Source organism: Nocardioides marmoribigeumensis, from assembly GCF_031458325.1.
Taxonomy (GTDB): Bacteria; Actinomycetota; Actinomycetes; order Propionibacteriales; family Nocardioidaceae; genus Marmoricola_A; species Marmoricola_A marmoribigeumensis.
Window position 1 is genome coordinate 391514 of the sequence record NZ_JAVDYG010000001.1, and the last position, 56145, is coordinate 447658.

Here is a 56145-nt window from a genome sequence, read left to right on the forward strand (position 1 = left end):
ACTGCGATCCGCCAGGTGGCGATGGCGTAGCCGACCCACGTGGCGACGGCCACGACCCCGAGCCACCCGACCTGCGGCGCGGGACGCGGCGGCGCCGGCGTCGAGATCAGGTTCTGGAAGAACTCGATGATCACGTTGATGGCGTCGGCGACCGCCCGGGTGAAGCCGTTGCCGCCCAGGCCGTTGGCGAAGTCGCCGAGGCGCCGGTGCAGGTCGGTCTGGTCGGTGCCGGAGACCTGGACCGTGTCGTGACCGCGCGTGAACGACCAGACCACCAGCCACGTGACGCAGACGAGGGCGACCCACACCCAGCGTGGGACGCGGCGGGTCCGTCGACCCTCGGGCGGAGCGGCCCCCGGCTCGACCGGACGTGCGAGGGTCGCGGCGGTCGTCATCGCTCCTCCGCGACGACCACCCGGAGGATGTCCTCGTCGTCGACCACCCCGACGATGCGATCGCCCTCGGCGACCCGCACCGCTCCCTTGTGGGCGAGGACCGCCCGCGCCGCCTCGCGGACGACGGTGTCGGACTGCAGCACCGGGGCGTCCGGGGACACCTCGGCGGTGGGCTCGCGCATCACCCACTTCAAGGTGAGCACGTGGGACTTCGGCACGTCACTGACGAACTCCTTGACGTAGTCGTCGGCCGGTGAGCCCACGACCTCGTCGGGCCGCCCGACCTGCACGATCTCGCCGTCGCGCAGGATCATGATCCGGTCGCCGAGCTTGAGCGCCTCCGCGAGGTCGTGGGTGATGAAGACCATCGTCTTGCGCAGCTCGTGGTGCAGCCGCACGACCTCGTTCTGCATGTCGCGGCGGATCAGGGGGTCGAGCGCCGAGAACGGCTCGTCGAACAGGAGCAGCTCGGGGTCGCCGGCCAGCGCCCGGGCGAGCCCGACCCGCTGCTGCATGCCCCCCGACAGCTGGTCGGGATAGGACTGGTCGTAGCCGTTCAGTCCGACCAGCTCGACCATCTCCATGGCCCGCCGGCGTCGCTGGGCCTTGTTCTCGCCGCGGATCTCGAGGCCGTAGGCGACGTTGTCGACGACCTTGCGGTGCGGCAGCAGGCCGAAGTGCTGGAAGACCATCGAGACGTGCTTGCGGCGCAGGTCGCGCAGGTCGGACTCCGAGGCCGCGGTGATGTCGCGACCGGCCATCTCGACCGTGCCCGCCGTCGGCTCGATCAGCCGGGTGAGCATCCGCACCAGCGTCGACTTGCCGGACCCCGAGAGGCCCATCACCACGAAGACCTCGCCGGGCGAGACCTCGAAGGACACGTCGCGTACGCCGATCACGCACCCCGTCCGCTCCTTGAGCTCGGCACGGGAGAGCTCGGCGTCGGGAGAGCCGAGGACCTTGCCGGCGCCGGGGCCGAAGATCTTCCAGAGGCCGTCGACCCGCAGGGCGACGTCGCCGGTGGGTCGTGCCTGGGTGGCGGTCATGGCCGCACCTCCTGGGGTCGGTCGGTCAGCTGGTTGCGGGCGTCGCCGGGCGGCCAGAGCGAGGAGCCGTCGCGGTGGCGGTAGTAGGGCACCTGCTCCGCGGCCAGCGGCGTGTTGCCCAGGATGAGGTCGGCGGCCTTCTCGGCGACCATCATCACCGGGGCGTAGATGTTGCCGTTGGTGACGTAGGGGAAGACGCTGGCGTCGACCACCCGCAGCCCGTCGAGGCCGTGCACGCGCATCGACGTGGGGTCGGTGACCGAGAGGTCGTCGACGCCCATCCGTGCGGTGCACGAGGGGTGCAGCGCGGTCTCGGCGTCGGCGCGCACCCAGTCGAGGATCTCGTCCTCGGTCGACACCGACGGCCCCGGCGAGAGCTCGCCGGCGTTGAACGGCGCGAAGGCCGGCTGGTTGAGGATGTCGCGCGCAGCCTGCACCGCCTCGACCCACTCGCGACGATCGTTGGGCGTGGTGAGGTAGTTGAACCGGATCCGCGGGTGCACGCGCGGGTCGGTGCCGGCGATGCGCACCCAGCCGCGGGTGTCGGCGTACATCGGGCCGACGTGGACCTGGTAGCCGTGGCCCTCGGTGGGCGCCGACCCGTCGTAGCGGATCGCGACGGGCAGGAAGTGGAACATCAGGTTGGGCCAGTCCACCTCGTCGTTGCTGCGGCAGAAGCCGCCACCCTCGAAGTGGTTGCTCGCCCCCAGGCCGCGGCGGTGGAACAGCCACTGGTAGCCGATGCCCGGACGGGCCCGCCACCGCAGGCCCGGTGCGATGGAGACCGGCTGCTTGCTGGCGTACTGGATGTAGACCTCGAGGTGGTCCTGGAGGTTCTCCCCCACCCCCGGCAGCTCGTGGACCATGCGCACGCCGAGGGGCTCGAGGTGCTCCGCGGCGCCGACCCCGGACAGCTGCAGCAGCTGCGGGGTGTTGATCGCGCCGCCGCACAGGACCACCTCGCCGGCGCTCACCTGGTGGGAGGTGCGGCCACGGGTGTAGTCGACGCCCACGGCGCGCGTGCCGTCGAAGCGGATGCGGGTGACCAGCGCGAGGGTGCGCACGTCGAGGTTGTCGCGCTCCTTGAGCACGGGGTGGAGGTAGGCCCGGGCGGCCGAGAGGCGCCGGCCGCGGTGGATGTTGCGGTCGAAGGGCGCGAAGCCCTCCTGGCGGTAGCCGTTGACGTCGTCGGTCAGCGGGTAGCCCGCCTGCTGCACGGCCTCGAAGAACGCGCCGAACAGCGGGTTGGTCGCGGGCCCCCGCTCCAGGACCAGCGGACCGCTGCCCCCGCGCCACCGGTCCGCCCCGGCCAGGCAGGTCTCCATGCGCTTGAAGTAGGGCAGGCAGTGGAGGTAGTCCCAGGTCTCCATCCCGGTGTCGCCGGCCCACCGCTCGTAGTCCATCGGGTTGCCGCGCTGGAAGATCATGCCGTTGATCGAGCTCGACCCGCCGAGCACCTTGCCGCGCGCGTGGTAGACCCGGCGGCCGTTCATCCCGGGCTCGGGCTCCGACTCGTACTTCCAGTCGTAGAAGCGGTTGCCGATCGGGATCGGCAGGGCCGCCGGCATGTGCACGAACGGGTCGATGCGGAAGTCGGAGTGCCCGGCCTCGAGCACGAGGACCCGCGTGCCGGGGTCGGCGCTGAGCCGGTTGGCCAGGGCGCAGCCCGCCGAGCCACCGCCCACGATCACGTAGTCCCAGTGCCTGCTGCTGCCCACGTCTCGAGCCCCTCCGCCGTCCGGTCGCCGGCTCAGCCGCCGAACCAGCCCTGCGGGCCGGGTGCGACGTTGTGCCAGACGTGCTTGGTCTCCTGGTACTCCTCCAGCCCGAGACGCCCGAGCTCGCGCCCGATGCCCGACTGCTTGTAGCCGCCCCACTCCGCCTGCGCGACGTAGGGGTGGAAGTCGTTGATCCACACGGTGCCCATGCGCAGCCGGCGCGCGACCCGCTCGGCCTTGTCGCCGTCGCGGGTCCACACCGCGCCGGCCAGGCCGTAGATCGAGTCGTTGGCGATGCGCACCGCGTCGTCCTCGTCGGTGAAGGTCTCCACGGTCAGCACCGGGCCGAACGACTCCTCCTGCACGCAGCGCATCGACGTCTCGCAGCGGTCGAGCACGGTCGGCGGGAAGAAGAACCCGTCGGCCAGCGCCCCCTCGGTCACCCGCTCGCCCCCGCAGCGCAGCTGCGCCCCCTCGGCGACGGCCGCCTCGACGTACGACGACACCTTGGCCAGGTGGGCCTCGGAGATCAGGCAGCCGGTCTCCGCCTTGTCGTCGAAGGGGCCGCCGAGCCGGATCTGCTGCGCGCGCTCGACCAGTGCGTCGACGAACCGGTCGTGCCAGCCCTCCTGCACGACGAGGCGCGCGCCTGCCGAGCACACCTGGCCGGAGTGCAGGAACACCGCGGTCAGGGCCATGTCGAGGGCCGCGTCGAAGTCGGCGTCGTCGAAGACGATGTTGGGGTTCTTGCCACCGAGCTCGAGCGCGACCTTGGTGACGTGGGCCGAGGCGTTGGCCATCAGGGTCCTGCCCGTCGCCAGGCCGCCGGTGAAGCTCACCAGGTCGACGCGGGGGTCGGTCGACAGCGGTCCGCCCGCCGCGGCGCCCGCGCCGAGCACGAGGTTGCCGACGCCGGCGGGCAGCCCGGCCTCCTCGAGCAGGCGCACCAGGTGGACGGCGGTGTGGGGGCTGAGCTCGCTCGGCTTGAGCACGAAGGTGCAGCCGGCGGCGATCGCCGGAGCCACCTTCCACGAGGTCTGCAGGAGCGGGTAGTTCCACGGCGTGATCAGCGCGCAGACGCCGACCGGCTCGCGCACCACGCGGCTCACCACGCCCGCCTGGCCGGTGTCGACCAGGCGCCCCGGGTCGTCGTCCGCGATGCGTCCGTAGTGGCGGAAGACGGAGGTGACGTCGTCGACGTCGTACTCGCTCTCGACCAGGCGCTTGCCGGTGTCCCGCGACTCCATCCGCGCGACCTCGGCGCGGTCGCGCTGCAGCAGGTCGGCGACGCGGAGCAGCAGGTCGCCGCGGTCTCGGGCGCTGGTCGAGGTCCAGGCGCCGGGCCCGGTCGCGTCGAAGGCGGCGCGCGCCGCGGCGATCGCGCGCTCGGTGTCCTCGGGCCCGGCCTCGTCGACCTCGGCCACAAGCGTGCCGTCCGCGGGGCAGCGGATCTCGCGCCGCCCGCCCGCGAGCGCGCCGGACCACGCCCCGTCGACGTACAGCTCAGGCACGAGAGGCTCCTTCCCCCTGGTCCGGCGCGACGGCGTTGCGCTGTGCGCAACGTGTCCGCGTGATGCGAGACACACTTGTCGCTCCGACCGGTGTCGTCAAGGATCGCGGCCCAACCGTGACCCTCACCGGGACGGAAGCGGGACGTCCGGCCCGTCAGCGGCGGCCCCACCCCATCCGGTGGGAGACCTCGTCGGCCGCCTGGAGCAGCGCGGGCAGGACCTCGGCGATGCGCGCCTCGGTGAGCCGGAAGGTCGGGCCGGACAGGCTCATCGACGCGACGACGTCACCGTGGGCGCTGCGGATCGGCGCCGCGACGGCGGCCAGCCCCATCTCGAGCTCGTCGACCGCGACCGCCCACCCCTGCGTCGCCACCGCGGTGAGCTCCTCGCGGAGCCGCGCGCGCTGGGTGATCGTCGCCGAGGTGTACGACGGGAGGCGGCCGACCAGCTCCTCGCGCCGCGCCGGGGGCAGACCGGCCAGCAGGACCTTGCCGTTGCTCGTGGCGTGCAGCGGGATGTGCTGCCCGACCCAGTTGTGGGTCTGCAGGGCCGAGGTCCCGGCGACCTGGTCGAGGTAGAGCGCGCTGGACCCGGAGAGGACCGCGAGGTTGACCGTCTCCCCCGTGTCCTGGGCGAGCTGGCGGCAGACCGGCCGGGCCTCCTGCACGAGGTCGAGCCGGGCGGTGGTCGCGCCGGCGAGGCGCAGCAGGCCGACGCCGAGGCGGTACTTCCCGCGGCCCTGGTGCTGCTCGACCATCCCGTGCGACTCCAGCGTCGCGACGAGGCGGAAGGCGGTCGACTTGTGGACGCCGAGCTCGGCGGCGATCTCGGTGACCCCGAGCTCGCCGGCGCGCGCGAGGACCTGCAGGATCGTCAACGCGCGGTCGACCGACTGCACGCCTCCCCCGGCCGGGGCGGTCGCCTCGACACTGTTGCTCATGGCGCAACCGTAGACCGCATGACGCTCCGACCGCACCCCCGAGGGGAGGTGCTCCTCAGTCGCCCAGCTCGGCGCGCCGGCGTACGACGAACTCCTGCAGCTCCTCGAGGATCGCCTCGTCCAGCGGCGGGGCCTCGTAGTCCTGCAGCCGCTGCCGGTAGACCTCGGTCGCCCGCGCGGCCGTGTCCTTGCCTCCGTTGCGCGTCCAGCGCTCGAAGTTCTCCGAGGAGCTGAGGAACGGCCGGTAGAAGCAGGTCCGGAAGCGCTCCATCGTGTGCATCGCGCCGAGGAAGTGACCGCCGTGGCCGACCTCCTCGTGCGCGCCGAAGGCCAGCGAGGCCTCGTCGATCTCGAGCGGGGTGAACTCGTGCTGGAGCATCTGGACCAGCTCGACGTCCATCACGAACTTCTCGTAGCAGGAGACCAGCCCGCCCTCGAGCCACCCGGCCGAGTGCATCACCCAGTTGGCGCCGGCGAGGAACGTCGGGAGCATCGTCATCAGCGCCTCGTAGCCGGCCTGGGCGTCGGGCACCTGCGAGGAGGTGAGCGTGCCGCCGGAGCGGAACGGCAGCCCGAAGTGGCGGGCGACCTGGCCGGTGCAGAGCAGGCCGACGCCCGACTCCGGGGTGCCGAACATCGGGGAGCCGGACTGCATGTCGATGTTGGACAGGAACGAGCCGAAGATCGCCGGCGACCCGGGCCGGATCAGCTGCGAGAGGGCGATGCCGGACAGCGCCTCGGCGATCTGCTGGACCAGCGCGGCGGGCACCGTCACGGGCGACATGGCGCCCATGAGGAGGAACGGCGTGAGGACCACGGCCTGGTTGGCCGCGGAGTACTCGAAGAGCGCGTCGAGCATGCGGTCGTCCCACCGCAGCGGGGAGTTGCAGTTGACCAGGGAGATCGTCGCCGGCGTCTCCTCGATCGAGGCACGGCCGTGCTCGCGGCCCTTGCCCTCGCCGAAGAGGATCGAGGTCATCTCGATGACGTCGCGGGCGTTGGGCCCGGAGACGACGTTGCCCATGAAGAGCTTGTCGGTCAGCGTCGCCAGCGCGAGCGTCATGTCGAGGTGGCGGCTGTCCAGCGGGGCGTCGTTGGGCTCGCAGATCACCCCGCCCGCGGAGTCGAGCACGTCGTAGGACTGGGCCAGCCGCGTGAAGTTGCGGAAGTCGTCCATCGTGGCGTCGCGGCGTACGGCGCCCTCGCGCACGAACGGCGGGCCGTAGACGCCGCTGAACGCCATGGCGTCGCCGCCGATGTGGACCGACCGCTCGGGGTTGCGCGCCTGCACGTCGAACTCGCGCGGGGCCTTGGCCACCTGCTCGAGCAGGAAGTCCGGGTCGAGGAACACGGTGTTGTCCTCGACCCGCTGGCCGGCGGCGCGGAAGAGGTCGAGCGCCCGGTCGCTCATGAACTCGACGCCGATCTCGGTGACCAGCCGGCGCCACCCGCCGTCGAGGGTCGCCATGGCGTCCTCGCTGAGGATCTCGTAGCGCGGCATCCGGTTGCGGAACATGGGCTGGCTCCCTCCCCGACGCGCCGGTGCTCGTCGGCTGCTTGACGACGCGGGCGATTCGGCCTCACGATGTGGAACAGTTGTTCCACAACATGGGAGTCGGGTCAAGCATCGTGAACAGGTCCGGGAGCACCGCCCCCGTCGCGGCGGGAGCCGGCGGGACGCAGGCGGTCGACCGCGCCGCGGCCCTGCTCACGCTGATCGTCGAGTCCGACGGGCCCGTGACCTTCACCGAGCTGGCCGAGCGCACCGGCCTCGCCCGGTCCACCACCTCCCGGCTGCTCTCCGCGCTCGAGCGCACCGACCTGCTGGCCCGTCACGACGACGGCTATGCCCCCGGACGGCTGTTCGCCGAGCACGCCGCCCGGGTCGGTGCGGCGGACCCGCACGGCGACCTGCTGAGCGCCGCGTCGCCCTACCTCGACGAGCTCGCGGCCGAGAGCCGCGAGTCGGCCCACCTCGCGGTCGTGCGTCACGGCCGCCTGGTGCACATCGCCAACGTCGAGACCAGCCACCACCTCCTCGGTGCCCGCGACTGGGACGCCGTCGACGTCCCCGACCACTGCTCCGCCCTCGGCAAGGTGCTGCTCGCCTGGGACGTGCTGCCGCTCCCGTCCGCGCCGCTGGCCACCCCGACACCGCACTCCCTCGACGCCGTCGCCCTGGCCGAGGAGCTGCGCGTGGTCCGCCGGCGCGGCTGGGCCGAGACCCACGACGAGCTCGAGGTCGGGCTGTGCGGTGCCGCCGCGCCCGTCCGCGACGCGCGCGGCCACGTGGTCGCCGCGCTCGGGGTCTCCGGGCCGACCGCCCGCATCGGGAACCGCGCCGACCAGCTCGGTCGGCTGATCAAGAACCGGGCGGAGGCCCTGAGCCTCCGGCTGGCCGACACACACGCTGAGGAGGGTGTGGCATGACTCCAGAGGAGATCCTGCGCGGCCTGTACGACGAGACCCTGGTGGGCAACGCCCCACGGGTGCTCGAGCTGACGCACGAGGCGCTCGGTCAGGGCATGGAGCCGCAGTCGCTGCTCTTCGACGCCCTCATCCCGTCGCTGGAGGAGGTCGGCGCGCGGTTCGAGCGGGGCGACTTCTTCGTGCCGGAGATGCTCGTCGCGGGCCGCGCGATGGCGGGCTCGATGGAGGTGCTCAGGCCGCTGCTGGCCGACACCGGCGTCGAGACGGTCGGCAAGTTCCTGATGGGCACGGTCAAGGGCGACGTGCACGACATCGGCAAGAACCTGGTCAACATCATGCTCGAGGGCGCCGGGTTCGAGGTGATCGACCTCGGCGTGCAGGTGGCGCCGGAGAAGTTCGTCGCCGCGATCGAGGAGCACCAGCCCGACATCGTCGGCTTCTCGGCGTTCCTCACCACGACGATGCCGATGTTCAAGGCCAACCTCAACGCGCTGGAGAAGGCCGGCCTGCGCGACTCGGTGATCGTGATGGTGGGCGGGGCGCCGGTCACCCAGGAGTACGCCGACGCGGTGGGCGCCGACGGCTACGCCGCCGACGCCTCCGCCACCGTCAAGCGCGCCAAGGCGCTCCTGGGCGAGCGTCGGGCCAAGGTGCCTGCATGAGCGGCGGGGTCCACTACGAGACCCGGCTGCGGTCGGCGACCCAGGAGGTCGTCATCGGCCGCGGGCACCGGTTCTGCCTGATCGGCGAGCGGATCAACCCGACCGGTCGCCGGATCTTCCAGGACCAGCTGCGCGCGGGCGACCTGTCGGCGATCGAGCGCGACGTGCACGCCCAGGTGGTCGGGGGCGCCGACGTGCTCGACGTCAACATGGGGGTGCCGCTGACCGACGAGGCCGAGCTGCTCAGCCAGGCGGTGCAGCTGATCCAGAAGCTCACCGACAAGCCGCTGTGCATCGACTCCTCGGTGGTCGAGGCGCTCGAGGCGGGGCTCTCGGTCTACCAGGGCCGCGCGCTGGTCAACTCGGTCACCGCCGAGGACGAGCGCCTCGAGCAGATCCTCCCGATCGTCAAGAAGTACGACGCCGCGGTGATCGCGCTGCCCAACGACGTCGACGAGATCCCGATGGAGCCCGAGAAGCGGCTCGAGCTGGTGCAGAAGATCCTCGACGTGGCCACGGGCGAGTACGGCATCGCCGCCCACGACATCCTCATCGACCCGCTCGCGATGCCGATCGGCGCCGACACCGCCACCGGCGAGGCCACGCTGGAGACGATGCGCCGCGTCCGCGACGAGCACGGCCTCAACATGACCTGCGGGGCGTCCAACGTCTCGTTCGGGATGCCCGGCCGCCACGAGCTCAACGCCGCCTTCCTCACCGCGGCGATGACCTCCGGGCTGACCAGCGCGATCATGGACGTCCGCACCCCCTCGATCGTCAGCGCGGTCAAGGCCACCGACCTGCTGCTCGGCCACGACGAGTGGGGCATGGAGTGGATCGCCCGGAGCCGCGCGGCGACGGCAGCAGCGGCAGCCGGTCAGGCGTGAGCGAGGCTCCCGCACCTGCAGCCCGGGTCCGGCTGGACTTCCGGGTGCACGAGGCCGCCTCCGGCCCGGCTGCGGGCGAGGTGCGGGAGCGCGACGTGCGGGTCCCCCCGGGAGTCGCGGTCTTCGACGCCGCGTCGTGGAACGGCATCGCGATCGACTCCACCTGCGGGGGCCACGGCACCTGCCACAAGTGCAAGGTGCGGATCACCGACGCGGAGGACGTCGAGGTCACCCGCCACGACGCCAAGACGTTCTCGGCCGAGGAGCTCGCCGACGGGTGGCGGCTGGCCTGCCTGGTGAGGGCGCAGCGTGACCTGCGGGTCGACGTACCCCCGCTCGTGACGCGGCCCAAGGCCGCGACCGTCGGCGTGGGCCGGCAGGTGATCCTGCGGCCGGCGGTGCAGAAGCGCTACGTCGAGCTCGACGAGCCGACGCTGTCGGACCAGCGCACCGACCTCGAGCGCCTGCTCGGCGCGCTCGACGACCTCGACGTCACCGTCGACCTGCCCGTGCTGCGCCGGCTGCCCGGGGAGCTGAGACGCCACGACTTCAAGGTGACCGCGGTCGTCGACGACACCTCGCTGGTCGACGTCGAGGGCGGCGACACCACGGCGGTGTGCCACGGCATCGCCTTCGACCTCGGCACGACGACCGTGGTCGCCACGCTGCTCGACCTCACCACCGGCACCCCCAAGGCGGTCGCGTCGCGGCTCAACGCGCAGCAGCCGTTCGGCGCCGACGTGATCACGCGCATCAGCGCGACGATGATGGACCCCGACGCGCTGGACCGGTTGCGCGCCCTCGCCGCCGAGACGCTCGACGCGCTCGCGCAGGAGGTCTGCAAGGACGCCGGGGTCGACCCCGAGCACGTCTACGAGGTCGCGCTCGCGGGCAACGCCACGATGACCGCGCTGGCCCTGGGCATCGACCCGGAGCCGCTCGGGGTCGCGCCGTTCGTGATGTCGACCGCCCACCCGCCGGTGGTGCTCGCCTCCGACCTCGGCGTGGCCGTCCACCCCCGCGCCCGGGCGGTGCTGTTCCCGGCGCTCGGGGCCTACGTCGGCGGCGACATCGTCGCGGGCATGCTGGCGACGGGCATGGACCGCGACAAGCGCACGCGCCTGTTCATCGACGTCGGCACCAACTGCGAGATCGTGCTCAGCGACGGAGACCGCATCGTGGCGACGGCCGCGCCCGCCGGGCCGGCGTTCGAGGGCGGGGCGATCCGCTCCGGCATGCGCGCCTCCGACGGCGCGATCGAGGTCGTCCGGCTCGCCGTCGACCCCAAGGCCGTCGAGGCGGTCACCCTCGGGGTCATCGGCGACGTCGCCCCCCGCGGCCTCTGCGGGTCGGGGCTGGTCGACGCGGTCGCCGAGCTGGTGCGGGTCGGGCTGCTCGACGCCAGCGGCCGCTTCGTCACCGACGAGGTGGCGGCGCAGCGCGTCCCCCACCTGGCACCCCGACTGACCACGGTCGACCAGGAGCGGATCTTCCGCCTCGCCGACGACGTGGTCCTCTCCCAGCGCGACGTGCGCGAGCTGCAGTTCGCCAAGGCCGCGATCTCGACCGGGTGGACCCTGCTGCTCGAGGAGCTCGGGCTCGAGCCCGGCGACGTCCAGCAGGTGCTGCTCGCCGGATCGTTCGGCTCCTACATCTCCGCCGCCTCCGCCGTGCGCATCGGCCTGGTGCCGCCGCTACCCGCGCTGCGCATCGTCTCCGCCGGCAACGTCGCCGGGGAGGGCGCCAAGATGGCGCTGCTCTCCGTGCGCGAGCGTGCCGGCGCCGTCGCGCTGCTCGAGGAGGTGACCTATGTCGAGCTCTCCGACCGCAGCGACTTCAACGACCGCTTCGTCGACCTCCTCGCCTTCCCCGTCTGACCTGCCCGAGGTCGCGGTCATCGCGTGCGGGGCGATCGCGCAGCACTGCGCCGAGGCCGCGCAGCGCCACGGCTGGCCCGTGCGCGTCCACCCGCTCCCCCCGCTGCTGCACAACCGCCCCGAGCGCATCGCCGGCGAGGTGGCCGCCCTCGCGACGAGGCTGCTCGCCGAGGGACGTCGGGTCGCCGTGGGCTTCGCCGACTGCGGCACCTACGGCGCGCTCGACGAGGTCTGCGACGGTCTCGGGCTCGACCGGCTGCCCGGGCTGCACTGCTACGACCTCTACGCCGGGGCCGAGCGCGTGCGCGCGACGTTCGAGGAGCAGCCCGGCACCTACGTCCTCACCGACTTCCTGGTCCGGTCCTTCGACCGCACGGTCGTCACCGAGCTCGGGCTCGACCGGCACCCCGAGCTCCGCGAGGCCTACTTCGCCCACTACACGCGCGTCGTGTGGCTGGCCCAGCACCCGACCCCGGAGCTCGAGCAGCTCGCCGCGCGGGCGGCCGCGACCCTCGGCCTGCCGCTCACCACCGTCCCGACCGGCCTGGTGCTGCTCGAGGAGGCCCTCGCCGGCCTGCTCGACGCACCCGTCCCGGCCACCCACGTCGTCTAGCCACACCGCACACCTGGAGGAACCGTGCAGTCAGACCTCGCCATCGCCCGCTCCGCCGCCCTCAAGCCCCTCGACGAGGTGGCGGCCTCGATGGGGATCGGGCCGGACCTCCTCGAGCCCTACGGCGAGAACGTCGCCAAGATCAAGCTCAAGGCCGTCGATGAGCTCGCCGACCGGCCGCCGGCGAAGTACGTCGTCGTCACCGCCATCACCCCCACGCCGCTCGGCGAGGGCAAGACGACGACCACCGTCGGGCTCGGCCAGGCGTTCAAGCACATCGGCAAGCGGGCGACGATCGCCATCCGGCAGCCGTCGATGGGCCCGACGTTCGGCATCAAGGGCGGCGCGGCCGGCGGGGGCTGGTCGCAGGTGGTGCCGATGGAGCTGCTCAACCTGCACCTCACCGGCGACATGCACGCCGTGACCGCGGCCCACAACCTGCTCTCGGCGATGCTCGACAACTCGCTGCACCAGGGCAACCCGCACGACCTCGACCTCGACGCGATCACCTGGCGCCGGGTGCTCGACGTCAACGACCGGGCGCTGCGCAACATCGTGGTGGGTCTCGGCGGCAAGGAGGACGGGGTCACCCGGCAGACCGGCTTCGACATCACCGCGGCCTCTGAGGTGATGGCCGTCCTCGCTTTGTCCACCTCGTTGCAGGACCTGCGCCGCCGGCTCGGCCGCGTCGTCGTGGGCTACACCCGCGCCGGTGACCCGGTCACCGCCGAGGACCTGCAGGCGGCGGGCTCGATGGCGGTGATCATGCGCGAGGCGATCAAGCCCAACCTCCTGCAGACGCTGGAGAACACGCCGGTCCTCGTGCACGCCGGGCCGTTCGGCAACATCGCGCACGGCAACTCCAGCGTCGTGGCGGACCTGATCGGCATCCGCGGCGGGGACTACCTGGTGACCGAGGCGGGCTTCGGCGCCGACATCGGCGGGGAGAAGTTCTTCAACATCAAGTGCCGCACCTCCGGGCTGCGGCCCGACGCCGCCGTGGTCGTCGCGACCGTCCGCGCGCTCAAGGCCCACTCGGGCCGCCACCGCGTGGTCGCCGGGCGGCCCCTGCCCGAGGCGATGCTGCAGGAGAACCCCGACGAGGTGCTCGAGGGAGCGGCCAACCTGGTCAAGCAGATCGACAACGTCCGGCTGCACGGCGTCTCCCCCGTCGTCGCGATCAACGCGTTCCCGGAGGACTTCGCCTCCGAGCACGAGGCGATCCGCCAGGTCGCCGAGCAGGCCGGTGCCCGGGTCGCGGTCTGCACCCACTTCAGCGACGGCGGCCGCGGCGCGATCGAGCTCGCCGAGGCCGTGGCGGAGGCGAGCGCGGAGCCGACGGACTTCCGCTTCCTCTACCCCGCCGCGGCGAGCCTGCGCGAGAAGATCGAGACGATCGCGGAGCGGGTGTACGGCGCGGACGGCGTCGACTACAGCCCGGCCGCGAGCCGCCAGCTCGACACCTACGAGCGCAACGGGTTCGGCGACCTGCCGGTCTGCATCGCCAAGACCCACCTCTCGATCTCCAGCGACCCGTCGCTCAAGGGCGCACCGACCGGCTGGCGCCTGCCGGTGCGCGAGGTGCGGGCCAACATCGGCGCGGGTTTCGTCTACCCGATCTGCGGAGACATGCGGACCATGCCCGGCCTTGGCACGCGTGCGGCGGCGATGTCGATCGACCTCGACGACGACGGCGAGATCGTGGGGCTGTCCTGACCGCGCCACTGGGTCCCTCCACCACCGTCGGCGAGCTCCTCGCGGCGGTCAGCGCCCCGACCCCGGCCCCGGGGGCGGGGGCGGTCGTCGCGGTGACCGCGGCTCTGGCCGCGTCACTGGCGGCGATGTCGGCCGGTTCCTCGTCGCGTGAGCTCCCCGACGCCGACGCCCTGGTGGCGCGGGCCGAGGAGGCCCGTGACCGGTTGCTGCCGCTGGCGCAGCAGGACGGCGAGGTCTACGCCGACGTGCTCACCGCACGGCGCCGGCCCGCCTCGCCGGACCGGGACGCCCCGCTGCGCGCAGCGCTGGAGCGCGCCAGCGAGGTGCCCCTGGAGCTGGCCCGCGCGGCTGCCGAGGTGGCGCAGGTCGCCGACCGGGTCGTGGCCGAGGGCAACCCGCACCTGCGGGGGGACGCCGAGACCGCCGGTCTGCTCGCCCGCACGGCCCTCACGGCCGCGGTCGGGCTGGTCGAGGCCAACCTGTCGAGGACGGACCCCGACCACCCCAGCCTCGTCGAGGCCCGGAGTCTGGCCGCCCGGGTCAGCGCGACACGTTGACGGTCGGCACTCCCCCGCCCACACGCGCGATGACGGCGTACGACGGCTCGTCGGTGGGGTTGCTCTCCCGGTGGACGGTGAACGCCGGCACGTGGACGAAGTCGCCGGCCTCGGCGTCGATCCAGCCGTCGAGGCCGTCGTACTCCAGGCGCAGGATGCCGGAGACCACGTAGAGCGCGGTCTCGTTGAGGTCGTGGTGGTGCCAGCCGGAGATCGCACCGGGCTCGGTGCGGACCTTGCCCGACCACAGCAGCGGCAGCTCGAAGGCGAGCTCGCGGTGCATGCCGGGCGTGGGGTCGGCGGGCAGCAGGTCGGTGGCGCGGATGACGCGGACGGGTTCGGGCACGGGGCCAGTCAACTCCTCACCGCACGCGGGGGCTAGGCGACGGCCAGGCGTCCCAGCATCTCCTGGCGCCAGGCCTCGGTCTCGGCGACCTGGTTGAAGGTGAAGACGTGCAGGCCCGCGACCAGGAGGTCGGGCTCCGAGGCCGTCCCGGCGCACTGCTCCAGGAACCGCTCGCCGGTGAACCCGCCCGGTGCGGCGAGGCGCGCGAGCGTGCCCTTGTGCTTGGTGAGGAAGCGCGTGGACTCCCCCACGCCGATCCTGGTCGCCATCGTGAGCAGCTTGGCGCGGTCGATGGGTCCGGGCACCCCGAGCAGCACCGGCATCGTCACGCCGCGCCGGCGCAGCCGGCGCACCCAGCTGTCGATGACCTCGGGGTCGAAGGTCAGGTTGCTCACGATGTGCGTTGCGTGGCGCCGCTTGTCCCACATCGACTGCACCGTCAAGTCGTCGTGGATCGTGGGGTGCGACTCGGGATAGCCGGTGATCCCGACGTGGCCGAAGGGGTTGCCGATCGCGGTGAGGTCCTCGAGCAGGCTCAGGGCGTCGGGGTAGTCGCCCACCGGGTCGGCGTCCCCGCCCGGCACGAAGACGTGGGTGATCCCGCCGTCCACCAGGCGCCGGGCGATCTCCGCCAGCTCGGCGCGGTCGTGCACCATCCGCGCGGCCAGGTGGGGCACGGCGACGTACCCCTCGGCCGCGAGGCGGAGGGAGAGCTCGAAGGTCGCCTCCAGGCCCTTGGACGCCGACGCGGTCACGGTGACGGGCGTGTGGTGGGGGACGTGCGCGCAGACCTTGTCGTACGCCGTGCCGGTCGGCAGCACCTCGTAGCGGGCGTTCTCCAGCAGGCGCTTGACCGTCGCGGGCCGAGCGGCGCGACGGGGCCTCGTGTTGTTGCGCATCATGCAACCCGTTTCGTCTTGCGCGAACTTGCGTCCTCAGGCTAGTGCCCGCGCCACCCCCGCGCCAGACTGCGGAGCACCCCGTGTCGCCGCGCGCACCGTCCCGAAGGAGTCCCATGACCTCACAGCCCGAGTCCGACGACCGCCCCGCCTACAAGCCCCTCCCCGAGGACTGGCGCAAGGCGGTCGCCATCGTCGCCCACCCCGACGACATGGAGTTCGGCGCCGCCGCGGCCGTGGCGCGCTGGACCCGCCAGGGCAAGGAGGTCGTCTACGTCATGGTGACCAGCGGCGAGGCCGGCATCGACGGCATCGAGCCCGAGGAGTGCCGCACGCTCCGCGAGCGCGAGCAGGTCGAGTCAGCCCGCATCGTCGGGGTCGACACCGTCGAGTTCCTCGGGTTCCCGGACGGGGTGGTGGAGTACGGCATCCCGCTGCGCAAGGCGATCTCCGAGGTCGTGCGCCGCCACCAGCCGGAGATCGTCATCACCGGCAACTTCCGCGACACCTTCGGTCCGGGCGCGCTCAACCAGGCCGACCACATCGCCGTGGGCCGCGCGGTCATCGACGGGGTCCGCGACGCTGCCAACCGCTGGATCCACACCGACCAGCTCTCCCAGGGCCTGGAGAAGTGGGGCGGGGTCTCCGCGGTCTGGGCGGCCGGCTCACCCGGGGCCAGGCACGCGGTCGACACCACCGACACCTTCCAGCTCGGCGTCCTGTCCCTGCAGGCCCACCGTGCCTACATCGACGGGCTCGGCTGGGACGACTTCGACGAGGAGGAGATGCTCGAGGGCTTCTGCCGCCCGATCGGGAGCGCGATCGGCACGACGTACGGCACGTCCTTCGAGGTCTACTCGCTCACCTGGGGCGGCGACGAGGACGCCTGACCCTCAGCCCCACGGCAGGTGGCCGACGTAGTCGACGCCCCAGGCCAGGAAGCCGAACCGCACGAGCCGGCCGACCAGGCAGATCACGGTGAAGCCGAGGAACGAGTACGACGTCCGCGCCATCAGCACGGTCAGGAGGAGCAGCGGCGGCAGGCCGATCGAGGCCGAGGCGAGGAGCAGCAACGAGGCCAGCCAGGGTCCGCGCTCGACGGTCCGGTCCAGGCTCTCCTCGGCCTTGCGCAGCTGCTCCGCGAGGCGCCCACCCCCGCGGGGGAGCCGCAGCTCGTGGCGCACGACCGCGAACAGCGCGCACTTGCCGGCCGTGTGCCCGACGGCGAACAGCGCCGTCCCGGTCATCAGCGCCCAGGCGGTGTCCGCCCGGACGCTCCAGGCCGAGACGAGCAGCTCGGCGTTGGCGACCGGCCAGACCGCCGACAGCGCCCCCTGACCGAGCAGGCCCAACGCCTCCCAGAGGCTCACGAGCTCACGCCGGCGTCAGCACCTGGCCTGCCCGCAGCCGGGACCACGACCAGGCCTTGATCGCGACGAGGGCGAGGAGGAACGGCGTCGAGACCCACCACGGCCCGAAGATCGCGAGCAGGCAGACCAGGGCCGAGTTGACCGTCTTGGCCAGCGGGCTCCAGTTGAAGCGGTAGACGGTGCGGTCGACCTCGTAGAAGCGGTTGTTGGTGTCGACCTCGAAGTCGACGAACCGCAGCGAGAGCCAGAAGTCGAGCACCATGAAGTTGAACAGGTAGAGCAGCACCGGCACGACCGGCGGCTGCAGCACGACGGTCGCGCCCGCCACCGCCAGGCAGATGCAGAACCGGTCGCACAACGTGTCCAGCAGCGCCCCACCGCGGGTCTCCTGGTCGAGCAGCCGCGCCACCAGGCCGTCGAGGCTGTCCCCGACCCAGTAGATCGCGAACGCCGCGACCATCCACTCGGTCCGGTCGTCGTGGGGCACGACGTCGGAGAGCACGAGGAACGAGATCACGCAGCTGACGATCGTGCGGACGAACGTGATCTGGTTGGGGATCGTGAAGGTCGTGTACCTGAAGCCGGGACGCACAAGCACACCCTCTCCCATGACCTCGGCGTGCCCCGTACCGACCCACCGACGCGCCATACTCGGCGCGTGAGCCTGCCCACCACTGTCGACGAGGTCGTCGCGCGTCTCCGCGAGATCGACGAGGCCCTCCCCCACACCGACGGCGTGGCGGTCTTCAACCGGATGTACCTCACCGTCACCGAGCAGATCGCCGCCGTGATCGCCGACTCCACCCGTCGTACCGTCCGCTTCGAGGGCGCGGAGGCGATGAGCGACCTCGACGTCCGGTTCGCCAACCTGTGGCTCTCGGCGTACGACGCGGCGCACGCCGGGCGCGCCGTTCCGGCCGCGTGGCGGCCGCTGTTCGAGGCGCGCGGGGGCGGGCGGCTCCCGGTGCAGTACGCCGTCGCCGGCATGAACACCCACATCGAGCACGACCTGCCGATCGCCGTGGTCGGCACGTGCCAGGCCCGAGGGTTGTCGCCGTCGGACGTCCATGCGGACTACGAGGCCGTCAACGAGGTGCTCGCGTCGGTCGAGTCCGGGATCCGCCGGTCGTTCCTCGACCAGTGCCAGCGTGACGTCGACGACCGGGTCGGGCCCGTGGTCCACCTGGTCAGCACCTGGAACATCGACAAGGCGCGCGACCTGGCCTGGGTCACCGCCGAGACGATCTGGGAGCTGCGCCGCACCCGCTTCCTCGGCGAGCGCTTCCTCAGCGGGCTGGGCCACACCGTCGGCATGACGACCCGCGCGCTCCTCACCCCCGTGCTCGCCGACTGACCGACGACGGCCAGCCGGTGGTCGAGCAGCGAGCGAAGCGAGTGGCCAGTCGAGACCACGCCGCGCGCCATCGGGGTAGGGAATCTCGTTGCACAGCTGGTGGAAGTCGGCTGTGCACGGAACCAGATTTGTCGGTGGCGGCTGGTGGGATGGATTCATGACAGCGACCGCCGGGTTCACCGCACCCGCCCCTGAGGACCTGACCTCCCAGGGCCGTGGGTGGCGCCGTGAGGTGCTGCTGTCCGGGGTCCGTGCCGAGCAGCGCACGATCGAGGCCGCCGAGGCCCGCAAGCTGTCCCTGGTCACCGAGTGGGCCGACCTGCACCGCGCCGACACGGTCGTCCTCGACGGCGGCTCTCTCCTACCGGCGCCGGTCTCGGTGGACCCAGCGAACATGCCGATCCTCATGTCGGGGGTCGCGGTCGAGGAGTACTGCGTGACCGAGCTCGCCACGACCCTGCGCACCAGCCACGGCGCTGCCCGGTCGTTGACCCAGGACGCCCTGGAGCTGCGCGAACGCCTCCCCCGGCTCTGGACCCGCGTCCACGCCGGGAAGTGTCCAGCGTGGAAGGCCCGCAAGGTCGCCCAACACACCCTGGCGCTCTCCGACGAGGCGGCGGACTGGGTCGACCGCAACCTCGCCCCGTTCACCACCAGCCTGTCGGTGACCCGGATCAAGAACGCCATCAACGCCGCGGTCCTGCGCTTCGACCCCGACCGTGCCGCGGCCGAGGCCGAGGCCGCCTCCGACCGGCGGGGGGTGTGGTTCGACTACGAGCACGGGGCCGACGACCTCGTCCTGCAGGACAGCCGCCCCGACGGCACCATGCGGTTCGAGGGCCTCGCCTCGGTCCCCGACGGCCTGGCCTTCCGTGACGCGCTCAAGACCACGGCCACCGAGCTGGAGATCCTCGGCGACGACTCCCCCGAGCTGGTCCGCATGTCCAAGGCCATCGGGATCCTGGCCGACCCGCAGCACGCCATCGACCTGTCCCACTCCGCCGACGCCGTCATCAACGCCGAGACCGGGGAGACCGGGGACGGTGACCCGGTGCCGCGTCGCCGGCCCCGCCGGGTCCGCAGCCCGCTCGGGGTCGAGCGCCCCATCCACCTGCACCTGCACACCTCCACCGACGTCGCAAGGATCCAGGCGAGCGGCCTGCCCCACGCCGCGTCACCGATCAGCCGGGCCGCGGTCGAGCAGTGGCTCGCCGACCTCGCCCCCGGCACACGCGTGCAGGTCACCCCCGTGATCGACCTCAACCACCACCACGCCGTCGACGCCTACGAAGCCCCCGACCACCTCCGCGCCCTGGTCGACGAACGCGACCACGGCTGCGTGTTCCCCTACTGCACCAACCGAGGCCGCTACGACCTCGACCACACCGACCCGTTCCTCGACCCCGACGACGGCGGCCCACCCGGGCAGACGTCCAACCACAACCTCGCCAAGCTCTGCCGACACCACCACCGAGCCAAGACCCACGGACACTGGACCTACCGACGCATCACCGACCCCTGGGACCTCGACATCGGCTGGCCCGACCCACACCGCGACGAGCAGCACCCACCCGTGACCTCCACCGCCGACCGCGGCGGACCACCCGCCGCCTACCGCTGGGACTCACCCCTCGGCCACGCCTACCTCGTCACCGCCACCGGCACCTACCCCCTCGACTGACGCTCACTGGTGGACCTTGGTCCACGACAGGAGTAGGCCTTCTGTCTGCACCCCGGGTCTGCCGAGTCACTGCCAGGCTGACCGAGTCGCCCGTCTGGGACGACCTGCCTGAGAGTTGCGGGGCTCGGTGGCCCGGGACGTGCAGATCGGCCATAGGGCTTTGCGCCAAGGCTTGCCGGCCTGGAGCGCCTCAGTGAGCGACCGACCGTCACGTCCCGGACCGGAGTGCTGAATCCGTGGGCTAGACGGAAGGAGAGCACTCACATGGAGGCTACGCCCGCACGAATCACCTTTGCCGGGATCGACTGGTCCTGGCAGCACCACGCGGTCTGCGTGATCGACGCGCAGGGTCACCGGCTCGAGGAAGCCACGCTCCCGCACTCGCGTTCCGGCCTGGCCAAGATCACCGCGCTGCTGCGCCGCCACGAGATCACGCAGGTCGGAATCGAACGTGGCGACGGACCGGTCGTCGAGCACCTCCTGCGCGAGGGGTTCGAGGTCGTCGTGATCTCCGCACGCCAGGTCAAGTCCCTGCGGGTCCGCTATGGCTCGGCGGGCAACAAGGACGACCGCTTCGACGCCTTCGTCCTGGCCGACGCGCTGCGCACCGACGCCGGACGCTGGGCGATCGTGCGTCCCGATACCCCCGAGACGGTGGCGCTTCGGATGCTGGTCCGCGCCCGCCAAGACCTGGTCGGGCACCGGATCGCGGTCCACAACCAGCTGCTCGCCGTGCTGCAGCACAACTTCCCCGGCGCGATCGGCCGGTTCAGCGGCCTCGACATCGCCATCAGCCTGGCGTTCCTGCGCCGCTTCCCCTCCGAGGCCAAAGCCGCCTGGCTCTCGCAGAGCCGGCTGGCGCACTGGCTCAAGGCCAACGCCTACTGCGGACGCCAGACACCCGCCGAGCTCGTGGCACATCTCCATGAGGCCACGACCGGACGCGTCGATGGAGCAGCCGCTGAGGCGAGCGAGCTCATCGTCCTGACCCTGGTCGAGCTGCTCACCACCCTGCGCCGCCAGCAGACCGCGCTCGAGACCCGGATCAAAGAAGCACTGCTCGCCCACCCCGACGGACCGATCTTCCAGTCCCTGCCCCGCTCCGGCACCGTCCGCGCCGCCACCCTGCTCGCCGAGATCGGCGACTGCCGGGCTCGCTTCCCCGACGCGGGCGCTCTGGCCGCCGCCGCCGGCGTCGCACCCTCCACCCGGCAGTCCGGGACTTTCCGCAACGTGGGCTACCGACGCGGCTGCAACAAACACCTCCGCGACGCCCTCGTCGACTGGGCCCAGGACACCCCACGCGCCAACGCATGGGCCCGCGACACCTACGACCGCGCCCGCCAACGCGGCGCACGCCACCCCCACGCAGCACGGATCCTGGCCCAGGGCTGGACTCGGATCCTCTGGCGCTGCTGGACCGACCACCAGCTCTACAACCCCGACCTACACGGCCGCCTCAACGACCTCCAACACCAGGCCGCTTGACATAGGGCTCTCAGACGGCTCGCAGGTACCGCTCGGTCACCCGACGCTGCACGGCACGAGTCAGGGGACCGCCCAGCCGCGCCCCCACGGTGGCCGGCCGTGAGAACGCGGTGATGGTCAGCCGCACGGTGCCGTCCGCGGCGAGCTCGGCGACGAAGGACTCCTCGCCGCACTCGGGGTGGCCGCGCAGGGTCCCGTAGGCGAAGCCCTGTCGCGCCGGCTCGTCGACGACATGGACGACGCGCACCGGCGCGTCCACGCCCAGCGGTCCGACGCCCAGCCGGACGACCGCCACGGTTCCCTCGGTGACGCGTGCGTCCGAGGCGTGCACGGTCAGGCCGGCACCTCGGTGCATCCTCCATCCGAGCACGGCCTCGGCGACCTCGGTGAAACACTCCTCGCCCACCCCCACCGGGCGACTGCGCGCCAGGTGGTGGAACCCGTCCGGCGGGGAGTCTCCCCGGGTGGCCCCGACCTCGGTGTAGGTGAACGGTGCCTCCCTCAGGGCACGAGCCTCGTCGTACGGGAGGAGCGTCACCGTCATGGGCCGATGCTCGCACCCGGGACCAAGGACGCGAGGCGTCAGAACACCGTCCAGTCGGAGTACGTCGTGAAGGCGTCGAGCGCGGCGAGGCCGGCGGCGGAGCTGCCCGTGGCACCCAGGGTGGGGCTCCAGACGCAGGCCACCCCGCGGTCCGGGATGACCGCGAGGATGCCGCCCCCGACCCCGCTCTTGGCGGGCAGGCCGACGCGGTAGGCGAACTCGCCGGCCGAGTCGTAGGTGCCGCAGGTGAGCATCACGGCGTTGATCCGCTTGGTCTGGCGGGCGCTGAGCAGCTGGGTGCCGTCGGAGAGGACCCCGTCGCGGGCGAGGAAGAGCCCGGTGAGGGCGAGCTCGCGGCACGTCATCGACAGGGCGCACTGCTCGACGTACTGCCCGATCACCTCGTCGACAGGGTTCTCGAGGTTGTCGTAGCTGGCGAGCAGGTGGGCGAGGGCGAGCGTGCGGTGCCCGGCCTCGAGCTCGGAGGAGGCCACCTCGGGGTCGCACGAGACGTCTGCCCGCCCGCTCTCGCGGCGCACCAGGTCGCGCAGCGCACCGCTCGCGTCGCCGGTCAGCGACTGCAGCCGGTCGGTGACGACCAGGGCCCCGGCGTTGATGAACGGGTTGCGGGGCCGTCCGCCCTCCTGGTCGAGCTGGAGGAAGGAGTTGAACGGGTTGCCGGACGGCTCGCGCCCGACGCGACGCCAGATGTCCTCGCCCTCGGCGGCGACGACCAGCGCGAGGGTGAAGACCTTGGTGATGCTCTGCACCGAGAACGGCACGTCGGCGTCGCCGATCACGTGCACCTGGCCGTCGCACGACGCGATCGCCATGCCGAACTGGTCGGGGTCGACGGCGGCCAGGCTGGGGATGTACTCCGCCAGGCGTCCGCGGCCGACCTCGGGCGCGGCGGCCTCCTGCGCGCGCGCCAGCGCGTCCTCGATCCTCAACCGGCACTCCTTCCCGCGACGGGGCGGAAACAGAAGGGCCCCGGCCTGCGAGGTCGCAGGTCAGGGCCTTTCGTTGCTCCCCCGGTTGGACTCGAACCAACAACCCTCCGGTTAACAGCCGAATGCTCTGCCAGTTGAGCTACAGGGGATGGTGCGGGTGGACCCGCGGCCAAAACCGTATCAGAGCCCGACCGATGCCCGGGCCTCGGCCAGGGCCTTCGTCGTGGCGTCCCGCACCACCGGGTCGTCGGGGTCGAGGCCGGCGTCGAGCTCGAAGGCCCAGACCACCTCACCGCCCGTCGGTGGCCGCCGGCCGATCACGCTGAAGCCCACCTTGTGACGCACGAGCGTGCGCTGCTGTACCACCACGGTGGCGGTGACGCGCTCCCTGACCAGGGTCACCAGGTCGGCCGGCTCGGGGAGGTGCCGCACGCGCCGCACGACGGGAGCGCCGTAGTCCTGGACCGGCTCGACCGCGAGGTCCTGGGTCTCCTTGTCCCAGTCGGCGCGGTGCACGACCTCCCAGCCCCACGACTCCGCTGACCCGTCGGCGGCGACCAGGTGGAGCCGGTCGCGGGTGCCGACCACCCAGCCGCCCGCGTCGTCGGCGGCGACGGCGAGCGGGCGCTCGCCGCCGAGGGCCGCGCGCACCGCGTCGGGCAGGCGTACGGCGTCGCGCCGCGGCCAGGCGGGGAACCTCACGCGCTGCCGCCGATGGCCCGCTCGCGCAAGGTGCGGCGGTGGCTCTCGAGGGCGACGAGCTCGCCGAACATCCGGTTGTAGTCGGTCGCCTGCTCCACCGGGTTGGTGCGCTGGAGCTTGGACTTGAGGTCGTTGATGCGCCGCATCGCGGTGACCTCCTGGAGCCGGAAGACGTAGCCCGCCGCGACGGCCTCGTTGGGGTCGGCGGCCGGGAGCGGCTCGACCACGAGGGCGTTGAGCACCTGGCGCAGCACCGGGTCGCCGGACTCCCCGAGGGCGGTGCGGACCTTGTCCACCCAGACCTCCTCCGAGGGGGCGGACGCCGGGCCGCCCAGGCCACTGATGACCTGCCACAGCGCGCGGTAGGCGGGATGGGTGAAGTCGTTGTCGCCCACGTCGCCGCACAGCGGGCCGACCAGCACCGGCTGCTGGAGGACGAGCTTGAGCGTGTCGCGCTCCAGCGAGATGCGCGGGTCGCGCGGGTCGGGCAGCGGCAGCCCCGCGGGAGCAGACGCGACGACAGGAGCAGACCCGGCAGCAGGCGCGCGGTCCGGGCGGCTTGCCGCCCGCCGTACCTCGGCCCGGGCCTCGTCGACCTCGACCCCGACCATGCCGGCCAGCTCGCGCGCGAAGGCGTCGACCTTGGACCGGTCGCGCACCGACGTGACGAGCCGGGCCGCGGCCCGCATCGCGTCGACCCGGCCGTCGGCCCGGTCGAGGTCGTAGCGCGAGACGACGTTGCTCAGCACGAAGCGGTAGAGCGGCACCCGCCGGGCGACCAGCTCGCGCACGGCCGCGTCGCCGGAGCGGATGCGCAGGTCGCAGGGGTCGAGTCCGTCGGGCTCGACGGCGACGTAGGTCTGGGAGACGAACTTCTGGTCACCGTCGAAGACCTTGAGCGCGGCCTTCTGGCCGGCCTCGTCGCCGTCGAAGGTGAAGATGATCTCGCCGCGGAACTCCTCGTGGTCGTGCAGCAGCCGCCGCAGGACCTTGCCGTGCTCCTCACCGAACGCCGTGCCGCAGGAGGCGACCGCCGTCGTCACCCCCGCCAGGTGGCACGCCATCACGTCGGTGTAGCCCTCGACCACGACCGCCTGACTGGTGCGCGCGATCTCGCGCCGCGCCAGGTCGATGCCGTAGAGGACGGTGCTCTTCTTGTAGATCGGCGACTCGGGGGTGTTGAGGTACTTCGCGTCGATGCGGTCGTCGTCGAAGATGCGCCGGGCGCCGAAGCCGATCGTGTCGCCCGTCGTGTCCCGGATCGGCCAGAGCAGCCGGCCCCGGAAGCGGTCGTAGTGGCCCGACCGGCCCTGGGCGCAGAGGCCGCCGGTGACCAGCTCGGCGTCGGAGAAGCCCTTCTGCCGCAGGTGCTTGTAGAGCGCGTCGCCGTCGCGCGGGGCGAACCCCAGCCCGAAGTGCTCGGCCGACTCCTTGTCGAAGCCCCGCTCGCTGAGGAACGTGCGGGACTGCATCGCCTCGGGCGAGCCCAGCGCCTCGGCGTACCACTCCTGCGCGCGCCGGTGGGCCTCGATCAGCCGCTGCCGCGGCATCCGGTCACGGGGCGCGCGGGTGTCGCCCTCCTCGGTGTAGCGCAGCTGGATGCCGGCGCGGTCGGCGAGGTACTCCACCGCCTGGTTGAAGGGCAGTCCGTCGTGCTTCATCACGAAGTCGATGACGTCGCCGCCCTCGCCGCAGCCGAAGCAGTTCCCGGTGAGGATGTTGTCCTCGAGGACGAAGGCGTGTCCCTGCTCGACCTCGGCGCAGAACACCTCCTCCACCCGGTCGGTCTCTTCGACCGTCTGCACGACCCAGCCGCGGCGCGCGTATTTCTTGTGGGCACTGACGAACCTGGCACGGTGTTCCGCGATGAGGAAGAAGTCCTCTGGCAGGTCGTCGTTGACCAGGTGGACCCGGTGGAGCTCGCTCGCGTCCCGGCCGGGGAATCCCTCGCGCACCTGAGTGGTGATGCCGTTGCTTCCGATGCCGAGTCGCGTGCACAGGGCGCGCACGAACTCGAGGTTCGTCCGAGACGCCGAGCTCAGCATGACGGTGCCGTCCGCAGCGACGCACCCGTCAGCCGCGAAGTAGCCGGCCAGCCATCCGAGCAGGTAGGGCGCTGACTCCTCGAGGGACGGGAGGTCCTTGAAGAAGCCCGGGAGGTCGAGCACCAGGAGGTTCTCGCCACTGGCGGTGGTGGCGCTGTTGGGGAACCACTTGAGCATCGCCTCGTCCTTCGGCGGACAGAGCAGTGCCCTCGAGCCCCGCTTCTCCCGGGTCCCGTCTCCGAAGGTGAAACCGTGCGCGACCCCGAACGGCGACAACCTGGTCATCGCGATGCGCGAGCGCGGGTAGACGTAGGCGAGCCGGTCGCCGGGTTTCAGGGCCTTGGTGAGGACCTCGCGACGCGACGACCGGTCCCTGCCCGACCGCACGAACCATCGGTGCTCGTCGGTGGCGAACAGCTCCTTGACCTGCCGGTTGCGCGTCACCGTGAGCTTCCACAGCCGCTGCACGCCGAAAGATCGGAAGGGCGCGTCGTGCCACTGGGCATCCATGCCGAGGATGCGATGCACGCCGCCGGCGAGCTCGCTGATGGGTCGCACACCGTCCCAGGTGATGACCCGCGTGTCCCCGGCCAGGCAGTGGTAGCCCTTGCCGGGCCGGACGTTGAACGACGGGGACTTCTCGTCGTGGAAGGGGCACAGGCCCTTGAGCGAGCCGCCGCCGGCGGGCTTGAGCGTGACGTAGTTGCCCACGACCTCGGCGAGGTCGGCTCGCTCGCGCACGAGCGCGATGTCCTCCTCGCGGATCAGGCCTGCCACGGGCGCAGTCTACGGGCGCCCGGGGACAGGTCCGGTCAGCACAGGCGCCGGTGCCACGACACGGCCGAGGCGTCGGTGAGGGAGGCGACCTGGTCGATCACCACGCGCAGCCGGGCGTCGTCGTCGGCGGCGTCGGCGAGGTCCGCCCGGAACATCGGCTCCATCACCGAGGGGCCGGCTCGATCGACCGCCGAGACCAGCTCGGCGAGCAGCTCCCGCTGCGCGGACAGGACGCCACGACGCCCGGCCGCCTCCATCACCAGGTGGGCGGCGATGCTCTTGAGCACCCCGATCTCGAGCAGCGTCTCGTCGGGCACGACCAGGTCGGCGTCGTAGCGCAGCAGCGGCCCGGGGCCGTACGACGCCAGCGTCGCGTCGGTGGTCGCGGCGCAGAAGCGCCCGATCAGCACGGAGGTGAGGTTCTTCAGGGCACCCAGCGCGCGCCGGCTGCCGTCGTACGACGAGTCGGGCCACCCGGGCACGGCGGTGAGCCGCGACCAGGCCGCCTCGAACGCGTCGTCGGGCCGGCCGGGGTGGTACCACTCCCGCGCGGTGTCCCAGACCGTCCGCCGCAGGCCCGGGTCGGCCAGGTCGACCAGCTCGACACTGCCCGCGACGATGCCGTCCTCGACGTCGTGGACGGAGTAGGCGATGTCGTCGGAGAGGTCCATCACCTGGGCCTCGAGGCACCGGGCCCCCTCGGGCGCGCCCTCGCGCAGCCAGGTGAAGACCGGCAGGTCGTCGGCGTAGACACCGAACTTCGGCTCGCCCGCACGGCGGGGCCAGGGGTACTTCGTGGCCGCGTCGAGCGTGGCCCGGGTGAGGTTGAGCCCGATGCTGCGCCCGTCGGGGTCGAGGAACTTGGCCTCGAGCCGGGTCAGGATGCGCAGCGTCTGGGCGTTGCCCTCGAAGCCGCCGATCCCGTCGGCCAGGTCGGCCAGCGCCTTCTCGCCGTTGTGGCCGAACGGCGGGTGGCCCAGGTCGTGCGCCAGCGCCGCGGTCTCGGCGACGTCGGTGTCGCAGCCGAGCTGCGAGGCCAGGTCGCGCGCCACCTGGGCCACCTCGAGGGTGTGGGTCAGGCGGTTGCGGACGAAGTCGTCGGTCTGCGGGCCGAGCACCTGGGTCTTGGCCGCCAGCCGGCGCAGGGCAGCGCTGTGGACCACGCGGCCCCGGTCGCGGGCGAACGCCGTGCGCAGCGAGACCTTGGCCGGCTCCTCGCCCCACCGGGCGCGCGCGGCGGCGGCGTACGCCCCCTCGCGCCTGTCCGGCTCCACGCTGCTCGACCCCACGCGCGTCAACCTAGCCGGGACCACCGACGCGCGTGGCCGCGCGAGCCGCTCGGCAGCCGTCGTCGACGGGCTCGGGTCAGTAGACCGAGATGTGCACGTGGTCGAAGTGGTTGGCCGTGGCGGAGCCGCGGTCGGACATGGAGCGCCAGCCCTCGGCGGAGCGCTCGGGCGTCCAGATCCGCTGCGACCAGATGATCGTGCGGATGTGGAGGGCACCGGCGTTGGCGCGGGCCCACTCGGCGACCGCGCTGCCCAGGCCGGAGTCGGAGACCATGAAGTCGACCGCGCGGCCGTCGGCGTGCTCGCCGTGGGCGTCGTAGCCGCCGTACGTCGTGAGCGCGGGGAAGGCGTCGCACACCGCGCGGAACATCACGACCGCGTTGGAGGTGATGCCGCTCTCGGTGCCGGACCCGTCCGGGCACGGGGCGCCGGAGATGCCGCCGGCCGGAGCCGCACCCGAGGCAGTGGCAGGGGCCGGGGCGGGCTTCTTGTCGGCGAGGTAGTCGGCGTTGACCCAGCGGGCCCGCCCGCCGACGAGCGCCTCGGCCCAGTGACCAACGGTCTGGCCGGTGACGGCGACCCTGCCGCCCTCCTTGAGGAGGCCCAGGCGCTTGCCCTTCTCGCCGGGCTGCGCCCACACGTTGAGGGGGGCGGTGGCCCACTGCTGGTCGACGGCCCGGGGCTTCATGGTCACGGGCACGAGCTCGCGGGCGGTCATGCTCCGCGAGGCGCGCTGCTCGCGCTGGGCCAGGGCGACGGGGTCGACCTGGCCGGCCCCCTGGTGGACTCCGGAGGCGGCGCTCAGGGCTGCGGCGGCGCGGTCGACGTGGGGGGACGCCGCGGAGGTGAGGAAGAAGGGGCCGGCGACGACCGGGAGGGTCGTGGCGGTCAGGAGGGCCGCACGCGCACCGAGGGTGCGGAGGGTGGTCCGGAGGCCGGGCTCCGCCGGGACCAGAGCGGTCGGCGAAGGAGCGGCGTCAGCCTCGGGGCGCGGGGCGTGGGTCTCGCGCTGGGGGGGCATGGCGTATCACCGTCAGAGTTCGGGGGCGGGGCGGAGTTCGTTCAGCAGCCGTTCACCCTGCCACAGGTGCCTGCCCCCTCAAACCCCGGCCGGCGGATTGTGCGCGGCTTCACAAGCGCCGGCCACCACCCCCACAGGGGTGTGACCAAGGTCCTGAAGCGGTCGGTCTCTCACAGCCAGCCGTTGTCCTGCGCGATGCGGGCCGCCTGGGCCCGGGTCGCCGCCCCGGTCTTGCCGATCGCCCCGGACAGGTGGTTGCGCACCGTGCCCTCGCTCAGGGTCAGCTGCCGCGCGATCGTGGCCACCGTCGCCCCACCCAGCGCGCAGCGCAGCACCTCGGTCTCGCGCGGCGTCAGCGGCGACTCCCCCACCGCCAGCGAGTCGGCCGCGAGCAGCGGGTCCACGACGCGCAGGCCCCGGTGCACCCGGCGTACGGCGTCGGCGAGCTGGCGCGCCGGGGTGTCCTTGACCAGGAAGCCGTCCACGCCGGCCGCCAGCGCCCGGCGCAGGAACCCGGGGCGCCCGAAGGTGGTGACGATGAGGACGCGCACCTGCGGCAGCTGGGCCTTGACCTCGGCCGCGGCCCGGATCCCGTCGAGGCCGGGCATCTCGACGTCGAGCACCGCGACGTCGACGTCGTGGGCCCGGCACGCCGCCAGCACGTGGTCGCCGCGGTCCACCTCCGCGACGACCTGCAGGTCGCTCTCGAGGTCGAGCAGAGCGGCCAGGGCGCCCCGCACGAGCGCCTGGTCGTCGGCGACCAGCAGCCGCACGACCCCGCTCACGGCCCCACCTCGAGGATGAACTCGCCCCCGGAGCGGACCGCCCTCAGCCGGGCCCCCACGGCGTCCGCGCGCTCGCGCAGCCCCCGCAGTCCGTGGCCCTCGTCGGCGTGGCGGTGCGTGGTCGCCACGCCGTCGTTGCGGATGACCACCCGGTCGGCGGTGAGCTCGATCTCGCACCTCCGCGCGGCGCTGTGCCGCACGACGTTGGTGACGCCCTCGCGGATCGTCCAGGCGAACAGCTCGCGCAGGTCGCCCACGACGTCGTCGACCGAGGTCGGCACGAGCGCCTCGATGCCGGCGGCGGCCAGCGTCCCGCGGGCGCGGGCGATCTCGCCGGGCAGGGTGATCTCGCGGTAGCCGTGCACCGCTCGGCGTACGTCGGCCAGCGCGTCGCGGCTGAGCCGCTCGAGGTCCGCGACCTCGGCAGCGGCCCGCGGGTCCCCGCTCTCCAGCAGCCGGCCCGCGAGCTCGGACTTGACCGCGATGACGGTCAGGCTGTGCCCGAGGATGTCGTGCAGGTCGCGGGCGAAGCGGTTGCGCTCCTGGTCGAGCAGCAGCGCCTCGTTCTCCTGCCTCATGCGCACGAGGTCGATGTTGCGCGCCAGGATCTGCTTGACCGCCCAGAGCAGGAACGCCCCGACGAGGGCGAAGACCGGGAAGTCGAGGTCGGCGTCCCACCCGGGCACCGTCACGACGGCGACCACGCCGGCGCCCGAGATCAGCAGGACCAGGGGCACCGCCACACGCGAGGGGAGCACCATCGCGGCGGTCGCGGTGACGAAGATGATCCCGCCGAGCGCGGCCTCCCCCAGCCCGGGGTACTCCAGCAGGTTGAGCACCACGAGCACGCCGACGACGACCAGGCCCTGCCGCAGCGGCAGCTCGGCCTGCAGCAGCTCGTCACGCAGCAGCTTCAGCTGCCAGAAGGCGTAGAGGTAGACCAGCGCGAACAGCGCCACCGCCACCAGCGCCACCACCTCGGCGCTGGTCGAGGGCGGCAGGTGGTCGACGACCGGCTCGAGCAGGAAGACCAGCCAGATCCCGGCGATCCAGATGCCGAACCGTCCGGCGAACCCCTCGGCCGAGCCGTCGAGCGAGCGCAACGGGACACCCTCCGGGCCGCGGTCCGGGTCGGCGCTCACCATGGGGCTCCCCATGGGCCGAGGGTAGTCGGACGGGGCCTCCCCCACTCCCCCTCCGAGCGGGGGTCAGCACCCGGTCCGCCCCGCAGGCCCAGTGTCGGGTGGAGCGGGGGCCACGACCCACGACAGGTGTCACGGGTGGCGGCCGGGAGCGGGCTAACCTCCCGAGCCGGACTGCACGTCCTCGCGCAGGTCGGCCGCCGGGTCGAGGTCGTAGGAGCGGTCGGCGAGCCAGCCCTCGGGCAGGACCACGCGGCGCGGGCTGCCCTGACGGCCGCGCGGCGTGCCCAGCTCACGCACCGGGAACTCCTCGGCCGGGTCGAGGTCGGCGAGCAGCTCGTCGAGCGCGGCGAGCGAGGAGACCAGGGCGAGGCGGTGGCGCAGGTCGCCGCCGGCGGCGAAGCCCTTGAGGTACCACGCCACGTGCTTGCGGAACTCGGTGCAGCCCTTCTCCTCGCCCATCAGGTCGCTGAGCAGCTCGGCGTGCCGCCGCATCACGTCGACGACCTCGCCCAGCCGCGGCAGGGTCTGGGTCTCGCGGCCGGCGAAGGCGTCGGCGAGGTCGCGGAACAGCCAGGGACGCCCCAGGCAGCCGCGGCCCACGACCACACCGGCCGCGCCGGTGTGCTCGAGCATCGCCAGCGCGTCGCGGGCCTCCCACACGTCACCGTTGCCGAGCACGGGGATGTCGACGGCCGCGACCAGCTCGCCGATCGAGTCCCAGTCGGCGCGACCGCTGTAGGCCTGGGCCACCGTGCGCCCGTGCAGCGCGATCGCGGCCGCCCCGGTCTCCTGCGCCACCCGGCCGGCGTCGAGGAACGTCAGGTGGTCCTCGTCGATGCCCTTGCGGGTCTTCATCGTGACCGGCACGGCGTACGGCGCCGCGGCGCCGACCGCCGCGGTGAGGATGCGGGCCAGCAGGTCGGTCTTCCACGGCAGCGCTCCCCCGCCGCCCTTGCGGGTCACCTTGGGCACCGGGCAGCCGAAGTTGAGGTCGACGTGGTGGACGCCGTACTCGTCGCACAGGATGCGGGTCGCCTCGCCGACGTAGGTCGGGTCGGTGCCGTAGAGCTGCACCGAGCGGACCTCCTCGTCCTCGGGGAAGGCGAGCATCGAGCGGGTGACCGCGTCGCCCTCGACCAGGCCGCGGCTGGTGATCATCTCGCAGACGTAGAGCCCCGCCCCCTGCTCGCGGCACAGCTGGCGGTAGGCCGCGTTGGTGATGCCGGCCATCGGGGCGAGCACGACGGGGGTCTCGACGACGAGGTCACCGAGCCGCAGCGGCGGGGCGGCGGTCGCGAGGGTGGTCATGCCCCCATTGTCCCCGTTGTCGCCTCAGCCGAGGAGCGAGGGCTGACCGGGGACCACGAGCCGGTAGAGCCCCGGCACCTCGGACCGCTGCTCGCAGGTGCCGGCGGGGAGCCGGCACACCACCACGCGACCCTCGGTCGGGTCGGGTCCCACCGGGTCGTAGCTCTCGATGCGCTTCCCGGTGCCGACGACGTAGAAGGAGTCGTCGGGGAGCCAGCCGCCGAAGTACTGCGCCCGGTCGGGGAAGTCGACGGGGACGCGCTTGCCGGTCGAGGCGTCGAAGACCTCGGTGCGGTCCGGCGCACTGACGTCGACTGCGAACCGCTGGTCCGGGGAGTAGAGGCCGTACTGCAGGTCGACCGGACCGCTCTCGGGCGAGGCCCCCGCCCGGCGCCCGCGGTAGGCGTCGACGACGACGCTGACCGGCTCCTCCGGGAACTCGCCCCCCGGGTTGCGCTCCGGTGCGGCCTCGACCTCGCCGGTCGCCAGGTCGGCGCGGTAGCGGGTGCCGCTGCCCTCGGCGACGGTCCAGTAGGCGTGGGTGCCGTCCTCGTCGAAGCCGAGGAAGGTCGGGTCGAGCTCCTCGTACCTGTCGCCCAGGTCGTCGCCGAACGAGCCGCCCATGTGGGAGTGGTCGGTCAGGACGGTCTCGCCCGTACGGGCGTCGACGACCACCACCTCGCGGATGCGACCGGCGGGCCGCAACGGCCCGTGCTGGTCGACCCACCCGGCGTACCTCCCGTCGGGCGAGGCCACGACCTGCGTGCCCCGGGTGTTGCCGGGCAGCGCCGTCCACGTCTCGCCGTCGAAGAACCCCCAGGTGGTGAAGGCGTCCCTCGTGCCGTCGTCGGCCAGCTCGACGAAGAAGCCGTAGTCGGTGACGGCGAGCCCGCGGACGCGTCGCGGCAGCGTGAGCTGCTCGTCGCCGTAGTGCAGGGTGCGGCCGTAGGCCCACGCGACCTGCTGGGGGTCGAAGCGAGGCTCCCCCGTGCTCGGCACCGACACGTCGCCGCAGCCGACGAGGAGGCCGGCGGCCAGTGCGAGACCGAGCGGAGGTGCCCCCCAGCGCCTCATGTCAGCCCTTGCCGGCCTTCTTCTTCGGCTTCTTCTTGGGCTTGACCACCGGCTTCTGCACCTGGCCGTGCCACTCGATCGGGTCGAAGGAGGCCAGCGGGCGGTAGCTCACGCCCTCCAGGGAGCCCTTGTTGGGCGAGAGGAACACCAGACAGGTGCGGAAGGTGTCGCCCGGGGCGAACTTGTCGGGCAGCGAGTCGGTCGGGCACTTCTTGAACGCCGAGGTGAACTTCACCGGCGGCAGCAGGGTGTTGGTGCCGCTGATCCCCCACAGCGGGGTGTCGATGCCGCCGGTCGGCTTGTCGCCGGCGTTCTTCACCGTCACGCGGACGTAGAAGTAGCTGGCGTTCTTCTTCAGCGGGTCGCTCATGTCGAAGCCCACGAAGTCCTTGAGCTGCCCCTGCTTGGCCGCGGTCACCGTGAGGCCCAGGATCGAGCTGCGGTTGCGGATCGTGTAGTCGACGATGGCGGTGTCACCGAAGGCGAGCTGGCTGCCGGGCTCGGTCAGGTCGACGCCGGAGGGCGACTCGGTGGGCTCCGTCGAGCCGGTCGCGCTCGGCGACACCGAGGCCGACGGCTCGTCGCCGGCCTTGCCGGAGTCGGAGCAGCCGGCGACGCCCGAGAGGGCGAGCGCGGCGGAGGAGGCGACCCCGATGGCGAGGTGGGTCCGGCGGGCGCGGGGGTGCGGACGCGTGATCACGTGCGTCATTGTGCCGCCCCGGGCCTCAGCACCCGAGGAGGCGCTCCGCGAACCACCCGCGCACCTGGGAGATGCCCACGCGCTCCTGCGACATCGAGTCGCGCTCGCGGATCGTGACGGCGTCGTCCTCGAGGGAGTCGAAGTCCACGGTCAGGCAGTAGGGCGTGCCGATCTCGTCCTGGCGGCGGTAGCGCCGACCGATCGCGCCGGCGTCGTCGAAGTCGATGTTCCAGTGCTGGCGCAGCTCCTGGGCGACGGCCTTGGCCTTGGGGCTGAGGTCGGCGTTGCGGGAGAGCGGCAGCACCGCGACCTTGACCGGCGCGAGACGCGGGTCGAGCCGCAGCACGGTGCGCTTGTCCACGCCGCCCTTGGTGTTCGGCGCCTCGTCCTCGTGGAAGGCGTCGACCAGGAACGTCATCAGGCTGCGCGAGAGGCCCGCTGCCGGCTCGATGACGTAGGGCGTGTAGCGCTCGTTGGCGGCCTGGTCGAAGTACGACAGGTCCTGGCCCGAGTGCTCGCTGTGTGTCCTGAGGTCGAAGTCGGTGCGGTTGGCGATGCCCTCGAGCTCGCCCCACTCCGAGCCGGCGAAGTTGAAGCGGTACTCGATGTCGACCGTGCGCTTGGAGTAGTGACTGAGCTTCTCGGTCGGGTGCTCGTAGTGGCGCAGGTTCTCCTTGCGGATGCCCAGGTCGACGTACCACTGCGTGCGCTCGTCGATCCAGTACTGGTGCCACTCCTCGTCGCTGCCCGGCACGACGAAGAACTCCATCTCCATCTGCTCGAACTCACGGGTGCGGAAGATGAAGTTGCCCGGCGTGATCTCGTTGCGGAAGCTCTTGCCGATCTGCGCGATGCCGAACGGCGGCTTGCGGCGCGAGCTGGTCACCACGTTGGTGAAGTTGAGGAAGATGCCCTGCGCGGTCTCGGGGCGCAGGTAGTGCAGGCCGGACTCGTCGTCGACGACGCCGAGGTAGGTCTTGAGCAGGCCGGAGAACTGCCGCGGCTCGGTCCAGGCGCCGCGGGTGCCGCAGTTGGGGCAGGCCACCGTCGACAGGTCGACGTCGTCGGGGCTGTCCAGTCCCTTCTTCTCGGCCACCTGCTCCTGCAGGTGGTCGGCGCGGAAGCGCTTGTGGCACGACTGGCACTCGGTGAGCGGGTCCGCGAAGGTCGCGACGTGGCCACTGGCCTCCCAGGTCTGGCGCGGCAGGATGACCGAGGAGTCGAGACCGACGACGTCCTCGCGACCCTGCACGGTCGCCTTCCACCACTGGCGCTTGATGTTCTCCTTGAGCTCCACACCGAGCGGGCCGTAGTCCCAGGCCGACTTCGTGCCGCCGTAGATCTCGCCGCAGGGGAAGACGAAACCCCTCCGCTTCGCCAGGCTCACCACCTGGTCGACGGTCGCACCGGGCTTGAGGGTCTTCTGCTCTGACATGCGGGCGCACTCCTGGCTTGGGTGGCGGGACGGGAAGTGGCCAAGCGTAGACCGCGACGGTCAGCCGCGCGGACGGGCCTCGTTGAGCGCCTCGCCGGGCCGGACCACCTCGTAGGCCGTCGGCTCGTCGAGCGCTCTGCCGAGCGTCTCCCAGGCACGCAGCTTGACGTCGTACGCCGAGAGCGCGCGCCGGTAGGCGCCGGGTCCCTCCCATCGGGTCTGGAGCACCCACAGGGTCGGGTCGTCGACGTTGCGCCCGACCGTCCCGTCGACGTACCCCCGCTGCTCGGAGAGGACGACCAGCGCCTCCTCGATCGCGGGCCGGAAGCCGGCCTCCTCGGCGGGGTCGACGGTGAAGCGGGTCAGCACGAGCATCCCCCGAGCCTAGGACCGAGCGGGTTTGAAAATCGTTCTCATCTGCCTGAGAATGATTCTCATGCGCTTCCTCGCCCCGGTGCTCGCCGCCGGGCTCCTGCTCCCGACGCTCACGGCGTGCTCGAACGGCGACGGGTCGTCCGGGGACCTCGAGGTGGTCGCCTCGTTCTACCCGCTGCAGTACGTCGCCCAGCGCGTCGCCGGCGACCACGCGACGGTGGAGTCGCTGACCGCCCCGGGCAAGGAGCCGCACGACTCCGAGCTGACCGTGCGACAGACCGCCGACGTGGCCCGGGCGGACGTGGTCGTCACCCTCGGCGGCTTCCAGCCGAGCGTCGACGACGCCGTGGACCAGGAGGCCGACGGCGCGGTCGTGGACGCGCACGAGGAGGTGCGCGGCGACGACCCCCACTTCTGGCAGGACCCGACCCGGCTGGCCGCCGTGGCCCAGCGCGTCGGCAGCGCGCTGGCCAAGGCCGACGCCGCGCACGCGGCGGACTACCGGCGCAACGCGCAGGAGCTCGTGGGCGACCTGCGCGCGCTGGACCGGGCCTACCGCTCCGGGCTCGCCGACTGCCGGGTCGACACCGTCGTGGTGAGCCACGACGCCTTCGGCTACCTCGACCGCTACGGCCTCGACGTCGTCGGCATCACCGGCCTCTCGCCCGATGCCGAGCCCTCCCCCGCCAGGCTGCGGGACCTGGCCGACCTCATCCGGCGCACGGGGGTGACGACCGTCTTCAGCGAGACGCTGGTCAGCCCCGCGGTCGCCCGCACGCTCGCCGAGGAGGTCGGGGTCCGCACCGCGACCCTGGACCCGGTCGAGGGGCTGACCGACGAGACCGCCGACCTGGACTACCTCTCCCTGATGAGGCGCAACCTCGAGGCGCTGCGCACCGCCGGGAGCTGCACGTGAGCGCCGTCGCCGGCACGGTCGTCGACCTCGAGGACGTCGCCGTCACCCTCGGCGGCCGGCCGGTCCTGCGCGGCGTGGACCTGCACGTGCAGGCGGGCGAGGTGGTCGCGATCCTCGGCGCCAACGGGTCGGGCAAGTCCACCCTCGTCCGCACGATGCTGGGGCTGCTGCAGGCCCGGCGCGGGTCGGTGACGCTGTTCGGCACGCCGCTGGCCGACCTGGTCGACCGCCACCGGGTCGGCTACGTCCCCCAGCGCACCACCGCGACCGCCGGCGTCCCCGCGTCGGTGTGGGAGGTCGTCTGCGCCGGTCGTCTCGCCCGTCGCCGCGCCTGGCAGCCGATGCGTGCCGCCGACCGCCGCGCCGTGCGCGCCGCCCTGGAGGCCGTCGACCTCGCCGACCGGGCCCGGGACGGCGTTGCCACGCTCTCCGGCGGCCAGCAGCAGCGCGTGCTCATCGCGCGCGCCCTGGCCGGGGAGCCCGACCTGCTCGTCCTCGACGAGCCGACCGCCGGCGTGGACCTCGCCCACCAGCAGGTGTTCGCCGACCTGCTCACCACTCTCACCCAGCGCGGACTGACCGTCGTCCTGGTCGCCCACGAGCTCGGCCCCCTGGCTCCCCTGATCACCCGGTCGGTGGTGATGCGCGACGGCCGGGTGGCCTACGACGGCCCGCCGGTCGAGGCGTTCACCGACGTGCACGCCCACCACCACCCGGTCGCGACGCCGGTCGACCACCACCCGCAGCTGCGCACGGCGTTCGACGACCGACAGAGGGGGCGGACGAGGTGATCGACCTGCTCACGCTGGACTTCATGCTGCGGGCCCTGCTCGCCGCCTTCGTCACGGGCCTGGCCGCACCGGCCGTCGGCACCTACCTCGTCCAGCGCCGCCAGGCCCTGATGGGCGACGGCATCGGGCACGTCGCGGTGACCGGCGTGGCCGTGGGCCTGCTCACCCACACCTCCCCCGTGCTCGCCGCCGTCGTGGTCGCGGTCCTGGCCGCGCTGCTGATCGAGGCGATGCGCGACCGCGGCACCAGCGGCGACGTCGCCCTCGCCCTGCTGTTCTACGGCGGCATCGCCGGCGGCGTGCTCATCACCGGCCTGGCCGGCCAGTCCGCCGCGACCCTCAACCGGTTCCTGTTCGGCTCGATCACCACCGTCGACTCCGGCGACCTCGGTGTCGTCGTCGGGCTCGCGGTCGTGGTCATCGTCGTGGCGCTCGGCCTGTCGGCACGGCTCTTCGCGGTCGCCCAGGACCCCGACTTCGCGCGCGTCGCGGGGCTGCGGGTCGGCGCGTGGAACGTGCTGGTCTCGGTCCTCGCCGCCGTCACGGTCACCGTCGCGATGCGCACCGTCGGGCTGCTGCTGGTCAGCGCCCTCATGGTCGTGCCGGTGGCGACGGCCCAGCAGGTCACCCGCACCTTCCGCGCCACGCTGCTCGGCTCGATGGCCCTGGGGACCGTCGCCTCGGTCGCCGGGCTGGTGTTCTCGGCGTACGTCGACGCGGCGCCGGGCGCGAGCATCGTCGTCCTCGCGCTGGCGGGCTTCTGCCTGGCCTGGCCGGTCGGGGCCGCACTGCGCAGGCGGCAGCGGATGCTCAGCCCCTTCGGCTCCGAGGAGGAGATGGTGCTCGCGGTCGAGGAGCCGCACACCGTCGTGCCCGAGGACCACGGCCACGAGCACGGCCCGGACTGCGGGCACCGCGCGGTGCAGCACGGCGACCACGTCGACTACGTCCACGACGGCCACCGCCACGCCCCGCACGGAGGCCACTATGACGAGCACTGAGCCGGGGCTCCCGGAGGGGACACGACCGACCCGGCAGCGTCGCGCGGTCGTCGCCGCGCTGGGCCGGCAGGACGAGTTCCGCTCCGCCCAGGAGATCCACGAGGTGCTGCGCGAGGAGGGCGACCGGGTCGGGCTCGCCACCGTCTACCGCACGCTCCAGGCCCTCGCCGCGGGTGAGGACGTCGACGTCCTGCGCGGGGAGGACGGCGAGACCCGCTACCGCCTGTGCTCGGGGTCGCACCACCACCACCTGGTGTGCCGCGACTGTGGGCGGGCCGTCGAGGTCGAGGGTCCCGCGGTCGAGCGGTGGGCCGACGCGGTCGCCCGCGAGCACGGCTTCGACGAGGTCAGCCACACCGTCGAGCTGGTCGGCCGCTGCGGCGACTGCCGCCCCGGCTGACCGGGGTCACGACCCCAGCAGGACCTGCCGGCTGAGCTCGTGCGCGAGCCCGCGCACGCCGGCGTCGTGACCGAGGACGCTGGGCCCGATGCGCAGCGACCTGGTCGCCAGCGGCAGCGACCGGGCGTAGACCCGCTCGCGGACCCCCGCCACGAGGGCGTCCCCCGCCAGGCCCAGGGAGCCCCCGACCAGCACCTGCTCGGGGTTGACCAGCGACACCGCGGTCGCGATGGCGCTGCCCAGCACCCGGCCCGCGTCGGCGGTCAGCTGGCGGGCGACGGGGTGGCCGGCCACCAGGTGGGTCAGGAAGCCGCCGAGGTCCTCGGCCTCGAGCCCCCGGGCCCGCGCGTCGCGCACCAGGGCCCACCCCCCGGCGTACGCCTCGACGCACGCGACCTTGCCGCAGCGGCACGGCGGGCGGTCCTCGCGCAGCCCGGCGACGTCGGCCTCGGTGTGCCCGATGTCGCCGGCCGCGCCCGCGGCACCGCGGATCACGTGGCCGCCGCTCACGATGCCCGCGCCGACGCCGGTGCCGACCTTGACCACGAGGAGGTCGGTCAGGTGACGGCCGCCCTCGGCGGCCGCGGCGACCTCGCCGACAGCCATCGCGTTGACGTCGTTCTCGACCATCGTCGCGGCCCCCGGGTGCCAGCGCGACAGCGCGGAGCGGGCGTCGAAGCCGTTCCACCCGGTCATGATCGGCGGGTCCACCACGAGGCCGGACGGGTAGGCGATCGGGCCGGGGAGGCTCAGCGCGGCGCCCCACGGCTCGCCGTCGGGCAGCAGCCGGCGCCAGCCCTCGCGGACGGTCGCGAGCACGGCGTCGGGGCCGTCGGCGATCTCGCTGTCCAGCTCGGCCACGTCCTCGACCATGCCGGCGAGGTCGCAGCGCGCGACCCGCATGCCCGAGGCGCCGACGTCGGCCACCAGCAGCGCGCCCGCGGAGGCGTTGAGCCGGTGGATGGTCGCGGGCCGGCCGCGGCCGTTGACCCGCTCCTCCTGCGCGAGGAGGAGACCCGCATCGAGGAGCCGCTCGAGCCGGGCGGTGACGGTGACGCGCGCCCAGCCGGTGAGCGCGGCGACGTCGGCGCGGGAGAGCGCGGCGCCCTGCTGGAAGAGCGCCAGGGCGGCCGCGAGACCGGGCTCGCCCAGCACGGAGCGGCCCGGCGGCGGGGAGGACGTCATGTCCGACAGTCTCGCAGATTTGTCTATTGACGAACACCCCAGGGGGGATTAATGTCCACCGAAAGACATATTAGGAGGAAGTCCATGCAGCACTCTCTGCGCCTCGCCGGCGCCCTGGTCCTCACCGGGACCCTCGTCCTCTCCGGCTGCGGGTCCGACGGCGGCTCCGACGGCGGTTCCGACGGCAGCAACGGCTCGGGTGGCGGTGGCGGTGGCGACAAGATCGCCGCGGTCATCAAGGGCCTCGACAACCCGTTCTTCCAGGCCATGGAGGACGGGATCAACGCGCAGGCAGAGGAGGACTCGGTCTCGGTGACCGTCCAGGCCGCCCAGAGCATCACCGACACCACCGGCCAGTCCGACAAGCTCAGCGCCCTCGCCCAGCAGGACTACGGCTGCTTCGTGGTCAACCCGATCTCGGGCACCAACCTGGTCAACGGCCTGGCCCGCATCGGCGCCAAGGACATCCCGATCGTCAACATCGACTCCCCCGTCGACGCCAAGGCGGCGAAGGCAGCCGGGGTGGACCTGACGACCTACATCGGCACCGACAACACCGAGGCCGGCGGCAAGGCCGGCGACGCGATGGTCGAGGCCGTCGGCTCCGGCAAGGTGGCGCTCATCGGCGGCATCTCCGGCGACGTCACCAGCGGCGCCCGGCTCGACGGGTTCACCAAGGCCGTCGAGGGCAAGCTCGACATCGTCCAGACCACGGCCGCCGACTGGGAGCGCCAGAAGGCGCTGACCGCGGCCACCACGATCATGGACAAGAACCCCGACCTCAAGGGCTTCTTCGCCGCCAACGACGACATGGGCCTCGGCATCGTGCAGGCGGTCAAGAACGCCGGCAAGACCGGCAAGGTGACGGTGATCAGCGTCGACGGCAACAAGGACGCCCTCCAGGCCGTCCAGGCCGGCGACCTCTACGCCACCGTCGCGCAGTACCCGTACGCCGTCGGCCAGCTCGGCGTCCAGGCGTGCGAGAAGGCGATGGCCGGCGACGAGGTGCCGGACAACATCGTGTCGCCGACCGCCCTGGTCACCAAGGACAAGGCCGCCGAGGCGATCGCCAAGTTCCCCGCCCCCTTCGAGGCCTTCGAGAACCCCCTCGACTGACGCCCGCGAGACGACGAGTGACGACGACCGTGCAGAACCTGCAGAATGCCCCAGCCCGCGCCACCGCGGGAGAGAGTCGAGGTGAGGTCATGAGCACCTCCACGACCGAGCCGGCCCAGCCGGCCCAGCCGGCAGGACCGGTGGAGACCCCGCCGCGCTCCTCCCTCAAGGCCCGCCTCGGCGAGGTCTCGTGGCCCGAGCTGGCCGCCCCCGCCGCCCTCGTGGTCCTGGTGGTCGGCTTCGCGATCGGCGACGGCGGCTTCCTGTCGACCGGCAACGTCGGGGCGATGCTGCAGGCCTCGGCGATCCTGGTGGTCCTCGTCCTCGGGCAGACCTTCGTGGTGGCCACCGCCGGCATCGACCTGTCGGTGGCCTCCACGATGACCCTCTCCGCGATCGCGCTCGGCGAGGTCTTCTCCCGCACCGGCTCGATCGTGCTGGCCATGCTCTGCGCGGTCGTCACCGGGCTGGTGGTCGGGCTGGTCAACGGCCTCCTGATCGCCAAGGGAGGGATCACCGACTTCGTGGTCACCCTCGGCATGCTGTCGGCGGCGTCGGGCCTGGCGCTCATCGCCTCCGACGGCAAGCCGACCCAGGTGATCGACAAGTTCCTGCTCACGCTGTCGGTCGACGGGTTCGGCATCATCACCTGGGCCGTCCTGCTCGCCGCGGTCCTCGCGGTGCTCGCCCACCTCGTGCTCTTCCGCACCGCGTTCGGCGTGCACCTGCTGGCGATCGGTGGCTCCACCCGCGCGGCCCGCGCCACCGGCGTCGCGGCCGACCGGGTCAAGGTCGCGGCGTACGCCGTGTCCGGCTCGTGCGCGGGCATCGCCGCGGTCCTGCTCGTGGGCCGCGTCGGCGCCGCCGAGCCGGCCAGCAACACCAGCTTCCTGCTCAACTCCGTCGCCGCCGTCGTCCTCGGCGGGGTCAGCCTGTTCGGTGGCCGGGCCACGATCGCCAGCCCGGTCGCGGGAGCGCTGCTCCTCACCGTGCTGGTCAACGGCCTGACCCGCTTCGGGCTCTCGGAGTTCTACCAGCCGCTCGCGGTCGGCGTGGTCGTCATCGCCGCCGCCTTCCTCGCGAGGTTCGACCGATGACCACCGTCCCCCAGCAGAAGGACGCCCCCGCCGACCAGGGCACCGTGCTCCTCGAGGCCCACGGGCTGTCGAAGTCCTACGGCCAGGTCCAGGCGCTGCGCGACGGGCACCTGCAGGTCCGCGCCGGTCGCGTCACCGCGATCATCGGCGACAACGGGGCCGGCAAGTCGACGCTGGTCGGCTGCCTGGCCGGCATGCACCGTCCCGACGGCGGCACGATCGAGGTCCGCGGCGAGCCCCGGACCTTCTCGGGCCCGCAGGCCGCCCGCGCCGCCGGCATCGAGACGGTCTTCCAGGACCTGGCCCTGGTCGACACGCTGCGCGTCTGGCAGAACCTCTTCCTCGGACGCGAGCTCGGCGCCGGCGCCGGGCCCCTGCGCTGGCTCAAGCGCGGCACCATGCGCAAGGAGGCGGCCACGATGGTCGGCGCGCTGGCGGTCAACGTGCCGTCGGTCGACGCCCGAGTCAACGGCCTGTCCGGCGGTCAGCGCCAAGCCGTGGCCCTCGCCCGGGCGGCCGGCTGGGGCTCCGACCTGGTCATCCTCGACGAGCCCACCGCGGCGCTCGGCGTGCAGGAGACCGCCAAGGTCGAGGAGATGATCCTCGGACTCCGTCAGCAGGGCCTCGGCATCGTGCTGATCAGCCACAACTTCGACCAGGTGCTGCGGGTCGCCGACGACGTGTTCGTCATGCGCTCCGGCCGCACCGTCGCCCGCCGCGAGACCGAGGGCACGACCGGCCAGGAGCTGGTCGGCCTGGTCACCGGCGCCGTGATCGACCCGCACCCGTTCGGCAACCAGACAGGACAGTCATGACCTCCGCCCGCCAGCCCCTCCAGCTCGGCCTCCACGCCCTCGTCTGGGTCGGCGACTGGACACCCCGGTCGGCCGAGCACGCGATCTCCTCGACCGCCGCGCTCGGGTTCGACCTGATCGAGGTGCCGTTGCTCGACCCGTCCACGGTGGACGGCGCCATGACCCGCAGGCTGCTCGACGAGCACGGGCTCGGCGCCGCGTGCTCCCTCGGGCTCGACCCGTCGGCCGACGTCTCCAGCGAGGACCCGGCCGTCGTCGCCCGGGGCCGCGACCTGCTCGGCCAGGCCGTCGACGCCGCCGCCGAGATGGGCGCGACCGACCTGTGCGGCGTGCTCTACTCCGTGCTCGCGAAGTACCCCGCTCCCCTGACCGACCGCTCCCGCGCCCACGTCGTGGAGTCGATGGCCTGGCTGGCCGACCGCGCCGCCGGCAGCGGCCTGCGGGTCAACCTCGAGGTGGTCAACCGCTACGAGACCAACGTGGTCAACACCACCGCCGACATGCTCACCCTCATCGGCGACACCGGCGCGGACCTCGGCGTGCACCTGGACACCTACCACATGCACATCGAGGAGAACGGGATGACGGAGGCGGTCCACCAGGCCGTCGACGCGGGCCGTCTGCGCTACGTCCACGTCGGGGAGTCCCACCGCGGCTACCTCGGCACCGGCAACGTCGACTTCGACACCTTCTGCGCGACCCTGCGCGAGGTGGAGTACGCCGGCCCCGTGGTCTTCGAGAGCTTCAGCTCCGCCGTGGTGCACCCGACGCTGTCCAACCAGCTCGCCGTGTGGCGCAACCTCTGGGACGACTCGGAGGACCTCGCCAAGCACGCGATGGCCTTCCTCGCCGAGCGGCTGCGATGACCTCGGTGCCCCGCCGGATCATCGGCATCACCGGGCCGCCCGGCGTCGGCAAGACGACGTACGCCGTGCAGGTGGCCACCGACCTCGGTGGCGTCCACCTGCCGATGGACGGCTTCCACCTGGCCGACGTCTCGCTCGACCGGCTCGGCCTGCGGGAGCGCAAGGGGGCGCCGGAGACCTTCGACGCCTGGGGGTACGCCGCCCTGCTCGCGCGGCTGCGGGCCCGTCCCGCCGAGGTCGTCTACGCCCCGGCCTTCGAGCGCGACCTCGAGCAGCCGCTGGCCGGTGCGATCGCGATCGGCCCGTCGGCCGACGTGGTGGTGACCGAGGGCAACTACCTGCTGCTGGACACCCCGGAGTGGCGTGCGGTGCGCGCCCAGGTCGACGAGGTCTGGTACCTCGACCAGGACGACGACCTGCGCCACGAGCGCCTGGTCGAGCGGCACGTGCGGTTCGGGAAGAGCCTCGACCAGGCACGCGCCTGGGTGGCGCGCGTCGACGACGTCAACGCCGAGCTGATCGCACGCACGCGTGCGCAGGCCGACCGGGTGGTCGACCTGCGCGCGTGACCCCAGCCCGTGGGTCGGTCAGCTGTGGCTGTTGAGCTTGTGCCCCTCGACGCCCTCGTCGTCGTCCGGCACGGCCTGGTTCCAGGAGATCCGGTGACCCTCGGTCTCCTCGTCACCGACCACGGTGTGGCTGGTGTGCTTGTGGCCCTCGGTCTCCTCGTCGACGAGCGTGTGGCTGGTCAGCTTGTGGCCCTCGGTCTCCTCGTCGTCGACGAGCGTGTGACTGGTCAGCTTGTGACCGGAGACGTCGTCGAAGGTCTCCTCGCCGGGCTGGAACTTGCTGCTCATGGCTGCCTCCTGTGGCTGGTGAACGGTGTGTCCGCGGTCCACTCTCGCCCCCCGTGGGCCGAGAGACCGTTCGCTGCCCGACACAAGCACCGTCGGATCGGCGACACAAGAAGACAAGGTCCTGCCACGTCGGGTCAGTCGGCGTTGCGGGCCACCGCGTGGAGGACCGACTTGACCTGGAACGGGGTGAGGCCGGGGTGCTTGCTCAGCACCCGCGCCACCATGCCCGCGACGTGCGGGGTCGCGAAGGAGTTGCCGCTGGCGTTGATCGTCGTGCCGTTGGTCCACGCCACGTCGAGGTCGATGCCGCGTGCCCCGAACTCGACCGGCGGTGAGGTGTTGTAGGCCAGGGCCTCGGGGTCGTCGCCGGGGAGTGCCGCCACCGAGAAGACCGAGGCGAACTGCGAGGGGTAGGTCGGACCGGGCAGGTTGTTGGCCGCGCAGACGAGCATGAGGTTGGCGAAGTACGCCTCGTCGGCCGCCTCGTGCAGGATCGCGTACCACTGGTCGCTCTTGGACGACAGGCTCATGTTGGCCACGTGCATGCCGTTGGCGATCGCCCACTGGATGCCGCCGTAGAACGCCGAGGTCTTGCCCTTGAGGTTGCTGCCCAGGACCCGCACGCTCCACAGCTCCACCCCCGGCGCGAGGGCGCGGACGATCGCCGCGCAGGCCGTGCCGTGTCCGTAGAGGTCCTCGTGCGGTCCCTCCACGACGCGGTAGCCCTCCTCGGCGTCGGGGGCGGGCTCGATCGCCACGGCGCCGGCCACACCGCCGACCGCGGGGTGGTCGGCGTCGACGCCGCTGTCGATGATCGCGACCTTGACCCCGGTCCCGTCGCCGCCGGCCCACGCCCAGTCGCGCCGCGGCTCGGGCAGCGGGAGCCCGGTGACCCGGCCCGGTCCCTGGCCGGTGAACGCGCCGGACCACGCGGGGAGACCCGGCCCCCCGGCCTCGTCGCTCATCGGCGCCCGCGCTCCGACCGCGCGAAGGTGGCCACCTGCTGCAGCACGCCCTGCGCGAGCCGGGCGCTCGCCGGGCCCGCGGCGGCGACCGATCGGAACGACTCGGCCAGCTCCCGCAGGGCGAGGCCCGCCTCGGGGTCGACCAGCGAGGCCAGCGCCTCGTCGAACTGCCCGGTGGCCTCGGGGTCGGCGAGCGTGCGCAGCAGGCCGGAGCCGAGGGCGTCGTACATCGCGGAGAGCCGGATTATCGCCGTCAGCTGCGAGGCGACCAGGCCGAGGAGGCCGAGGTCGCGCGCGGACTCCCCCACGCCGGGGTCGAGCACCTCGATCACGCCGGCGGGCTCGCCGTCGGCGTCGACCAGGGGCGCGGCCAGGATGGTGGTGGGGACGTAGTCGGTGGACTCCGCGACGTCGCGGGCGAAGCGCGTGTCGGTGGCGACGTCGGCGATGCGGATCGGCTCGCCCGCCATCGCCACCCAGCCGGCGATCCCCCGGCTGACCGGCATGGTGACCCCGATGATCGCCTCGCTGCCGATGCCGTCGGCGGCGACGAACCGCAGGGTCGCGCCGTCGGGCTCGACCAGGGCGACGGAGCACGCGGCGGCGTCGAAGGTCGCGCGGACCCCCGCCGTCGCAGCGGCCAGCTCCTGCTCGAGCCGGGAGGGTCGCGCGGCCTCCCCGAGTGCGTCCCCCAGTGCGGCGACGAGCGCCGCGGTGTCCCGGTCCGTCATGGCGCGCAGTCTGGCACGCTTGGCGGGCGGCAGCGCTGTGATACACCTGCGCCCATGGAGTGGCCCCTGCTCGCGTCCCTGCCGGACGAGGCCCGCGAGGCCGTGCTGCGAGCCGCCCGCCGACGCCGCTTCGCCCGCGGCGAGGTCGTCTTCCACGAGGGCGACCCGGCCGACTCCCTCCACCTGGTCCTCACCGGCCACGTCGCGGTCCAGGTCGCCACGCCCGGCGGTGACCGGGCCACCCTCAACGTGCTGGGACCCGGTGCGCACGTCGGCGAGCTCGCGCTCCTGCCCGACCGTCACGAGCGCTCCGCGACCGTGACCGCCCTCGACCAGGCCGAGACGCTCGTGCTGTCGGCCTCGTCCTTCGACCAGCTCAGGCTCGCGCACCCCGAGGTCAACGAGATGCTCGTCCTGCTGCTGGCCGAGCGCGTGCGTGAGCTGAGCGCACGGCTCCTCGAGGCGATGTACGACGGCCTCGACCGTCGGCTGCACCGCTGCCTCTACCGCCTCGGCCGGGTCTACGTCGACGGACCGGGCCCGGTGACCATCCCGATGACGCAGGACCAGCTCTCCGACCTCGTGGGCGGCACCCGCCCCTCGGTCAACCAGGTCCTGCAGCGGCTCGTCGACGAGGGCGTCGTCGAGCTCGGCCGTGGCCGCGTGGTCCTGCACGACATACGCACGCTGCGCCGCAAGGCCGCGCTCTGAGCAGCCCGGGGGGACCATGACGACCGTGACCACCAAGCCGACGCTGCGCTCGAGCCTGCGGCACCGCGACTACCGGCTGTTCATCGGGGCGTTCACCACCTCGTGCATCGGGTCGTGGGCCTACAACGTGGCGCTCGCGGTGTGGCTGATCGAGGCCACCGGGTCGGCGGGGTGGGTCGCCGGGTCGACGGTCGCGCGCTTCGCCCCGGCCCTGGTGATGAGCGCCTACGGCGGGGTGCTGGCCGAGCGCTTCGAGCGCGTGCGGCTGATGGTGCGCGTGGACTGGCTGTGCGCCGCCCTCATGGCCGTGATGGCCGGGCTCATGGCCCTCGGGGCGCCGGCGATCGCGGTGGTCCTGGTGGCGATGCTGACCTCGAGCCTGGGCCCGGTCTACCAGCCGGCGGCCGCGGCGATGACCCCGCAGCTGGTGCCCGAGCGCGACCTCGCCTCGGCCAACGCGCTGCGCAACACCGTCGACAACATCTGCGTGATCGCGGGTCCCGGCCTGGGGGCCCTGCTCCTCCTCGTGGCCGACCCCTGGCTGGCGGTCCTGGCCAACGCCCTGACCTTCGCCGTCTCCGCCCTCCTGGTCTCGGCGGTGCGCCAGCGCAGCGAGCCGGTCGACGTCACCGAGGGCGGGCAGGCAGGTCCGCTCGCGCAGATGCTGGTCGGCGTCCGCACGATCGGGGACTCCACGACCACCGCGGTGCTGGTCGGGTTCAGCGTGCTCGCCACGTTCGTCTACGGCACGGACACCGTGCTCTTCGTCGTGCTGTCGGAGGAGCGGCTCGGCACGGGCCCGGAGGGCTACGGCTACCTCCTCGCGGGTCTCGGTGTCGGTGGCGTGGCGGCGGCCGGCGTGGTCGCCCGCATGGAGCGGCTGCCGCGCCTCGGTCCGGTGATCGTGGCCGGGCTCGCGCTCTACTGCCTCCCCACGCTGCTCTTCCTCGTCATGGGGTCGCCGGCGCTGGCGTTCGCCGCGCAGGTCGTGCGCGGCGCCTCGACCCTGGTGGTCGACGTCCTGGCGATCACGGCGCTGCAGCGCGCGGTCCCCTCCGACCGCCTGGCGCGGGTCTTCGGCGCCTTCGACGGGCTGTGCCTGCTGGCGATCCTGGTCGCCTCGGTCCTCACGCCCGTCTCGCTCCACCTCGTCGGGCTCGACGTCACGCTGTGGGTCGTGGGGCTCGCGGTGCCGGTGCTCGGCCTCGCGGCCTGGCCGCTCCTGGCGCGGATGGACGCCGAGTCCGCCGGCCGCCGGGCGGCACTGGCGCCGCGCGTCCGGCTGCTGTCCGGGATCGGGCTGTTCGCGGAGGTCCGCGAGGGCGCGCTGGAGCAGTTGGCCGGCCAGGCCGAGGAGGTCTCGGTCCCGGCCGGGACGGCCGTGGTGACCCAGGGCGAGCCGGCCGACGCGTTCTACGTCATCGAGTCCGGCGACCTGGCCGTGAGCTCCACCGGGGAGGACGGGGTGGCGCGCGAGTTGCCCGAGATGGGGGCCGGCACCGGCTTCGGCGAGATCGGCCTGATCGAGGCCATCCCCCGCACGGCCACCGTGACCGCACGGACCGACGCCGCGCTGCTCAAGGTGTCCGGCCAGGCGTTCCTCGCCGCCCTCACCGCCGACCAGCCGTCGGCGGCGCTCCTCGACGGCGCCTCGGTGCGCCTGGGCCGCACGCACCCCGGCCGGTCGCTGACCCGCGCCGGCCTCGCCGAGGGGTGAGGCCGCCCCGAGGGCCGCGGTCCGGCTCGGGAACAATCGGCCCATGAGCCTCTCGATGTTCACCGCCGACGGCGACCAGCTCGTCCCGACCGACATCGCCCGCAGCATGTGGAGCCGGGACCAGATGCACGGCGTCGCGGTCAGCGGAGCCCTGGCGCGGGCGCTCGAGCAGCACCTGCAGGGGCTCGGCCGCGACGACCTGGTGCCGACGCGCTACCGCGTCGACCTGTTCAAGGCCGCCCGCATGGAGCCGTGCACGGTCACGGTCGAGGAGGTGCGTCAGGGGCCGCGGCTGTGCCTCCTCGACGCGACCCTGGTGCAGGGCGAGGTCCGCGTGGCCCGCGCGTCCTGCCTCTTCCTGCTCCCGACCGAGAACCCCTCGGGTCGCGCCTGGGAGCCGAGCGAGCGCACGGGTCCGCCGCCGCTGGACGTCGTTCCCGTCAGCGACGAGCCGCGCGTGCCGTTCTTCGCCAGCGACTCCCCGTGGAGCCAGGACTTCGCGGCCCACCAGAACGCCGGCCGCAAGCGCACCTGGCAGGCAGGGCTCCCGGTCGTCGAGGGCGAGCGGCCCACGCCGTTCCAGGTCGTCGCCGCCGTCGCCGACGCCACCAGCATGGTCGTCAACTGGGGCACCGAGGGCGTGCAGTACATCAACACCGACATCGACCTCGCGATCGCCCGTCTGCCCGAAGGTCTGGAGATCGGCTTCGCCGCGTTCGACCGGGTCGAGGTCGACGGGCTCGCAGTCGGGTCCGCCACGGTCTTCGACCGACGGGGCCCCGTCGGGGTCGCGTCGGTCACCGCGCTGGCCAACGCCAAGCGACCGGTGGACTTCGAGCAGGTCAGGTACGACGACGACGGGACCCGTCACGCGACCTGACCGGGGCCACCGGTGTCGCCGTCGGGTCAGCCGACCACGCCGATGTGGGCGCGATGGTGCTGCGGGTCCTCGATCTCGTCGACGATCGCCGCGGCGAAGTCGGCGCCGGAGACGAACGAGTGGCCCTGCTCGTCGAGGATCGCCACCTCGCCGCCCACCCGCTGGCCGCCGGTGCGCTCGCCGGGCACCCACGCGCCGTACTCCGCGGCCGGGCTGACGAAGACCCAGTCGAGGTCCTCGGGCGCGTAGTCGGCCAGCAGCACGCGGGTCGCCTCGCCCTCCAGCGCCTCGTCGCGGTACTCCGCCGCGATCTCGCCCTCGACGAACCGTGGTGCGTCCGGAGCCGGTCGCAGCGAGCTGAACCCGCCGACCTGGAGGTAGCGGGCTCCGGCGTCGGAGGCCTCGCGGACCAGCGTGCCGTAGATGTCGACCAGGCGACCGGCGGTCTCCCCGCGGGGTGACAGGGCCGCCACCACGGCATCGGCACCCGGCACGACCCGGCCGGCGACGTCCTCGGCCGGACCGGTCTCGTAGCGCACCCCGGCCACCGGGTCCTGCACCTGCGAGCGGCTCACCGCCACGACCTCGTGGCCCCGGGACGCGGCCTCCTTCACGACGTGGGAACCGGTGTAGCCGGTGCCACCGAAGACGACGACCTTGGCCATGAGCAACCCCCTGGGGGACGGGACGACGGATGCTCCGGGAACCTCCGCAGGGCGCCGACTATTCCGCCTACTCCGCGCCGCCGTACCTCCGGTCGCGGCGGGCGTAGGTGTCGATCGCCTCCCACAGGTGTCGGCGGCGCACGTCGGGCCACAGCACGTCGCTGAACACCATCTCGGAGTAGGCCGCCTGCCACAGCATGAAGTTGGAGAGCCGCTGCTCCCCCGACGTGCGCCACACCAGGTCGGCGTCGGGCAGCTCGGGGACGTAGAGGTAGCGGGCGAACAGCTTCTCGTCGACCTTGCCCGGCTTGAGCCGGCCCTCGGCCACGTCGCGGGCGATGGCCGCGGCGGCGTCGGCGAGCTCGGCCCGGCCGCCGTAGTTGACGCACATCGTCAGCGTGAGCGTGGTGTTGTGCCGGGTCAGCTCCTCGGCGACCTGGAGCTCCTTGATCACCGACCGCCACAACCGGGGCGCGCGACCCGCCCAGCGGACCCGGACCCCGAGGGCGTGCATCTCGTCGCGGCGGCGCCGGATCACGTCGCGGTTGAAGCCCATCAGGAAGCGGACCTCGTCGGGCGAGCGTGACCAGTTCTCGGTCGAGAACGCGTAGGCCGAGACCGCCTTCACCCCGATCTGGATGGCCCCCTCGACCACGTCGAACAGCGCGTGCTCGCCCTGCTCGTGACCCGCCGTGCGGGGCAACCCGCGCTCCTTGGCCCACCGCCCGTTGCCGTCCATGATCACCGCGACGTGGGCCGGCACGAGCTCGCGCGGGATGCTCGGCGGAGATTGGTCGTCTCCCTCAGGTTTACTCACCCCAAGGGGTGGGTAGTCTCGACCGTCTGATCCGCGTCGTCCAGGCACTCCCAAGGCTCCTCTCGCCGCCGGGGTCAATCTAGACGCAACGGTTCGGGGGCCATGTCGGTGCTGGGGACGAGACGGGTGGATCGACCATGCGGGGCGCTGAGCACGAGCAGCTGATCGAGCGACAGCTCACGCTGCTGCTGCGGCGGGTGCAGCACCTGCACGGGCTCTCCGCCCCCGACCGCACCGACCGCACCGACAGCGCCGACAGCGCCGACGGCACCGACCTCGACCGGTCCGGCTACGGCATCCTGAGCCGCATCGCCGACAGCGGCCCGCAGCGCCTGAGCGCGCTGGCCCTCGCCTTCGGGCTCGACCCGTCCACGATCACCCGCCAGGTGCAGGCCCTGGAGAGCCAGGGCCTGCTCGAGCGGCAGCGCGACCCGCGCGACCGCCGCGCCTCCCTGCTGAGGCTGACCGAGGCGGGGCACGCCCGGCTCGGCGACACCCGGAGGCTGCGCGTCCAGCGCCTGCGCGACGCGATGTCGGCGTGGTCGGCGGAGGACCGCAGCACCTTCGGCCGCCTCCTGGCCGACTTCAACGAGGCCGTGGGGCGCACGGTCCCGGCGCACGGCGGGGACCCCGAGCCGTCCTGACCGGCGCTCAGCGCTCCATCACGGCGAGCGAGGTCAGCCCCCGCTCGAGGTGCCAGGAGAGGTAGGCCGCCACCAGGCCACTGGCCTGGCGCAGGTGACGGGGGTCGGCGGCCTCGACCACCGGCCACTCCCCCGACAGCAGCGCACCGAGCACCTGCACGGTCTCGGCCGACGGACGCGCGGACCCCGGCAGACGGCAGTCGGGGCAGAGCATCCCGCCGGCGGAGGCGTGGAAGGCCTGGTGGGGTCCGGGAGCGCCGCACCGGGCGCACTCCTCGAAGGACGGGGCGTAGCCCGCCACCGCCAGCGACCGCAGCAGGAACGCGTCGAGCACCTGCGAGGGCGAGCGCCCCTGGTCGCAGATCGCCCGCAGGCCCCCGAGCAGCAGCAGGAACTGCTGGAGCGCGGGCTCGCCGTCCTCCACGACCAGCCGGTCGGCGGCCTCGAGCATCGCGCTCACCGCGGTGAACGCGGCGTAGTCGCCGACGGCGTGGGCGCCGTACGCCCCCCGCGACTCGGCCTGGGTGACGATGTCGAGCGTGCGTCCCTTGGCGAACATGACGTCGACATGGCCGCCGGGCTCGAGGCGGGCGCCGAAGCGCGAGGTCGTGCGACGCACGCCCTTGGCGACCGCGCGGACCCGGCCGTGCTCGCGGGTCAGCAGGGTGATGATGCGGTCGGCCTCACCCAGCTTGTGGGTGCGCAGCACCAGGCCCTCGTCACGGTAGGACGGCACCGCCGACCTCCTCCAGGTGCGTGTCCCCTGGCTGCGCGGTGCCGCGCCCCCACACCTCGTCGACGAAGTCGACCGTGCGAGCGGTCAGGCGCTGGGGGCGCAGGCGCCACTCCAGGATGCTGCTCGCCTCGACGTACGACGCCCGCGCGAGCTCGTCGGCCACCATGCGGGCGTCGGCCGCGAGGTGGATCGGGTCGCCGGGGTGGCCCACGACCAGCGCGGGGTGGGGCAGGGTGCGCCGGGTGCGGGCGGGCGGGGCGATGCGGCCGAAGAACAGCCCGTGCACGGCGGCGGCCATCGGGCCGGGGCGCTGGTCGAGGGTGTCGAGCACGACCCTGCCCCAGTGGGTGGCGAAGCGCCGTGGCACCAGGCGCGAGGAGGCCGCGACCAGGGTGATCACGAACGGCGCGAAGCGGGCCGTGAACAGCAGCGGGGCGAAGGCGAGGATGCCGGCCTCCACGGCGTTGTCGAGCACCGGCATCTCCAGCAGCAGCCCCTGCACCCGGTCGGGGGCGAGCACGGCGACCTCGAGCCCGACGTTGGCGCCGAGCGAGGTGCCGCCGACCACGGCGGTCTCGGCGCCGAGGTGGTCCAGCAGCGCGACGACCTGCTCGGCGAACGCGGTCATGGAGTAGTCCCGCGGGTCCTCGGGCCGGTCGGAGCGACCGTGCCCCAGCAGGTCGACGGTGACCACGTGGTTGCCGTGGGCGGCGAGCACGCGGGCCAGGGGGTCGTGCATCGACCGCGGCATGAGCTGGCCGTGGACCAGGACGACCCAGCGGTCGCCCCCACGGCCGGCAGAGCCGAACTCGGTGTACTCCAGGCGGTCGTCACCGATGAAGAACTGCCCCACCCGCTCGGCGACGTGGGGTCCGGGGTGCGAGCTCATGCCCCCACTGTCTCAGATCCGGGTGGTGCCGCCGGTGACCGCGACGGGGAGCCGCACGGTGAACGTGGTGCCCTTGCCGCGTGCGCTCTCGACCGTGATCGTGCCGCCGTGCGCCTCGACCAGGGACTTGCAGATCGAGAGCCCGAGCCCGGCTCCCTGGATGGCGCGCTCGGTGGCCTCCTGCGCGCGGAAGAACCGGGTGAACAGGCGCTGCTGGTCCTCGTGCGAGATGCCGATGCCCTCGTCCTTGATCGCCAGGGTCATCGTCGAGGCCGACCCCGGCTCGTCGCCCTCGGCCGGGTGCAGCACGAGCGCGACCTCGACCAGCCCGCCGGGCAGGGAGTACTTGATCGCGTTGGTCAGCAGGTTGTCGACCACCTGGCTCAGGCGCAGCGGGTCGCCGTCGACCCAGGCCACCTCGGGCAGCTCCATCTCGACGTGGACCTCGCCCTCCCGCGCGCGCTCGGCCACCTCCACGACCGACTCCCGCACGATCGTGACCAGGTCGACCAGCGTGCGGTCGAGCGCGAGCCTCCCCTGGTCGGTCTGGGCGGTGAAGAGCAGGTCGTTGACCAGGCGGAGCAGGCGACCGGTGTTCTTGCGGGCCACCTCCAGCTGCCGGCGTGAGCGCGGGCCGAGCTCCTGGTCGAGCAGGGTGAGGTCGATGTAGCCCATGATCGAGGTCAGCGGGGTGCGCAGCTCGTGGGACACCGAGGCGACGAAGTCGTCCTTGACCCGGAGCGCCCCGACCAGGTCGGTGACGTCCTTGTAGACCAGCACCTGGCCGTTGTCGTGGCCGTCCACGCCGGTGATGCGGCGCGAGGAGATGGCCAGCGCGCGCCGGAGGTCGGGGTCCTCGCCCACCCAGATCAGGTAGTCGCGCAGGTCCCCCTGAGCCGCCCGGATCGTCGGCATGTCCTCGTGGGACAGGAAGGTGTGACCGTCGGCGGCGAACACCCAGCCGAGCTGTCCCGCCTGGCCGTCGTGACCATCGGGGTAGGCCAGCGCCATGAACTCCTCGTGCCGGGGGTTCATCGAGCGGTAGGACCCGTCGGGGGCGAGGCTGAGGAGCCCCACGTCGACGGCCTCGACGATGGCGCCGGTCAACGCGCGGTTGGTGCGCTCGGCCTCGAGCAGGTCGGAGATCACCTGCTGCTGCGCCGCGGCCTCGCGCTCGCGCCGCTGCCACAGCCGCGAGGTGATCGCCATGGACAGCGACGCCAGCGTCGCCATCAGCAGGATCTGGGCGTAGCGCCCGAGCAGCACCACCGACGGGTCGACGTAGAGCATGACCGGCAGGCACACCAGCAGGGAGGTGTAGAGCGCGGTCAGCGCCACCCCGCGCCCGCGCAGGTCGATGCCGAGCCACATGGCGGGGAAGACCACGAGCAGTCCGACGCCGTTGGGCTCCGGCACCAGGCGCAGCATCCCGATCGCGAGGAAGTCGAGCACGGGCAGCAGGTGGACCAGGCCCGTGCGCACCCGGCTGGACCCCTCGTCGAGCGTGGACACCGCGACGGCCAGCGCGACGGTCGCGACCCCGAGGGGATACCACGGCCCGAGCGCCCAGAGCTGGCCCGCTCCGGCCTGGAACGCCACGTCGATGGCGACCGGCACCGCCAGGAACATCTGGCGCAGGAGGAGGTTGGACCACACGGCGTCCGCGCGGTCCAGCAAGGGGGTGGACTCGACGCGCACGTCCCTCCTGGTCCAGGGGTCACCGACGCGGCAAGCCTGCCACGGATGGCGGGCGCTCGGGCCGGACCGGGGACGAATCACCCTCGGCCGGGACGGTGGTCCCGGGTGCCCCGGACCGGGGTCAGGCCGGGGGCTGCTGGGGTCCGGCGACCCGGTTGACCGCAGACAGCACCGCCTTGAGCGACGCGGTGACGATGTTGGCGTCGAGACCGACGCCCCACCGCACCTGGTCGCCGACCGCGCACTCGACGTACGCCGCGGCGATGGCGTCGCCGCCCGAGGAGAGCGCGTGCTCGGAGTAGTCGAGGACGCGCACGTCGAAGACCTCGGCGAAGCGGGGGTCGCCCAGGGCGTTGCGCTCCTGCACCAGGCTGTCGATGGCGTCGACGAACGCCGCGATCGGGCCGTTGCCCGAGCCGTCCAGGGTGCGCGGCTCGCCGTCGAGGTAGACGTTGACGCTGAGCCGGTCGTGCTCCCCCGCCGCCGACGAGGTGTGCACCGAGTTGAGCCGCAGCGGCCCCTCGAGCCCGAGGTAGGTGCGCTCGAAGATGTCCCACATCGCCTGCGGCGAGACCTCGCCGCCCTCGGCGTCGGTCTGCTGCTGCACCACCCGGGAGAACTCGATCTGCAGCCGGCGCGGCAGGTCGAGCTTGTGGTCGGTCTTCATGATGTAGGCCACGCCGCCCTTGCCGGACTGGCTGTTGACCCGGATGACCGCCTCGTAGGTGCGGCCCACGTCGAAGGGGTCGATCGGGAGGTACGGCGCCGCCCACGCGACCTCGTGCACGCCGACGCCCTGCTCGGTCGCCTGCTTCTCCAGGTCCTCCAGGCCCTTCTTGATCGCGTCCTGGTGGGAGCCCGAGAAGGCCGTGTAGACCAGGTCGCCGGCGTAGGGGTGGCGCGGGTGGACCGGCAGCTGGGTGCAGTACTCCACCGTGCGACGGATCTCGTCGATGTCGGAGAAGTCGATCTGCGGGTCGATGCCCTGGGAGAACAGGTTCATGCCCA

57 protein-coding genes, 1 tRNA gene and 1 pseudogene (2 of these 59 only partly in view) are annotated in these 56145 nt (G+C 72.8%); 24 read left to right on the forward strand and 35 right to left on the reverse strand.

What is annotated here, in order from left to right; translation table 11 throughout:
* From J2S63_RS01895 to J2S63_RS01920, 6 genes are all read right to left on the reverse strand, one after another.
* Positions 1–395, reverse strand: partial view of an ABC transporter permease gene (locus J2S63_RS01895; RefSeq protein WP_310297889.1) — the beginning only. The gene continues 1576 nt to the left of window position 1, outside the view; the window shows 395 of its 1971 coding nt (coding positions 1–395); its start codon is at positions 393–395; the stop codon falls past the left edge of the window.
* Positions 392–1441 carry a quaternary amine ABC transporter ATP-binding protein gene (locus J2S63_RS01900; RefSeq protein WP_310297891.1) on the reverse strand — a complete coding sequence of 350 codons (1050 nt, stop codon included), beginning with the start codon at positions 1439–1441 and terminating at the stop codon, positions 392–394. The genes J2S63_RS01895 and J2S63_RS01900 overlap by 4 nt, the downstream gene beginning before the upstream one ends.
* Positions 1438–3159: a choline dehydrogenase gene (betA, locus tag J2S63_RS01905; protein ID WP_310297894.1), complete on the reverse strand. Its 1722-nt coding sequence runs from the start codon at positions 3157–3159 to the stop codon at positions 1438–1440. The genes J2S63_RS01900 and betA overlap by 4 nt, the downstream gene beginning before the upstream one ends.
* A gap of 32 nt (positions 3160–3191) precedes the next feature.
* The gene (locus J2S63_RS01910; RefSeq protein WP_310297897.1) at positions 3192–4670 is read right to left on the reverse strand and encodes an aldehyde dehydrogenase family protein; all 1479 of its coding nucleotides are present in this window, start codon (positions 4668–4670) and stop codon (positions 3192–3194) included.
* A gap of 154 nt (positions 4671–4824) precedes the next feature.
* Positions 4825–5610: an IclR family transcriptional regulator gene (locus J2S63_RS01915; protein ID WP_310297901.1), complete on the reverse strand. Its 786-nt coding sequence runs from the start codon at positions 5608–5610 to the stop codon at positions 4825–4827.
* A gap of 55 nt (positions 5611–5665) precedes the next feature.
* On the reverse strand, positions 5666–7234 hold the full coding sequence (locus tag J2S63_RS01920; RefSeq protein ID WP_310297903.1) for a trimethylamine methyltransferase family protein: 1569 nt from the start codon (positions 7232–7234) through the stop codon (positions 5666–5668).
* A 5-nt stretch (positions 7235–7239) separates the two neighbouring features.
* Here J2S63_RS01920 and J2S63_RS01925 point away from each other — a divergent pair, with 5 nt between their 5' ends.
* The 7 genes from J2S63_RS01925 (at position 7240) to J2S63_RS01955 (ending at position 14352) form a co-directional block, all read left to right on the forward strand.
* Positions 7240–8040 (forward strand): IclR family transcriptional regulator, encoded by an 801-nt coding sequence (locus tag J2S63_RS01925; RefSeq protein WP_310297906.1) that lies wholly within the window; start codon positions 7240–7242, stop codon positions 8038–8040.
* On the forward strand, positions 8037–8702 hold the full coding sequence (locus tag J2S63_RS01930) for a cobalamin B12-binding domain-containing protein (protein WP_310297909.1): 666 nt from the start codon (positions 8037–8039) through the stop codon (positions 8700–8702). Before J2S63_RS01925 ends, J2S63_RS01930 begins: the two co-directional genes overlap by 4 nt.
* A complete protein-coding gene (locus J2S63_RS01935; RefSeq protein ID WP_310297912.1) occupies positions 8699–9589 on the forward strand; it encodes a dihydropteroate synthase in 891 nt (296 codons plus the stop codon). Before J2S63_RS01930 ends, J2S63_RS01935 begins: the two co-directional genes overlap by 4 nt.
* Positions 9586–11466 (forward strand): ASKHA domain-containing protein, encoded by a 1881-nt coding sequence (locus J2S63_RS01940; RefSeq protein ID WP_310297916.1) that lies wholly within the window; start codon positions 9586–9588, stop codon positions 11464–11466. The genes J2S63_RS01935 and J2S63_RS01940 overlap by 4 nt, the downstream gene beginning before the upstream one ends.
* 79 nt (positions 11467–11545) lie before the next feature.
* Positions 11546–12079 (forward strand): DUF1638 domain-containing protein, encoded by a 534-nt coding sequence (locus tag J2S63_RS01945; protein WP_310297918.1) that lies wholly within the window; start codon positions 11546–11548, stop codon positions 12077–12079.
* Positions 12080–12103: 24 nt separating this feature from the next.
* Positions 12104–13795 carry a formate--tetrahydrofolate ligase gene (locus J2S63_RS01950; protein WP_310297921.1) on the forward strand — a complete coding sequence of 564 codons (1692 nt, stop codon included), beginning with the start codon at positions 12104–12106 and terminating at the stop codon, positions 13793–13795.
* A gap of 8 nt (positions 13796–13803) precedes the next feature.
* Positions 13804–14352, forward strand: coding sequence for a cyclodeaminase/cyclohydrolase family protein (locus J2S63_RS01955; RefSeq protein WP_310306555.1), 549 nt, complete (start codon positions 13804–13806; stop codon positions 14350–14352).
* Here the strand turns inward: J2S63_RS01955 and J2S63_RS01960 are convergent.
* Both J2S63_RS01960 and J2S63_RS01965 read right to left on the reverse strand, forming a co-directional pair.
* On the reverse strand, positions 14336–14698 hold the full coding sequence (locus J2S63_RS01960) for a cupin domain-containing protein (protein WP_310297924.1): 363 nt from the start codon (positions 14696–14698) through the stop codon (positions 14336–14338). The genes J2S63_RS01955 and J2S63_RS01960 overlap by 17 nt on opposite strands.
* Before the next feature lie 32 nt (positions 14699–14730).
* Positions 14731–15597 carry a methylenetetrahydrofolate reductase gene (locus J2S63_RS01965; protein ID WP_310297928.1) on the reverse strand — a complete coding sequence of 289 codons (867 nt, stop codon included), beginning with the start codon at positions 15595–15597 and terminating at the stop codon, positions 14731–14733.
* A 116-nt stretch (positions 15598–15713) separates the two neighbouring features.
* Here J2S63_RS01965 and J2S63_RS01970 point away from each other — a divergent pair, with 116 nt between their 5' ends.
* Entirely contained in the window at positions 15714–16487 is a 774-nt protein-coding gene (locus J2S63_RS01970; protein ID WP_310297931.1) for a PIG-L deacetylase family protein, read from the forward strand.
* 3 nt (positions 16488–16490) lie between these two features.
* Here J2S63_RS01970 and J2S63_RS01975 read toward each other — a convergent pair whose 3' ends face one another.
* Complete coding sequence (locus J2S63_RS01975) at positions 16491–16967, reverse strand: hypothetical protein (protein ID WP_310297933.1); 477 nt, start codon at positions 16965–16967, stop codon at positions 16491–16493.
* Between the two features lie 4 nt (positions 16968–16971).
* A complete protein-coding gene (locus J2S63_RS01980) occupies positions 16972–17559 on the reverse strand; it encodes a CDP-alcohol phosphatidyltransferase family protein (protein WP_310297935.1) in 588 nt (195 codons plus the stop codon).
* A 66-nt stretch (positions 17560–17625) separates the two neighbouring features.
* Between J2S63_RS01980 and J2S63_RS01985 the strand changes: the two genes are divergently transcribed.
* From J2S63_RS01985 to J2S63_RS01995, 3 genes are all read left to right on the forward strand, one after another.
* Positions 17626–18321: a DUF5995 family protein gene (locus J2S63_RS01985; protein WP_310297937.1), complete on the forward strand. Its 696-nt coding sequence runs from the start codon at positions 17626–17628 to the stop codon at positions 18319–18321.
* 157 nt (positions 18322–18478) lie between these two features.
* Positions 18479–20002, forward strand: coding sequence for an HNH endonuclease signature motif containing protein (locus J2S63_RS01990; protein ID WP_310297940.1), 1524 nt, complete (start codon positions 18479–18481; stop codon positions 20000–20002).
* A gap of 264 nt (positions 20003–20266) precedes the next feature.
* The gene (locus J2S63_RS01995) at positions 20267–21490 is read left to right on the forward strand and encodes an IS110 family RNA-guided transposase (protein WP_310297942.1); all 1224 of its coding nucleotides are present in this window, start codon (positions 20267–20269) and stop codon (positions 21488–21490) included.
* A 10-nt stretch (positions 21491–21500) separates the two neighbouring features.
* On the opposite strand, the gene J2S63_RS02000 is transcribed toward J2S63_RS01995, so the two are convergent.
* From J2S63_RS02000 to J2S63_RS02065, 15 genes and pseudogenes are all read right to left on the reverse strand, one after another.
* Positions 21501–22034 (reverse strand): DUF1990 domain-containing protein, encoded by a 534-nt coding sequence (locus tag J2S63_RS02000; RefSeq protein ID WP_310297944.1) that lies wholly within the window; start codon positions 22032–22034, stop codon positions 21501–21503.
* 38 nt (positions 22035–22072) lie between these two features.
* The gene (locus tag J2S63_RS02005) at positions 22073–22984 is read right to left on the reverse strand and encodes a glutaminase (RefSeq protein WP_310297946.1); all 912 of its coding nucleotides are present in this window, start codon (positions 22982–22984) and stop codon (positions 22073–22075) included.
* Between the two features lie 76 nt (positions 22985–23060).
* Positions 23061–23133, reverse strand: a tRNA-Asn gene (locus tag J2S63_RS02010).
* 31 nt (positions 23134–23164) lie between these two features.
* Positions 23165–23686 carry a hypothetical protein gene (locus J2S63_RS02015; RefSeq protein ID WP_310297948.1) on the reverse strand — a complete coding sequence of 174 codons (522 nt, stop codon included), beginning with the start codon at positions 23684–23686 and terminating at the stop codon, positions 23165–23167.
* Positions 23683–26241 carry a DNA primase gene (dnaG, locus tag J2S63_RS02020; RefSeq protein ID WP_374725127.1) on the reverse strand — a complete coding sequence of 853 codons (2559 nt, stop codon included), beginning with the start codon at positions 26239–26241 and terminating at the stop codon, positions 23683–23685. The genes J2S63_RS02015 and dnaG overlap by 4 nt, the downstream gene beginning before the upstream one ends.
* 69 nt (positions 26242–26310) lie before the next feature.
* A pseudogene (locus J2S63_RS21255) lies at positions 26311–26508 on the reverse strand (CHC2 zinc finger domain-containing protein); the annotation flags it as partial.
* Positions 26509–26543: 35 nt separating this feature from the next.
* A complete protein-coding gene (locus J2S63_RS02025; protein WP_310297954.1) occupies positions 26544–27797 on the reverse strand; it encodes a deoxyguanosinetriphosphate triphosphohydrolase in 1254 nt (417 codons plus the stop codon).
* Positions 27798–27873: 76 nt separating this feature from the next.
* Positions 27874–28818 carry a VldE C-terminal domain-containing protein gene (locus J2S63_RS02030; protein ID WP_310297957.1) on the reverse strand — a complete coding sequence of 315 codons (945 nt, stop codon included), beginning with the start codon at positions 28816–28818 and terminating at the stop codon, positions 27874–27876.
* A gap of 170 nt (positions 28819–28988) precedes the next feature.
* Positions 28989–29603 carry a response regulator gene (locus J2S63_RS02035; RefSeq protein ID WP_310297961.1) on the reverse strand — a complete coding sequence of 205 codons (615 nt, stop codon included), beginning with the start codon at positions 29601–29603 and terminating at the stop codon, positions 28989–28991.
* Positions 29600–30760, reverse strand: coding sequence for a sensor histidine kinase (locus J2S63_RS02040; protein WP_310297964.1), 1161 nt, complete (start codon positions 30758–30760; stop codon positions 29600–29602). Before J2S63_RS02040 ends, J2S63_RS02035 begins: the two co-directional genes overlap by 4 nt.
* Before the next feature lie 141 nt (positions 30761–30901).
* The gene (dusB, locus tag J2S63_RS02045; RefSeq protein ID WP_310297967.1) at positions 30902–32056 is read right to left on the reverse strand and encodes a tRNA dihydrouridine synthase DusB; all 1155 of its coding nucleotides are present in this window, start codon (positions 32054–32056) and stop codon (positions 30902–30904) included.
* A 24-nt stretch (positions 32057–32080) separates the two neighbouring features.
* Positions 32081–33130 carry a hypothetical protein gene (locus tag J2S63_RS02050; protein ID WP_310297970.1) on the reverse strand — a complete coding sequence of 350 codons (1050 nt, stop codon included), beginning with the start codon at positions 33128–33130 and terminating at the stop codon, positions 32081–32083.
* A 1-nt stretch (position 33131) separates the two neighbouring features.
* Positions 33132–33830 (reverse strand): hypothetical protein, encoded by a 699-nt coding sequence (locus tag J2S63_RS02055; protein ID WP_310297973.1) that lies wholly within the window; start codon positions 33828–33830, stop codon positions 33132–33134.
* A gap of 25 nt (positions 33831–33855) precedes the next feature.
* A complete protein-coding gene (locus J2S63_RS02060) occupies positions 33856–35265 on the reverse strand; it encodes a glycine--tRNA ligase (protein WP_310297975.1) in 1410 nt (469 codons plus the stop codon).
* Positions 35266–35325: 60 nt separating this feature from the next.
* Positions 35326–35640: an antibiotic biosynthesis monooxygenase family protein gene (locus J2S63_RS02065; protein ID WP_310297978.1), complete on the reverse strand. Its 315-nt coding sequence runs from the start codon at positions 35638–35640 to the stop codon at positions 35326–35328.
* A 61-nt stretch (positions 35641–35701) separates the two neighbouring features.
* Here J2S63_RS02065 and J2S63_RS02070 point away from each other — a divergent pair, with 61 nt between their 5' ends.
* Genes J2S63_RS02070 through J2S63_RS02085 form a run of 4 tightly spaced genes read left to right on the forward strand, consistent with a single transcriptional unit; the run spans position 35702 to position 38748 of the window.
* Complete coding sequence (locus tag J2S63_RS02070) at positions 35702–36556, forward strand: metal ABC transporter substrate-binding protein (RefSeq protein ID WP_310297980.1); 855 nt, start codon at positions 35702–35704, stop codon at positions 36554–36556.
* A complete protein-coding gene (locus tag J2S63_RS02075) occupies positions 36553–37347 on the forward strand; it encodes a metal ABC transporter ATP-binding protein (protein ID WP_310297982.1) in 795 nt (264 codons plus the stop codon). Before J2S63_RS02070 ends, J2S63_RS02075 begins: the two co-directional genes overlap by 4 nt.
* Complete coding sequence (locus J2S63_RS02080; RefSeq protein WP_374725128.1) at positions 37347–38348, forward strand: metal ABC transporter permease; 1002 nt, start codon at positions 37347–37349, stop codon at positions 38346–38348. The genes J2S63_RS02075 and J2S63_RS02080 overlap by 1 nt, the downstream gene beginning before the upstream one ends.
* Positions 38335–38748: a Fur family transcriptional regulator gene (locus J2S63_RS02085; RefSeq protein ID WP_310297988.1), complete on the forward strand. Its 414-nt coding sequence runs from the start codon at positions 38335–38337 to the stop codon at positions 38746–38748. The genes J2S63_RS02080 and J2S63_RS02085 overlap by 14 nt, the downstream gene beginning before the upstream one ends.
* Before the next feature lie 6 nt (positions 38749–38754).
* On the opposite strand, the gene J2S63_RS02090 is transcribed toward J2S63_RS02085, so the two are convergent.
* A complete protein-coding gene (locus J2S63_RS02090) occupies positions 38755–39933 on the reverse strand; it encodes an ROK family transcriptional regulator (RefSeq protein WP_310297991.1) in 1179 nt (392 codons plus the stop codon).
* Between the two features lie 84 nt (positions 39934–40017).
* Between J2S63_RS02090 and J2S63_RS02095 the strand changes: the two genes are divergently transcribed.
* From J2S63_RS02095 to J2S63_RS02115, 5 genes are all read left to right on the forward strand, one after another.
* Positions 40018–41049: a sugar ABC transporter substrate-binding protein gene (locus tag J2S63_RS02095; protein ID WP_310297994.1), complete on the forward strand. Its 1032-nt coding sequence runs from the start codon at positions 40018–40020 to the stop codon at positions 41047–41049.
* A gap of 89 nt (positions 41050–41138) precedes the next feature.
* Entirely contained in the window at positions 41139–42146 is a 1008-nt protein-coding gene (locus J2S63_RS02100; protein WP_310297997.1) for an ABC transporter permease, read from the forward strand.
* Complete coding sequence (locus J2S63_RS02105; protein WP_310297999.1) at positions 42143–42961, forward strand: ATP-binding cassette domain-containing protein; 819 nt, start codon at positions 42143–42145, stop codon at positions 42959–42961. The genes J2S63_RS02100 and J2S63_RS02105 overlap by 4 nt, the downstream gene beginning before the upstream one ends.
* Positions 42958–43827, forward strand: a complete 870-nt coding sequence (locus J2S63_RS02110; protein ID WP_310298001.1) for a sugar phosphate isomerase/epimerase family protein — start codon at positions 42958–42960, stop codon at positions 43825–43827. Before J2S63_RS02105 ends, J2S63_RS02110 begins: the two co-directional genes overlap by 4 nt.
* Entirely contained in the window at positions 43824–44396 is a 573-nt protein-coding gene (locus tag J2S63_RS02115) for a nucleoside/nucleotide kinase family protein (RefSeq protein WP_310298003.1), read from the forward strand. Before J2S63_RS02110 ends, J2S63_RS02115 begins: the two co-directional genes overlap by 4 nt.
* 18 nt (positions 44397–44414) lie before the next feature.
* Here the strand turns inward: J2S63_RS02115 and J2S63_RS02120 are convergent, their stop codons facing one another.
* The 3 genes from J2S63_RS02120 to J2S63_RS02130 all read right to left on the reverse strand — a co-directional run bounded on the left by J2S63_RS02120 (position 44415) and on the right by J2S63_RS02130 (position 46380).
* Entirely contained in the window at positions 44415–44684 is a 270-nt protein-coding gene (locus tag J2S63_RS02120; RefSeq protein WP_310298006.1) for a hypothetical protein, read from the reverse strand.
* A gap of 134 nt (positions 44685–44818) precedes the next feature.
* On the reverse strand, positions 44819–45649 hold the full coding sequence (locus J2S63_RS02125; RefSeq protein ID WP_310298009.1) for a S8 family serine peptidase: 831 nt from the start codon (positions 45647–45649) through the stop codon (positions 44819–44821).
* Entirely contained in the window at positions 45646–46380 is a 735-nt protein-coding gene (locus J2S63_RS02130) for a GAF domain-containing protein (protein WP_310298011.1), read from the reverse strand. Before J2S63_RS02130 ends, J2S63_RS02125 begins: the two co-directional genes overlap by 4 nt.
* A gap of 54 nt (positions 46381–46434) precedes the next feature.
* Here J2S63_RS02130 and J2S63_RS02135 point away from each other — a divergent pair, with 54 nt between their 5' ends.
* From J2S63_RS02135 to J2S63_RS02145, 3 genes are read left to right on the forward strand one after another with little or no spacing between them, the layout of a single operon-like run.
* Positions 46435–47091: a Crp/Fnr family transcriptional regulator gene (locus J2S63_RS02135; RefSeq protein ID WP_310298012.1), complete on the forward strand. Its 657-nt coding sequence runs from the start codon at positions 46435–46437 to the stop codon at positions 47089–47091.
* Between the two features lie 25 nt (positions 47092–47116).
* Positions 47117–48808: an MFS transporter gene (locus J2S63_RS02140; protein ID WP_310298013.1), complete on the forward strand. Its 1692-nt coding sequence runs from the start codon at positions 47117–47119 to the stop codon at positions 48806–48808.
* A 43-nt stretch (positions 48809–48851) separates the two neighbouring features.
* Entirely contained in the window at positions 48852–49688 is an 837-nt protein-coding gene (locus tag J2S63_RS02145; protein ID WP_310298017.1) for an acyl-CoA thioesterase domain-containing protein, read from the forward strand.
* Between the two features lie 26 nt (positions 49689–49714).
* On the opposite strand, the gene J2S63_RS02150 is transcribed toward J2S63_RS02145, so the two are convergent.
* Both J2S63_RS02150 and J2S63_RS02155 read right to left on the reverse strand, forming a co-directional pair.
* Positions 49715–50353, reverse strand: a complete 639-nt coding sequence (locus J2S63_RS02150; RefSeq protein WP_310298020.1) for an NAD(P)-dependent oxidoreductase — start codon at positions 50351–50353, stop codon at positions 49715–49717.
* A 67-nt stretch (positions 50354–50420) separates the two neighbouring features.
* Entirely contained in the window at positions 50421–51170 is a 750-nt protein-coding gene (locus J2S63_RS02155; protein ID WP_310298023.1) for an isoprenyl transferase, read from the reverse strand.
* Positions 51171–51307: 137 nt separating this feature from the next.
* On the opposite strand from J2S63_RS02155, the gene J2S63_RS02160 reads away from it, so the two are divergent.
* Positions 51308–51814: a MarR family winged helix-turn-helix transcriptional regulator gene (locus J2S63_RS02160; RefSeq protein ID WP_310298026.1), complete on the forward strand. Its 507-nt coding sequence runs from the start codon at positions 51308–51310 to the stop codon at positions 51812–51814.
* 7 nt (positions 51815–51821) lie between these two features.
* Here the strand turns inward: J2S63_RS02160 and recO are convergent, their stop codons facing one another.
* The 4 genes from recO to leuA form a co-directional block, all read right to left on the reverse strand.
* The gene (recO, locus tag J2S63_RS02165) at positions 51822–52550 is read right to left on the reverse strand and encodes a DNA repair protein RecO (protein WP_310298029.1); all 729 of its coding nucleotides are present in this window, start codon (positions 52548–52550) and stop codon (positions 51822–51824) included.
* Entirely contained in the window at positions 52534–53439 is a 906-nt protein-coding gene (locus J2S63_RS02170; RefSeq protein WP_310298032.1) for an alpha/beta hydrolase, read from the reverse strand. The genes recO and J2S63_RS02170 overlap by 17 nt, the downstream gene beginning before the upstream one ends.
* Before the next feature lie 12 nt (positions 53440–53451).
* A complete protein-coding gene (locus J2S63_RS02175) occupies positions 53452–55137 on the reverse strand; it encodes a sensor histidine kinase (RefSeq protein WP_310298036.1) in 1686 nt (561 codons plus the stop codon).
* Between the two features lie 121 nt (positions 55138–55258).
* Positions 55259–56145, reverse strand: the 3' portion of a protein-coding gene (leuA, locus tag J2S63_RS02180; protein ID WP_310298038.1) for a 2-isopropylmalate synthase. It continues 913 nt past the right edge of the window; the window shows 887 of its 1800 coding nt (coding positions 914–1800); its start codon lies beyond the right edge, outside the window — the gene reads right to left on this strand; it ends in the stop codon at positions 55259–55261.

Bases quoted from the DNA above. Each gene is read 5' to 3' on its own strand.
- J2S63_RS02030 (WP_310297957.1), bottom strand. From the start codon at position 28,818: ATGCCCCCCCAGCGCGAGACCCACGCCCCGCGCCCCGAGGCTGACGCC.
- J2S63_RS01915 (WP_310297901.1), bottom strand. From the start codon at position 5,610: ATGAGCAACAGTGTCGAGGCGACCGCCCCGGCCGGGGGAGGCGTGCAG.
- J2S63_RS02115 (WP_310298003.1), top strand. From the start codon at position 43,824: ATGACCTCGGTGCCCCGCCGGATCATCGGCATCACCGGGCCGCCCGGC.
- J2S63_RS02050 (WP_310297970.1), bottom strand. From the start codon at position 33,130: ATGAGGCGCTGGGGGGCACCTCCGCTCGGTCTCGCACTGGCCGCCGGC.
- J2S63_RS02145 (WP_310298017.1), top strand. From the start codon at position 48,852: ATGAGCCTCTCGATGTTCACCGCCGACGGCGACCAGCTCGTCCCGACC.
- J2S63_RS02150 (WP_310298020.1), bottom strand. From the start codon at position 50,353: ATGGCCAAGGTCGTCGTCTTCGGTGGCACCGGCTACACCGGTTCCCAC.
- J2S63_RS02085 (WP_310297988.1), top strand. From the start codon at position 38,335: ATGACGAGCACTGAGCCGGGGCTCCCGGAGGGGACACGACCGACCCGG.
- J2S63_RS01900 (WP_310297891.1), bottom strand. From the start codon at position 1,441: ATGACCGCCACCCAGGCACGACCCACCGGCGACGTCGCCCTGCGGGTC.
- J2S63_RS01970 (WP_310297931.1), top strand. From the start codon at position 15,714: ATGACCTCACAGCCCGAGTCCGACGACCGCCCCGCCTACAAGCCCCTC.
- J2S63_RS02120 (WP_310298006.1), bottom strand. From the start codon at position 44,684: ATGAGCAGCAAGTTCCAGCCCGGCGAGGAGACCTTCGACGACGTCTCC.
- J2S63_RS01930 (WP_310297909.1), top strand. From the start codon at position 8,037: ATGACTCCAGAGGAGATCCTGCGCGGCCTGTACGACGAGACCCTGGTG.
- J2S63_RS01995 (WP_310297942.1), top strand. From the start codon at position 20,267: ATGGAGGCTACGCCCGCACGAATCACCTTTGCCGGGATCGACTGGTCC.
- J2S63_RS02130 (WP_310298011.1), bottom strand. From the start codon at position 46,380: ATGACGGACCGGGACACCGCGGCGCTCGTCGCCGCACTGGGGGACGCA.
- J2S63_RS02090 (WP_310297991.1), bottom strand. From the start codon at position 39,933: ATGACGTCCTCCCCGCCGCCGGGCCGCTCCGTGCTGGGCGAGCCCGGT.
- J2S63_RS02160 (WP_310298026.1), top strand. From the start codon at position 51,308: ATGCGGGGCGCTGAGCACGAGCAGCTGATCGAGCGACAGCTCACGCTG.
- J2S63_RS02060 (WP_310297975.1), bottom strand. From the start codon at position 35,265: ATGTCAGAGCAGAAGACCCTCAAGCCCGGTGCGACCGTCGACCAGGTG.
- dusB (WP_310297967.1), bottom strand. From the start codon at position 32,056: ATGACCACCCTCGCGACCGCCGCCCCGCCGCTGCGGCTCGGTGACCTC.
- J2S63_RS01990 (WP_310297940.1), top strand. From the start codon at position 18,479: ATGACAGCGACCGCCGGGTTCACCGCACCCGCCCCTGAGGACCTGACC.
- J2S63_RS02000 (WP_310297944.1), bottom strand. From the start codon at position 22,034: ATGACGGTGACGCTCCTCCCGTACGACGAGGCTCGTGCCCTGAGGGAG.
- J2S63_RS02065 (WP_310297978.1), bottom strand. From the start codon at position 35,640: ATGCTCGTGCTGACCCGCTTCACCGTCGACCCCGCCGAGGAGGCCGGC.
- J2S63_RS01965 (WP_310297928.1), bottom strand. From the start codon at position 15,597: ATGCGCAACAACACGAGGCCCCGTCGCGCCGCTCGGCCCGCGACGGTC.
- J2S63_RS02095 (WP_310297994.1), top strand. From the start codon at position 40,018: ATGCAGCACTCTCTGCGCCTCGCCGGCGCCCTGGTCCTCACCGGGACC.
- dnaG (WP_374725127.1), bottom strand. From the start codon at position 26,241: ATGGATGCCCAGTGGCACGACGCGCCCTTCCGATCTTTCGGCGTGCAG.
- J2S63_RS02135 (WP_310298012.1), top strand. From the start codon at position 46,435: ATGGAGTGGCCCCTGCTCGCGTCCCTGCCGGACGAGGCCCGCGAGGCC.
- J2S63_RS02125 (WP_310298009.1), bottom strand. From the start codon at position 45,649: ATGAGCGACGAGGCCGGGGGGCCGGGTCTCCCCGCGTGGTCCGGCGCG.
- J2S63_RS01935 (WP_310297912.1), top strand. From the start codon at position 8,699: ATGAGCGGCGGGGTCCACTACGAGACCCGGCTGCGGTCGGCGACCCAG.
- J2S63_RS02040 (WP_310297964.1), bottom strand. From the start codon at position 30,760: ATGGGGAGCCCCATGGTGAGCGCCGACCCGGACCGCGGCCCGGAGGGT.
- J2S63_RS02100 (WP_310297997.1), top strand. From the start codon at position 41,139: ATGAGCACCTCCACGACCGAGCCGGCCCAGCCGGCCCAGCCGGCAGGA.
- J2S63_RS02105 (WP_310297999.1), top strand. From the start codon at position 42,143: ATGACCACCGTCCCCCAGCAGAAGGACGCCCCCGCCGACCAGGGCACC.
- J2S63_RS02070 (WP_310297980.1), top strand. From the start codon at position 35,702: ATGCGCTTCCTCGCCCCGGTGCTCGCCGCCGGGCTCCTGCTCCCGACG.
- J2S63_RS02170 (WP_310298032.1), bottom strand. From the start codon at position 53,439: ATGAGCTCGCACCCCGGACCCCACGTCGCCGAGCGGGTGGGGCAGTTC.
- J2S63_RS02110 (WP_310298001.1), top strand. From the start codon at position 42,958: ATGACCTCCGCCCGCCAGCCCCTCCAGCTCGGCCTCCACGCCCTCGTC.